Source organism: [Rhizobium] kunmingense (genome assembly GCF_977018605.1).
Window position 1 is genome coordinate 105,926 of sequence record NZ_CDRNXG010000001.1, and the last position, 54,626, is coordinate 160,551.

Below are 54,626 nucleotides of genomic sequence, written 5' to 3' on the forward strand. Positions count from 1 at the left end.
CGATGAAATTCACCTTATCCTCAACAATTGATCAAAACGGATTTCAAAGCGATCCGCAGCTTCTAGGCAAGCGCTTCCCGTTCTGCCAGAAAATCTCCGGGGTTTTACTATCGGGGATATTTTCTCATGTTGCGTTTGCTTTCATTGATCGGCGCGGCGGCGGTCGTCGTCACGCTCGCTTCCTGCAATACGATGTCGAAGGAAGAATGCCAGGTGGCCGACTGGCGCGTCGTCGGCGATGCGGACGGGGCTGCCGGATATAATCCGCAGGAACGGTTCGCGGGCCATGTCGACAGCTGCAAGAAATCCGGATCGATGCCCAACCAGACGCTCTGGCACGAGGGATATCAGGTCGGGATACGGCGCTATTGCACGGCGCTGAGCGGGGCTGCCACCGGCGAGGCCAATCGCGGCTACTACAATGTCTGCCCGCCGGAACTGGAGGGCGACTTCATGCGCGGCTATACGGTCGGCAAGCGGGTGGGCGATTTGCGATCGCGCGTGACGGCGCTGGAGAACAGCCTGCGGACGCGGGAATTCGACATCGACAGCAAGCGCCGACAGGCCAAGGACGAGAAGGACGACCGCAAGCGTCGCGACCTGCGCGATCAGGCCGATGACATGGAGCGGGATCGGCGGCGCATCCGCCGCGAACTGGGCGACCTGCAATACGAGCTGGAGGACGCTCAAGGCGACCTGGATCAGTTCCGTCAGATGGCCAGCCTGCCGCCGCGCGGCTGATTGCTGCAACCGTCGTTATGCGGCCATCGGGCGGCGGCTTCGCGCTGCCCATCTCGCCATGTCCGGTGCCGGCCGGCACCGGACATGCCGCACGCCTTGTGCCGGCGCATCCACTACAGGTAGCGAAGCAGTTTGCGCAGCACGCGCGAATCCACTTGTCAATGATGCGCCGCCACGCCCCGGCCTTCCGCGCAAGCCTCGCGCAAGGTTCCCGCGTTAACCAGTCGTTAACTAATTTACATGCGGGCGATGCCATGAAGATCGATAGCGGCCTTAACGGCTATTACTATCCGAACCGGACCGTCGAGGTGGAGCGCAAACAGGAGGAAGCGCCCCAGACGACGGCACCGGCGACCACGCGCTTTCCCGGCGCACTGACGGGCAGCAGCACGCTGCTTTCCAGCTCGCTTGCCAATGCGCTTTGGGTGATGGAGACGGGCGACGCGTCTGCCGCATCGAGCCAGCCGGCACCCGTCGCCCAGGAATGGGTTCGCGACGTCTTTCAGGAATTCAACTGACCGGACCTAATCGTCACGCCGCAAGCGGCGTGACCTCCACCGTGACATGCGACAGGCCCTCGATGGCCTTGAGCTTCTGCTTGTAGGCCGCAGGCGTCATGGAGAGCGTGGTCGCCACCGAGACGATCGCCGCGTAATGGCCCGGCCCCACCTGCCAGACATGCAGATCGAGCACAGTATCATTCGGCGTTTCCATGACGCGGCGGATCCTTTCCGACAGATTTTCCGCCTTCGGCTCGGCATCGAGCAGCACGCCCGACGTGGCGCGGATCAGCCCCCACGACCAGCGCGCGATCACCAGCCCGCCGACGATGCCCATGACCGGATCGAGCGTATTCCAGCCATAGAGCCGGCCGAGGATAAGGGCCGCGATCGCCAGGACCGAGGTCAGTGCGTCGGCCAGCACATGCAGATAGGCAGCACGCAGATTGTTGTCTTCCGTCTTGCCGCGATCCCCGACATGGCCGCGATCGCCGGCATGGGCGTGATCGCCGTGATGACCGGCATGCGCGCGGCTGCCGTGGTGACCGTGATGGCCGTGGTGGCCGCCATGGTGGTGATCGTGATCATCGCGCAGCAGCCAGGCGCTGGCGAGATTGACGCCGAGGCCGATGACGGCGACGAGGATCGCCTGATCGAAATCGATGGCGACAGGGTTTGCCAGACGAACGAAGCTCTCCCAGGCGATGAACAGCGCGACCAGCGCCAGCACGATGGCGCTGGCAAAGCCCGCCAGATCACCGAGCTTGCCGGTGCCGAACGTGTAGCGCGGGTTGCGGGCGTTGCGCCGCGCATACATGTAGGCCAAGGCCGAGATCAGCATGGCGCCGGCATGGGTAGACATGTGCCAGCCATCCGCCGTCAGCGCCATCGAGCCGAAGATAGACCCGGCGACGATCTCCGCCACCATCATCGTCGCGGTCAGGGCGATGACGAGCCAAACCTTCCGCTCGTTGCGGGCATGATCGCGGCCGAGAAAGACGTGGTCGTGGGTGAGGCTGTCGATACCATTTGCCATGGCGATCTCCGTTCAATGTGTTTTTCCGGCAGGCGGTGCGGCACTCTTCCCGGTCGGGGCATGGCCGCGGCGACGCACCGGCCGGATCAGCGGATATAGGTGCGCAGGACGGCAGCGAGTTCTGCCGCGGCACTGTCGCGTTCGGCATCGCTTGCAGCATGGACGACATGCTCGTGCAGATGCCCTTCGATGACTTCGCCGGTGAGGCCGGCCAAAGCGCCGCGGATGGAGGCAAGCTGCTGCAGGACATCGCCGCAGGGCGCCCCGGCCTCCAACGCCCGCTCGACCGCTTCCATCTGCCCTTTCATGCGGCGCACCCGCGCCAGCAGCTTGGCCTTGTCTCTTGTCGTATGGGACACGTATTCGGCTCCAATATAGTATAGGGGGGTATTCTATATGGAAAGTGCCACGAGCTGCAAGTGGCCCGGTTTACGGCGCGCATCGTCTCGGGGCGCCGGTGGATCGCGGTCATGGGATGGGGCCGTGGCAGGCTCTTGCGTTCGCTGCCGCCTCCCTTACATTAAAGCTCCAGAGACTGGAGATTTGGAGCAGGCCATGCTGTCGATCGGCGACCTTTCGAAGCGCACCGGGGTGAAGGTGCCGACAATCCGATATTACGAGCAGATGGGGCTGATCGCGGCGGCAGAACGCTCCGAGGGCAACCAGCGGCGCTACGAGCGGCAAGACCTCGAGCGGCTTGCCTTCATTCGCCACGCCCGCGATCTCGGGCTCGACATTTCGGCGATCCGCGAGCTGATCGCGCTGAGTTCGCATCCGCACCAGCCCTGCGGCGACGCCGACCGCATAGCCGCCGACCACCTGGCGAGCGTGCGCGAAAAGATCGACAAGCTGAGGAAGCTCGAACAGGAGCTGGAGCGGATCGTCTCCCGCTGCGACGGCGGCCATTCGGTGGAGGACTGCTACGTCATCCGGGCGCTATCCGACCACGGGATGTGCGACGGGGCGCATTGAGGGGGACCAGCCTTGCAAACCAGATGACAAGGCGATCAAACGGCCGCCTCTATCTCCAGCTCCAGATGCATCCGGTCATAAGGGAAGACGAAGCCGCCTTCGACGGCTTCGACCACGCCGTTTTTTGCCAGCAAATCGAGATCTGTCGCCGCGCTTTCGGCATCGACCCCGGTGCGGACCGAAACCTGCTCGACCGTCATTCTGCCCTGGCTGGCCATCGCCTGTACAATTCCGAGTCGCCTTGGGGTCAGCAGGCCGTGGAGAGCCTCCCAGTTGGGAAAGGAATACGTATGATCTTCACCCTGACGGTCCGGCGAGGATGAAGGCACATGCAGGCTCTGTGCGGCGGACGCAAAGAACTGATCGAGGGGTTCGATCCTCACCTTAAGGGTTTGCATTCAACCATCCTTCCACATCGGCGGCGAACATCGCGAACAGGCTATCCATATCTGTAAACGTGAATGAAGTCTCATGGTTGCCGATATGGCGATGATCGCCCTTTCCAGCCTCATTGTCATAGCGCAGAACGCATTTACCGTGAGCGATCAACGCCAGGCTATATTTGTAGGCATGCACACTCCCGCGAACCGGCCTGGGGACTTGCCAGATGCGGAGTTCGACAAAAACCTGATCGCGCAGATTATAGCGCGCATTCCGCAGCAAGCTTGCCTTAGCCATAGACCGCCCCGAAGCCGTTGCAGAGCCTACTCCTCCGAATGAAAGGTGCCAAGGCAGATAAGCGACCGGCCCGCCTGCCCGACCCTGTTGACCAATCCTTCAAAAGCATTGCCAAGACCGCTTGACAAGCCTGCAAGACCGGCGCATGGATGCGGCCATGATCGATACGCGCCTTACCACCGCCGCAACGTATTTTTGGGCCTACCTGTAAAGGGCGGCTCGACAGATCATCATGTCAACAAGCCGCCGTCAGGCGGCTTTGTTTTTTCAGACGGCACCTGACGGCACCACAAGATCCAAGGATGCCGAAATGACCGAAGATTCAGAAATCTCCCTGCCCCGCCCCGCCGTGGTCAACATTCGCCACGCCAAGCGTCACGACCTGCCCGAACTCAACGCGATGATCGCCGCCCTTGCCGCCCATCATCACGACGCGTCGGCCATGACGCCCGACATTCTCGAACGCGACCTGTTCGGCGACATGCCGTGGATCACCGCGATCGTTGCCGATACCGGCGACGGCCTGATCGGATACGCCATTCTCGTGCCGCTCTACCGCGCCCAGGACGGCGCCCGCGGCATGGACCTGCACCATCTCTTCGTGCGTGACGGACAGCGCGGCAACGGCATCGGCCAGCATCTCGTCGCGCGTGCCCGCGATCTCGCCAGGACGGCCGGCTGCGACTATCTTTCGGTCAGCGCCGCCACCGGCAATTCCGCCGCACACCGGTTCTACGAGCAGATGCAGTTCATCCCGCGGCCGGTCACCGGCATGCGCTATACGCAGGCGCTCGCCTGAAGCGCCGATCCTTACGCCTTGAGGGAGACGTGACATGACCGCGATCCTCGTTGCACTGACGCCGGATTTCGCCGACTGGGAGATCGCGCTTCTGACGGCGGTGGCGCGCAGCTATCTCGGCGTGACGGTGAAGACGGCATCCGCGGATGGCCGGCCCGTGACCTCGATGGGCGGGCTGAACGTGACGCCGAACCTCGGCTTCGGCGACATCGCACCCGGCGATTTCGATGCGATCGTCGTGCCGGGCGGGCTTGCCTGGGAGAAGCAGGCCGTTCCGGAAGGGCTCGACGACCTGATCATCGCCTTTCGCGAACACGGCAAGCTTGCGGCCGGCATCTGTGCTGCGGCGAGCGCGCTTGGCGCAACCGGCATCCTCAACGGTACTGCCCATACCGGCAACCGGCTCGGATCGCACGAAGCCTATCCGGCCTATACAGGCGCGCAGCACTATGTCGACGGGCCGAAAGCCGTGCGCGGCGACGGCGTGGTGACGGCGGCCGGGACAGCACCCCATACGTTCACGGTCGAGGTGCTGAAGGCGCTCGGCCTGTGGAACGCGGAGGCGCAGGAGGAGCTTGCGCCGTTTGCGGCGGAGCACCACTGAGGGACGATCAGGGTCATCCGGCGACCCTTGTCCAGCACCTCGCCTGCCCATTCATCGAGGCTCTTGCCCGACAGTTCCGCAGCCCTCGCGGCACGGGCATGCATGTCGGGATCGATACGGAACATCACATTGCCAGAAGAGGGCTTGTCGGGCTCCTTGCCGATCTTCGCGCAGGTTTCCAGATAGTCGTCGACCGCTTCATGAAAGACTGCCCGCCGTTCCTCGAGATATTGTGCAGGCAGCCGCGTTATTGCCCCGGCACCGCCTTCAGATAGGCGGCGATCGCTTCCAGGTCGGTTTTTGGCAAATGCGCCATGTTGCGCTGGACCTCGACCATGGAGCCGCCGGCTGAATCGTAGTCCGGGGTGAAGCCGGTTTCGAGATAGGCGACGATGTCCGTCTCCGACCAGTCGTTTATCGGGCCGCCGGGGGCGATGCCGGGGATCGTTCCCTCGCCTTCCGGGTTGGGGCCGCCGGCGAGCCATTTGCCGGCCTCGAAACCGCCCAGCGCATTGCGCGGCGTGTGACATTCGCCGCAATGGCCGGGGCCTTCGACGAGATACTGGCCGCGTCTGACCTTCTCCTCGGTGGCGGCGAGTTCGACGCGCGGGGCCTCGCTGAAATAGAGGAGCTTCCAGCCGCCGACGGCCATGCGCAGATTGAAGGGGAAGCCGAGTTCGTGCTCGGCCGCGATATTGTCGCTTGCCGGCAAGGTTTTCAGGTAGCCGAACAGGTCGTTGATATCCTTCGGCGACATGCGGGCGTAGGAGCCGTAGGGGAAGGACGGGTAAAGATGTTCGCCACCCGGCCCGACACCGCGGGTCATGGCATCACCGAACTGGGCCAGCGTCCAGTTGCCGATACCGGCCTGCGGATCCGGCGAGATGTTGGGAACGTTGAACGTGCCGAACGGGCTCGGCAGCGCATGGCCGCCGGACATGATCTTCAGACCGTCGCCCTCGGCGCCATCGGCGGCGTGGCAGCTGGCGCAGCCGCCGGCCCAGAAAAGCTGTTCGCCATTGGCGAGGTCGGGCGTGCCGAGGTCGGCCCAGTGGCTTGCCGGATGCGGATCGGGCCGTGTCAGCCCCCAGGCGGTTGCTGCACCAAGCGCCACCACGGCGACGCCGGCCGCCATTATCTTCGACAGGGTCGAGGCCATCATATCTCTCCGGGCATTTGCATGCGATGCGGGCGGCTACGGGTGGGCCGCGGCCTGCGCCGCAGCCCTTGTCCCCATGCCGATCAGCGCTTCAGGCGATAGGTCTGGTGGCAGGTGCCGCAATTGGCGCCGAGCGTCTTCATCGCTTCGGCAACACCGGCCTGGTCGGTCGGCATCGAGGCGAGGATCGTGTCGGCATCGCCGGCGAGCTTCAGCGACTTGGCCCTGAAGTCGTCCATGTTTTCCCAGATCGCGGGCGCTGCGGCAGAATTCGCTTCGGAACCGGCCGGGAACTGGTCCGGGAAGGCCTTCATGTCGGTGCTGATCGTGGTGAGTGCCGTTCTGACCGCCTCGGCATCGAAGGGCTTTTCGCCCTTGGCGATACCGCCGAGCGCGCCCATCGACGCACCGACCTGCTTCATCTGCTGCTCGCGCGCGGCGACCGGGTTGTCCTGGGCGACAGCGACTGCCGCCCAGCCAAGACAGAGTGCGGTAGCAGCGGTGGCGATGATCCTGAATGTCATGCGTCTCTCCTCGTTTTCCGGTTGCACCGGCTTGGGTCATTGCGAGGAGATATTGAGCAGAATGAAGGATTTGCAAGAAATCACGTTCATGTCAGGCGAGTTGAATATACCGCCCTTCAGTTGAACACAGCGTTCAGCTTTTGCGAACGACAGTTTCATGACGACATGTGGCAGCGATAACAGCGGCATATCGGGGATGCGCAGGCCGCCGCCTGCCCGCGCATCCCCGGCCCGCATCGACCCTCAGTCCTTCGCCGGCAGCATGGCCGTCATCGTCTCGTCCCTGTCGATGAAGTGATGCTTGAGCGCGAAGGCGGCGTGGCCGGCGACGACGAAGGCGAGAGCCCAGGACAGATAGAAGTGGGCGGCGACAAGGTAGGGCGTCAGCTCCGTATTCTTGCCGCCCAGCCCCGGAATGGTGAACAGGCCGGCGACCGGGATGGCATAGCCGGCCGAAGAACTGTTCCACCAGCCGGACACCGGCACCGCGACCATCAGGACATACAGTATGAAATGGCCGAGATGGGTGGCCGTCTTCATGATCGCCGGCATGGCGGCCAGTTCCGGCGGGCGGTGGTAGGCGCGCCAGATGATGCGGCCGACGATGAGGAAGAGCGTCGTCGTGGCGATCGACTTGTGCAGCGTGATCGCCCAGATCTTCTGCGCCGTCTCGCCATCGCTGACGCCGTAATGCAGCATCGCGCCACCGTAATAGCCGACACCCCAGGCGGCGATGATGATCGCCGCCATAAGCCAGTGGAGAAGTTTTGTGGTGGAGTTGAAATTCCTGCCGGACTGCCCGGCCGGCTGGGCCAGGCTTCCCGTGTCTGTCGTGCTCGCCATAGTCGCTTTCCCCGTCGATTGAACCAAATCGGATCGGAAGGAAGGAACATTTTCGGCGGATGGAGGCCAAGAACGCAGAAGGTCGCGGCCAAACCTCAAAAGTTGCATATCGTCAGATGGGCGAGCCAGTCCCGGCGAATGGAGGCCCCTTCATTCCACTGATATAAAACGATTTTTTATGAATACTCGGAAAATCTTCCGGCATCAGCCCGATCGACTACAGCGTCGCTTTGCCTCATTCCGGTTGCAATGACGGTATCAGAGCGGCAGCGTGCGGCTTTCCTCGCGGCCATGGCCGAGGATTTCGATGCGGTCTGCGTGGATTTCGACGACGGCGAAGGTGTTTTCGCTTTCCGTATCGACCATGCCCTTGAAATTGACGTACCAGGTGGCGCCGCTGCGGCCGAGATTGCCGACATGATTATGGCCGTTCAGATAGGCGATGACGTTGCTGGAACGTTCGAAGAGTTCGGTGACGCGGTCGCAGCCCCAGAGATTGTGCTCGTTTTCCGGATAGAGCGGATAGTGACCCATGACCACGACCTTCTCTCCCCTTAGCCTCGATGCGGCGAGCGTCTCTTCCAGCCAGGCGAACTGGCCCTCGCCCATGCCGCCGTTCCAGGGCATGGCGTTGATGGCGCCGGCCTCCGCAAGCTGCGCGAGACGCCGTCCCGCTTCCGTGTGACGGGGATCGCCTTCCGGTGTGGAGAACAGGCTCACCTCATTGCCGTCGGTGACGACGAAGCGGATGCCGCCGCGGACAAAATCATGCCAGGCGGCGGGCATGCCGAGGCGGGCATGGACGCTCCCCAGATGCTCCGTCGCGACGGAAAAATCGTGGTTGCCGGGGAAGAGGATGTTTTCGTGGCGCAACGCCTCGTAGAGCGGCAGGATCGTGTCGAAGCTTGCCCAGTCGCGGTCGATGATATCGCCAAGCGTCACGACGAAGGCGAGGTCCTCACCGTTCAGCACCTCGATCGCATCGGCGAGCTTCCATAGGCTGGAGCGATAGTAGCGCCCCGTTTCCGGCCGGGGATCGACATCGGCATATTGGGGATCGGCGATCACGCCGAAGCGGAGGAGAGGTGCGCTGGAAGACATGGCGCGCCAGTTATTCCCGGCGCGTGACAGTGGTGTGACGGGACGATGGCGTCAGAAAATATCTCTGCCCTTGGCCCGATTACGAGCGAAAACTTCATCGTCGAGATCAACATCCGCAGGAAAGGTCTTGAGGTATTCGATGAGGCTCACACGCCTCTTGCATAACTTCTCATCCGACATTGGATCGACGAAGCTGCGGTCATCCGGTTTCTGATCTTTCGACTTTCTGCCCATCCCAGTCACCGCCCCAACAAGCACTCTTTAGCCGTGCACGCGCAATACAATATGCCAGTCGGAGGCGCCATTAGTAAACTCGACGTGAACGGATCGATCGGATTGTGATCGATCCGGATGCGCAGTGGCACTAAAAGGCAAGAATCAGTGTGCATCACTAAAACAGCACATCCTTTTCTTCTCACCCCGGATTTCGCCTTGCCAGCCATCACGCGCCGCAGTTTTCTCATCGCCACGCCCCTCGTCGTCACCGGATGCGCCACGTCCACGGTTCAGCCGGTGGCTTTGAAGCCGGCGATCGATCCGCATTATACGGCCATGTATGCGGCGATCGAGGGCGAGCAGTTTCCGATCAAGGCGGCCGATCTTTCGCGCGTCGAGCCGCAGTTCCTGCGTCGCGAGGTGGCGTACCAGACCTATGAGCGGCCCGGCACGATCGTGGTCGATACGCAGAGCCGCTATCTCTATCTGGTCATGGAAGGCGGGCGGGCGCTGCGTTACGGCATCGGCGTCGGCAAGGCGGGGCTGGAATTTGCGGGCGTCGGCGTGGTGCAGTACAAGCGCCAGTGGCCGCGCTGGACGCCGACGCAGGACATGATCGCCCGCGAACCGGACCGCTACGGGCCGCTGGCCGCCGGCATGGAGCCGGGCGTGCTCAACCCGCTGGGGCCGCGGGCGCTCTATCTGTTCAAGGACGGCGAGGACACGCTCTACCGCATTCACGGCACGACCGAGGACTGGACGATCGGCCGCGCCGTTTCGAGCGGCTGCATCCGGCTTCTCAACCAGGATATCGTCGATATCTACGGCCGCGTGCCGAATGGCAGCCGCGTCGTGGTGCTGCAGGACAATACGATGCCGGTCGGCGGCATGCAGGACAATGGGCTGCCGGGTAGCGGCCTGCCGGGCAATCCGGGCGGCGTCTATATGGGCGATGCCGTGTAAGGCATTTCCGCTAAAGCACGTAGCGATCTTTCAGATTCGCTTGCCATGCGTTAGCTCCTTGTTTTTAGGCATGTCTTTTTCCCGAAACCGGTGACCACTTTCGGGAGACATGCTGTAGCGCATAAAAAACACCCGGCGTCGCGAGACGCCGGGTGTTTTTGTTTGTCGGAAAACCTGTCACTTACTTGGAAGCGGCTTCGTACATTTCCAGGACGTAATCCCAGTTGATCAGGCTGTCGACGAAGGCTTCGAGATACTTCGGACGGGCATTGCGGTAGTCGATGTAATAGGAGTGCTCCCATACGTCGACGCCGAGGATCGGGGATGCGCCGTGAACCAGCGGGTTTTCGCCGTTCGGGGTCTTGGAGATGACGAGCTTGCCGTCCTTGACGGAGAGCCATGCCCAGCCGGAGCCGAACTGGGTCGTGCCGGCGGCGATGAAATCGGCCTTGAACTTGTCGTAGCCGCCCAGATCGCTGTCGATGGCTGCCTGCAGCTTGCCCGGAAGCTTGTTGCCGCCGCCGTCCTTCTTCATCCACTTCCAGAAATGGATGTGGTTGTAGTGCTGGGCAGCGTTGTTGAAGAGACCGGCATTGGTGCCGAAGGACTTCTTGACGACTTCCTCGAGCGAAAGATCAGCCAGACCTGCTTCAGCGGCCAGCTTGTTGCCGTTGTCGACATAGGCCTTGTGGTGCTTGTCGTGGTGATACTCGAGCGTCTCCTTCGACATGAAGGGAACGAGAGCTTCGTAATCATAAGGGAGTTCGGGAAGTTCGAAAGCCATGGGTTCTACTCCTTTTCGGCAATACCTTGAGGTCTGCGTCGTGCGGGAACATAGGAGTGGACCGGACGCGAGGCAACGGCCCCAAGGCCAAAAATATGGCAAAAATCAAAGATGCGGCGCAGCATCCTTCTCCACCAACGCGGCTTTGCAGAAGATCGTTCCGGACGGCCGTTCATGGCCCGCCCGGATGGCATGTAAGCTTGCCGCCGCCATGGGGCTGACGCAGTGTTGCAGCAGAGAGAAGGACCCCAAGGAGGATATGATTCGATGACGAAACTGCACGCGTTTGCACTCACTCTCTCGCTCACCCTTCCCGCCCTGCTTTTCGCCGGCGCCAGTGCGCAGGCCTCATCCGACGATGCCTGGGGCGAGTTCCAGGCGGATGTTTCGAAAGCCTGTATCGAGGCGGCGAAAGGGTTGATCGAAGACGGCAGGACGATGGTCGATCCGTTCGGCAGCGAGCATTACGGCATGGCCGTCGTGACCGGAAAGGCGGTCGGGGCGGAGCCGGTGATCAGCACGATCTGCGTCTACAACAAGGAAACCAAGGCGGCCGAGATCGGCGGCGAAATCGGCGCCGAGCAGCTTTCGGTGGCGCCATGAGGCGCACAGCACCATAGCTGACTACAAATCAGCTTCGCGCAGGTTTACCGTTCTAGGCTTGGTCATCGTTTCAGTTATCCGTTTGCGATTTCGATTTTTTGACCGGCGAGACAATTGTGAACCCCAGCGATACGTTTTCCGTGCCCGCCTTTTTGATGCGGGATGACAGTGATGCCTCCTTCCCATTCGAAGGGGACATAGGTGAGCAGCAGATACCGGATCGGGGTGACGTGCATCCCGATCCGGATCTTTTCGATCATCCGGCGATGGCCGATGACCCGCCGTTTACGGCTTCCGTGTCGCATGCATCCGCAGCACAGTCTTCGCTGCCGCCGCCGCTTCCCCTACCCCTGCCCGCCTCGGGACGCGGCCAGTCGGCGAGCGATCTTGCGCTGTTTCGCCAGCTGACCGGCTACCATCTCGACGCCGAGGGCGCGATGTGGAAGGCGATGGACGACAGCGGCAACCGGGTCTCGGTGCTCGACCGGCTGTTCACCACACTCGCCGGCGAGGCCTTCCGCTATGCCGACCGCGACCGCAAGACGTGCGCCTCTCCGGATCGCGACCTGTCGCCCGAGGATCTGGTCGTGACATTGCAGCCGATCCGCCGCGCGGCGGTGGTGATCGGCTCACGCGGGCTTGCCGCCTTCGAGCGGCTGGAGGCGGCGATCCTGCGGCTGGCAGACGAGCGGCTTTCGCCGCAAAGCGATCTCGCTTGCGCGTGATCGAGCCGACGCCGGCCAGGCATGGCGGGAACCTTTTGCGGCGGGCCGGGGTTGAAAACCGGCCGACAACGCCAATGCTTATGGCGTAAAACGCAGCCGAAACAGCCTCGCCGATCACAGAAGGAGACCCGTATGTCGTTCGACTTCCTGACCTCCGACTTCATGGTTTTCGTATTGATCGGCTTCTTCGCCCAGATCGTCGACGGTGCGCTCGGCATGGCCTTCGGCGTGCTGACAACCACCAGCCTGCTGGCCTTCGGCGTGCCGCCGGCCGTCGCCAGCGCCATGACGCATGTGACCGAGTGCTTCACCACGGCGGCGTCGGGCGCATCGCATCTCTACCACCGCAATGTCGACTGGCGGCTGGTGGCGCGGCTGGCGCCCGCCGGCATGGTGGGCGGGGCGATCGGCGCCTATCTTCTCGTCAATATCGACGGCGATGCGATCGAGCCTTTCGTCTCGGCCTATCTGGTACTGATCGGCCTCTACATTCTCTACAAGGCGTTCCGGCCGAAATTTCCGCGCGATGTGCGCGACTGGATCATCCCTTACGTCGGTGGCGTCGGCGGCGTGCTGGATGCGATGGGCGGCGGCGGATGGGGGCCGATCGTCACCAGCTCGCTGCTTGGCCGCGGGCATGAGGCGAAGAAGGTGATCGGCTCCACCAACCTGACCGAGTTCGCCGTGACCTCGGTGATTTCGCTGACCTTCATCCTGGCGCTCGGCTGGTCGGAGCTTTCGTCCGCGCTCGGCCTCATCCTCGGCGGCGTGCTGGCCGCCCCGTTCGGGGCGCTGATCGTCAAGAAACTGCCGGTCAAGCCTTTGATGGTCGCCGTGTCGCTGATCATCATCGGAACGGCCGCCGTTCGCTTCGTCTGATTGATAAATTCGAATTATCTAATATTTAAGTCGCAGGGCCTTACAAATTCCCCCCACACAGGGAGCATGGCATGGCGACGGCAGACGGACGCGAAAGCGCAATCGGCAAATCCGGCCGAAACTCGACCCATATGGCAAAGCTCGAAGCGGTGACGAAGGCGATGGACAACCTGCCCGTCGCGGTGGCGCTGATCGACCTGCAGGGGCGGCTGATCTACCGCAACGGCGCCTTCGTCGCGCTGCATGCGTTTGAGACGAGCTGGATCACGGGCGACGAGACGTTTCGCGAGCTGGCGGAAAGCGACCGGTTTTCCAACTGGAAGGAAGATCCGATCGCCTATTTCGAGCGGCTGAAGCGGACGCTCCTCGAACATGGCAAATCCGAAACGCAGGTGGAGATCGGCGACAAGATCATCGCCGTCGAGGACATCCTGCTCGACGGGCAGTACATATTGAGCACCCAGCAGGACGTGACGGCACGGGTGAAGGCGGAACAGCGGGTTTCCTACCTTGCCCATCACGACCCTTTGACCGACCTGCCGAACCGCACCCATTTTGCCGCAGGGCTGGAAAGCACGATCGAGGAAAGCCGGGTGCTGCGCCGCAGTTTCGGGGTACTGAGCTTCGATGTCGACCGGTTCAAGGATATCAACGACGTGTTCGGCCATGCCGCCGGCGACGTGGTGCTGACCGAGATTTCGCAGCGGCTGAAGGATGCGCTCGGACCACAGGACATGGCGGCCAGGCTCGGCGGCGACGAGTTTACCGTGATCAGCGCCGGCGAGGACCAGCCGGAAACGGTGACGCGGCTTGCCGAACGGCTGACGCGTGCCATGGAGGAGGAAATCGAGGTCGACGGGCGGTCTTTGAAGGTCAGCCTGTCGATCGGCGTCGCGATGTTCCCACAGGACGGCGCCGACGCGATGACGCTGCTCGGCAATTCTGATGCCGCGCTCTACCGCGCCAAGGCCGAAGGACGCGGCCGTTACTGCGCCTTCAATGCCGGAATGGACCGGCGCATGCATGACCGGCGGGTGCTGCAGCAGGACCTGCGCCACGCGATCAAGCGCGGCGAGCTGGCGCTGCATTACCAGCCGCAGGCCTCGGTCACGGGCGAGGTGTTCGGCTTCGAGGCGCTGCTGCGCTGGCACCACCCTGTCCGCGGGCTGATCACGCCCGACGAGTTCATCCCGCTGGCGGAGGAAACAGGACAGATCGTCGAGATCGGCCGCTGGGTGCTGCATCAGGCGGGCCATGAGGCGGCGAGCTGGCCGAACCGGCTCAACATCGCCATCAACATTTCCCCCATCCAGTTTCGCCAGGACAGCCTTGTCGGCGACGTGCATGCGATGCTGCTGGAAACCGGGCTTTCGGCGGCACGGCTGGAGCTGGAGGTGACCGAGGGCGTGCTGGTGCACGATTTTGCCCGCGCGCTGCAGATTCTGCGGGGCCTGAAAAGCCTCGGCATCCGCATCGCCATGGACGATTTCGGCACCGGCTATTCGTCGCTCTCCTATCTCCAGGCCTTTCCCTTCGACACGATCAAGATCGACAAGTCGTTCACCTCCAAGCTGGTGACCGACAGCAGCGCCGACGAGATCGTGCGTGCCGTGATCGGGCTCGGACGCGGGCTCAACATTCCGATCGTCGCCGAAGGGGTGGAGACGGAGGAGCAGCGCGCCTTTCTGGAAGAGGCGCAATGCCAGCATCTGCAGGGCCACCTGATCGGCCGGGCCGAGCCGATCGGGCAATATTCGGAGTTCACGGGGGCCGACGACGCCCCCTCTTCCACCGCGGGTGAGGTGGCGCCGGCGATGCAGCGGACGACGCGCAAAGGCTGAATTGCGCGTCTGCGTCAGGCGCGAAAGCGCTTATGATGCGGATCGGTGAACGGAGCGGTCACCGGCAACGGGCTATGCCGCGCCGCGTTGCCGTTCTAGATGGGAATGTCGGGTCATCCCGCTTTCGTCTCGTCACACCGCCATCCCGGACGCAAAACCGCTTCGCATGTCTGCCGGATTTGCGCTCCATGCCCCAAGAAGGATCACCATGCCGGCTTCCGCGACCTCCCTCCTCGTCATCCTGCTCCACGGCGTCGGCTCCAACGGCGCGGATCTTGCGCCGCTCGGCGAAAGCTGGAAGGCGCGGCTGCCGGATGCCGTGTTCGTATCGCCGAATGCGCCGGAACCGTCGAATTTCGGTTCGGGCTATCAATGGTTCAGCGTCGCCGGCGTGACCGAGGCAAACCGCCCTGCCCGCATCACCGCCGCCCGACCCGCCTTCGACGCGGTGATTTCGGACATCGTCGAGAAGAACGGCTTTGCCGGCAAACTCGACCGGGTGGTGCTGGTCGGCTTTTCACAGGGCACGATCATGTCGCTCGACGCGATCGCCAGCGGCCGCTGGCCGGTCGCCGCCGTGATCGGTTTTTCGGGCAGGCTGGCGAGCGAGCCGCCATTGACGCCATCGACAACGACCAAGGTGCTGCTGGTGCACGGCACATCCGATCCCGTGATCCCGTCCTGGGAGACGGAAAAGGCCGAGACGGAGCTGAAGGCGGCCGGTGTGTCGGTCGAGACCATCATCGAACCCGGCCTCGGCCACACGATCTCCATCGGCGGCGCAGACCGGGCTGCGGATTTTCTGGTGGGCGTAGCTCAGCGGCCTCTATGATCTTTGCTGCAAACACACTTTCGCAACATCAGCAACTGAAGTCATAAATATTTCGAATTAAAGCGATTTAAGCACGCATATCATTTCGCATAAACCATTATACGAAGCCGTAGAAAACATGGAAATATTATATTAAATTATAGAAAATCTCCTGTCTCGATGTCCTTAAATACAATTGAAGGATCGTATAATTTGAGCAAAGCTTACGTAGGTTTCTCATCGCCTATTGGCTACGACTATATGTATCAAGCGCAAAAGGCCCCGAGCGATAATTCGAGTTCACCTAACCCAATTATGGTGGGCGTAACCGGCCTTCTGGTATTGTTCGATGAAATATGGTTCCCATGCCGTAGCTTGTGCCCGCAATCGATGCGGAATCTCGAATATGTTCGTTTCATCGCCGAAGAATATTCAAACGTCAAAATCGACGAAGGCCGCCTGCGGGAAAAGTCCAAAGATATCGTGTCAAATGTGTCATTGAATGACATCCATCCAGATGGCTTTGGCGAATTCATGCGGAGATACTACGGCGGCGGCCACCCAGATAATCACACGCATGCGATTACTTTTTTCGATAAAAATTTGGGCGGAAATCCGACGTTCTTCAACCTCGTCTTGGACCTGCTTATTCTGGAGGAGTTAGATTCCGATTTCACTCACACACTCAACGGATTGACGCGTAAAATGACGTTTCCGGAGGGTTTGGAATGGATACGAGACAATGATGAGGACAGAGCAATACGCTGTGCCGACCGCGCGCTGACCATAACGAGTCTCTATGATCTGACCGGTCCTACGGGTCCCTACCATCCGGTTCTGGAGGAGCTGAGGAAACACGAGTTCATAAAGTCGTTTCGCCTATGGGTACGCGACGAAACATCATCCCTGCACAACCGTTCGATTGAAAGCATTACAGCTGAGTTGAACGCACTTACACGGGATTTCGAAAAAGACGCCTTGCGCTCTGCAATTGGAAAAGGCGGGTTGAAGGATGTGAGCATTAGCCTGCTCGAAGGCATGGCCTTGGATTTGGTACCCGGCTCCTCAACGGTTAAAACGGCGCTGGACCTTTATAAAAGCAGTGCAGAAAGCGACACCAGAAAACTTAAAACATTTGTCGCTGAAAGCCGCGGAGCAATTTGGGATGCACATCAGGCGTCGAGGGTTTATTTAGGCTCATAACGGAATTACCACACGACAAGTCCTAATATAGATGACGCTCACTTAAGCCCTCACGATCAACGTATCCCTATGCGGCATGGCCCATAATATTAGGGCACATGCCGCATTCCGTATTCGTGCGCCTGGATTGCTGCTACCCCCTGATCACCGGCTCCCCATGAAAACGGCGGCGGGACGGTTTCGACACGCCGAAGCCGACTTCCATCATCAGGCGCGGGCGGGTTGTCGGTACCGTACCCATGTGGAAGCCGAACGGGTCCTCGACGAAGCCGGAGCCGGCCGGCCCCGTCAGCGTCACCGCCTTGTCGGTGCCGTAGTAATCGAGCACTTCTTCGGCCGGGTGACCGACGAGAAGCGTATACTGATGCCTGGCCTTGCGGCGGGCGTGGCTGCCCTTGATGAAGACGTGCGGGCCTGTGCCTTCGTCGACATCGACGAGATTGAAGAAGAATTTCAGCATCCGCCAGTCGTCGAGATCGAAGTGGAACTTGTCGAGCGAGGCGAGATGACGGTCGGCTTCCGACGCCGCGCTTGTGGGAAAGCTCCACCAGATGCGGGTGGTGATGAGCTGCGCACCGGCACCGAGATAGTGTTTGGCGACATCGAGTAGCAGCGGATCGTTCTGGACTGTCCGCACGCCTTCGCTTTCCAGCGAGCGCTCGAAGAAATGGCCGCTCAGAAGCGAACGGCCAAGCCTCTGTTCGGCCTCGGCATGCTCGGGCGCCAGAAATTCCAGCTGCCGGTTGAAATTGCCGAAACACGGCGTGCGGCCGGCGAAATCACGGATTTCCCCGTGGATTTCGGCCGGAAGCTGCAGGTCGGCGAAAATGCCGTCGCGGCGCAGGTCGGCGGCGATCCCGGCGGCATCGAGGGCGCCGAAGATCGAGGGCTTGGCCGGTTCGGACGGCCTGTACTTGGCCGACATGGCCCAGTGGGCGCGGCGGCCCGGCATGGTGCGGGCGAGCATGAACATCGGCAGCCAGGCCGGGTTTTCCTTCACGTCGGCCAGATAGGTGGGGATGCGCACCGCCATGCGTTTCAGCCGGCTGCCGCTGCGGGCGACCGCTTCAAGATCGTTTTTCGGGGCGTTCGAGGAACCGCTGGAGGATGCGGGTGACACGTTCACTGTCATGCTTGCTCCTTTTCCGTACAGCTGCGCCGGCGCTTGAAAGCGACCGGACGAGGTGGGGAGAGACTTCAGGCAATACTTGACCGTCAGTGGCATAATTTTGCTGCAATGCGGCAAAAATGAGATGGCGCGAGCCTTTAGACTTTCGACAGCCTTAGTAAAACATGAATAGCGCGCCAAAACGGCACATAAATATTTACGACATGCTGTCGTCTTTTATGTATAGGCAGTGACAAACCGGCACAAAATGGTGCGGCGGATATCCGCGGGACACGGGCCTGCGGATATCCGGATCAAGTGGGATCAGGCAGCGATCAGGCGTCGTTGCGACCGCCGGAGCGGGCCCATTCCATATAGAGTTCCAGCGCCTTTCGGGCGACCGGGCCTTCCTGCAATTCGCGCTCTTCGAACTTCGTCACCGGGGCGATCTTGGAATAGTTGCCGGAGGTGAAGATCTCGTCGGCATCGGCGAAATCCTTGACGGTCAACGTCTGTTCGCGAACGTCGAAGCCGGCTTCGCGAAGCAGGCCGATGACGCGCGAACGGGTGATGCCGGCCAGGAAGGTGCCGTTCGGGATCGGGGTCAAAACGACGCCGTCCTTGACCATGAAGATGTTCGAGGAGGCGGTTTCGGCGACATTGCCGTTCATGTCGAGCGCCAGCGCGTTGTCGAAGCCGCGCTCATGCGCCTCGATGATCATGCGGCCGCTGTTGGGATACAGGCTGCCGGCCTTGGCGCTGGTCATGGCCACTTCCGGGCTGGGGCGGCGATAGGGCGAGACGGTGAGCGAGGACGGCTTGGCGGTGCCCATCGGCGCTTCGAAGAGGCACAGCGCGAAACGGGTCGATTCGGCATCGGGGGCGACGACGCTGTAGGCCGTGCCGTGTTCGGCCCAGTACATCGGCTTGATGTAGATGGCGGTCTTGCCGTCGAACTTCCTGACGCCTTCGAGCGCCAGGGCCTCGATCTCTTCCGGCGTCATGGTCGGCTTCATGCCCATGTTGACGGCCGAGCGGTTGATGCGCTGGCAATGCTGGTCGAGATCCGGCGACATGCCGTCGAACCAGCGGGCGCCGTCGAACACGGTCGAGGCCAGCCACATCGCATGCGAGGTCGGGCCGATCAGCTTCGGGTTACCGTCCACCCATTCTCCATCCACATAGGTCCAGGTGGTGGAGCGGGGCGATGTATCGACGGACATGATTATTCTCCTTCAATCGGGGGCATAAAAGTGGCGCGAATGAAGGCGCAGCGCGGCCGAAGGTCAAGCGATAATATGAAATGAAACATCACAAAGATTGATGCGTTGCCGCAATGCAGCAATCACGGTGCGCCGGCGGGGCGGCTGGGTGTTGGCGGCTGACCGGTCAGCGGGTTCTGCTGGCCGGAACCGCCGCCAAGCGCGCCATCGCCGAGCTGACCGCCCTGCAACTGCCCGCCCGCGGGGAAGCGATTGGCATCGTTCATCCAGATGATGCTGAGAATGCAGGCGATCAGCAGGCCCAGGACGAGAATAAACAGCCAACGCATCACAGACGGGCTCCTTCCTTAAAGTCGGTTCACGGTTTGATGTCAAATCGAAACGATCCGTGATGCTTGACCAGAAAAATCGGGCGACGATGCGGCAAGCCCTTAGAAAGATTGACAGTCGAGTTCGACGGGCGCAGTCTTTCGATACCCCGAACAGCCAAGATCACCGCCGGAGCCATTGTCGGAGCCATGCCGAAATCCTCTTCCATGCCGCTGCCCAGACCGCGCCTCATGTCGCTGACCCAGGAAATGGTCGATCTCTGCTTTCGCGACGAGATCGATCCGGGACCACCCGCCGCATGGCAGCCGCTGACGGACGAGGATTTTGCGACGCTTGCCGACCGGCTGGCGCAGGAAGTGGGCGACGAGCCGCTGTGGATCTTTGCCTATGGCTCGCTGATCTGGAAACCCGGCTTTCAATCCATCGCCTGCCAGCGGGCCACCGCCTACGGCTGGCACCGGTCGTTTTCGCTGCATATCGAGCGCGGCCGCGGATCGCCCGAGCTGCCGGGGCTGATGATGATGCTGTCGCGCGGCGGGCGCTGCGACGGGGTGATCTACCGCGTCGCAGACCATGACAAGCGCGAGCAGATCGAGATGGCGCTGCGCCGCGAGGTGAGCCACAAGGACAGCCTGACGACGTTTCGCTTCCTGCCGGTGCGCACCGAGGACGGCGACACGATCAAGGCGCTGACCTTCTGGGCCGGCGGCGACAGTCCGCGCATCATGCGGCCGGTTCTGCCACTCGAACAGGTCGCACCCATTCTCGCCCGCGCCTGCGGCCACCGCGGCTCCTGCGCCGAATATCTCTACAATACCGTCGTGCATCTGGCCGAATTCGGCATCCGCGACCGCAATCTGTGGCGGCTGCAGGAACTGGTGGCGATGGAGGTGGAAAAACTGCACGGAAGGCAGGCCGAAGCGGCAATGTAGCCCGCTCTCCCTCAAATGGGTGAAGACTTGTGGACTGCCGAATGGTTTGTGGGATGCGAGGCATCTGTCGGCCTCATGATTCTTCTGCGCGACCGAAACCCCTCGTTGCATCCTTAACCGGTTTCTGCAAGGGGTTAGGATACCGGACTACGAGACGATCAGACCATGACCACAACCGCCCTCGTCATATACCTCATCATCGCGAAGGTGTTCTTCGTGCTGACCCTGATCGAGGGTATTTTGCGCAACCTGCCATGGAGTGCGGCGCGCTTTTCCGGGCTTGCGCTGACGGCGATCTGGCCGGTCATCCTGTTTGCCATCGCCTGGCATGGCAGCCGCAAGAATGGCGCCGGCAAGCGCAACGGGCAGAAACCCGAATAAAAACCGCCAGCCAAATTTGTGCACCGCCATAGAAGCGCGGGCGCCCTGCCCTATATGCCCGGCCAAGGGTCAATGGGCCAAGGGTCAATGGATTGCGGGCACGCTCACTTATGAACAGCATATTGAAGGAAGGCGAAACCTGCTGGCGGATCGCCGAGGCAGACCGGCTGTCGATCATCATCGACGCCGCGGATTTCTTCCGGCACGCCAAGAGCGCCATGGCGCAGGCGAAACGCTCGATCTATCTCGTCGGCTGGGACTTCGATACGCGCATCGATCTGGTTCCCGGCAATGGCAGCGACCGGGCGCGCAACAGCCGCAAGACCGACGACCTGCCCGACCAGCTGGGCAAGTTCCTCAACGCGCTGGCCGAGCGCAATGACGATCTCGATATCCGCATTCTCAAATGGGATATCGGCCTGTTCAACTCGATCACCCGCGGCGAGACGCCCTTCTACATTCTCAAATGGATGTTCGACAAACGCATTCACCTGAAACTCGACGGCGCGCATCCGACGATTTCGTCGCATCACATGAAGCTGCTCGTCATCGACGACGAGGTGGCCTTTTGCGGCGGGATCGACATGACCGTCGGGCGCTGGGATACGCGCGACCACGCGGAGAAGGAACCGCTGCGAAAATCGCCGCTCGGCTTTGCGCAAGGGCCGTGGCACGACGCGACGACCTGTCTTTCCGGCGATGCGGCGCGGGCGCTGGGCGAAGTGGCACGACGCCGCTGGAAGCTTGCGTCGGGCGAAGACCTGCCGGAACCGGCGATGAAGGGCGCCGGCGAGACGCCGTGGCCGGAGGATCTGGAAGTCGGGTTCCGCGACATCGCCATCGGCATTGCCCGCACCGCGCCCGAATATGAGGAGCGCAAGCAGATCGTCGAGATCGAGACGGTGAAGCTTGCGATCATCGCTTCGGTGAAGAAGGTGCTTTACATCGAAAGCCAGTATTTCGCCTCGCGCCGGATCGCGCTTGCCATCGCCGAGCGGCTGAAAGAGCCGGACGGGCCGGAGGTAGTGCTGATCAACCCGGAAGGCTGCGAGGGCTTTCTGGAGGCGAAAGCGATGGACGGGGCGCGGGCGCGGCTGATGAAGATGGTGAAGGCGGCGGATATCCATGACCGGTTCCGGCTCTATTACCCGGTCAATGCGGCGCGCACGCCGATCTATGTGCATGCCAAGATGATGTTCGCCGACGACCGCATTCTCAAGATCGGGTCGGCCAACCTCAACAACCGCTCGATGGGCTACGACACCGAATGCGACCTCATTCTGGAGGCGGCGGACGGGCAGACGGCATTGACGGAAAAAATCATCGCCACCCGCGACGACCTGATCGCCGAGCATCTGGGGCGCGAGCCGGAAGAGGTGACGCAGGCGATCGCGGCGCATGGCGGATCGATCATTGCGGCGATCGAGGCACTCAACGGCAAAACCGGCCGAGGGCTGGTGCCGGTGCCGATGCGGGAACTGACGGCGGACGAGGAGCTGATCGCGGAGACGGATATCGCCGATCCCGAGCGCCCGGCGGGCGTGAAATACCGCAGCTCGCAATTCCTCAAGCGGCATTTCAGCCACAAGGTGAAACGGGCGCTCCACCACAGTTGATCATATCCGTTCGGCGAGGAAATCGATGAAGGCGCGGATGCGCACCGCAAGGTGCTCGTGGCCGGCGTAGACGGCGTGGATTTCCTCCAGGTCGCCTGGATTGTAATCCTCGAGGATCGGCACGAGACGGCCGGCCTGAATATCCGGCTCGACATGAAACCGGCCGACGCGGCCGATGCCCAGGCCATCGAGGCAGAACCGGCGGATGATCGAGCCGCTGGAGGCCCTGAGGCTGCCGGAGACCGGGCGGGTTTCCACCCTGCCCGTCTGCGGGTCGCGAAATGTCCAGCCTTCGACGGAACGGCGAAAGTTGAAGTTGATGCAGTTGTGGTGGTCGAGATCCTGCGGGGTTTGCGGCATGCCGCGCGTGGCAAGGTAATGCGGCGAGGCGATCACCACCTGCCGGGTCTCGCCGAGCTTGCGCGCCATCAGCGAGGAATCGCGCAACGGCCCGTGGCGGATGGCGATGTCGACGCGCTCGCGGATCAGGTCGACCGTATCGTCGGTGAGCGTGATGTCGAGCTGGACATCGGGGAAAAGCGAGAGGAACTCGCTGGTCATCGGAAGGATGTAGCGCTCGCCGAAGCCGACCGCCGCATTGACCGACAGAGGACCGCGCGGCAGGGCGCGGCCGCCGCCTGAAACGATCTCCTCCGTATCGGCGATTTCGGCGAGGATGCGGGCGGCGCGGGCGAGATAGGTTTCGCCTTCCGGCGTCAGCTGCAGGGTGCGGGTGGAGCGCACGACAAGCCGCGTGCCGAGCCTGTCCTCCAGCCGGGTGACGAGCTTGCTGACGGCAGACGGCGACAGCTTCAGCTTTCTGCCCGCCGCCGAGAAGCTTTTCAGCTCGGCGGCAAGAACGAAGACTTCCATTTCTCCGGCGCGGTTGTCCAAGGTCGGTTTCCTTTGTCGGGTTGTTTTTGGGTGGTCGCGGCGGGGCTTGGGGCGGATCCCATACTCATCACCCGAGGCGGCCCCTCACACTTACCGCCTCAGGCTGCCCCTCACCCTAGCCCTCTCCCCGCAGGCGGGGAGAGGGACGTGCCCCATGCGACGTCAGGAGAACGGATTTTTCCAAGACGTTCCTAGGGGCACGAAAAGCCAACGGCCGGGTCCCTTCGCCCCGCTTGCGGGGAGAAGGTGCCGGCAGGCGGATGAGGAGGCGACGCTTGCTTCGTCGGGTAAACGCCAGCCAACAGCGACCATTTTACCTCGCCTGTGAACCAATTTCACAAATCATTATCCGCCTTTGACGCTACTCAAGCAAGTGCGGCTCGCCGATATTGCCGGCATCGGACACGTTTCTTCCCGGAACACGACTTTACAAGGATACCCCAATGCCTCTCGCTCTCTATGCGTTGACGGCCGGTGCGTTCGGCATCGGCGTCACGGAATTCGTCATCATGGGTCTGCTGATCGACGTATCGAAGGATCTCGGCGTTTCCATTTCGGCGGCCGGACTGCTGATTTCCGGCTATGCGCTCGGCGTCGTCATCGGCGCGCCGATCCTCGGGGCGATCTCCGGCCGGTGGTCGAAGAAGACGCTGCTGATGGCGCTGATGGTGGTGTTCACCATCGGCAACCTCGCCTGTGCGCTGGCGCCGGACTACTGGTCGCTGATGGCCGCGCGGGTGCTGACCGCCTTTGCGCATGCCTCGTTCTTCGGCGTCGGCTCGGTGGTCGCCACCGGCCTCGTCGCACCGAACAAGAAGGCGTCCGCCATCGCCATCATGTTCACCGGCCTGACCGTCGCCAACATTCTCGGCGTGCCGTTCGGCACATGGCTCGGCCAGGCCTATGGCTGGCGCTCGACCTTCTTCGCCGTGACTCTGATCGGGGTTGCCGCACTTGCCGTCATCGCGCTTGTCGTGCCGAAAGATGAGGCTGCCGATGGCACGGAGGACGCATCGGAGGGCGTGATGGCCGTGCTCGGCCGGCGTGGCGTCATCCTCGGCCTTCTGACCACCGTGCTCTCCTGGGTCGGCGTGTTTGCCGGCTTCACCTATATCGCGCCGATCCTGACCGAAATCACCGGGTTTTCGCAGAGCGCCGTCTCGCCGATCCTGCTCGTCTTCGGTGGCGGCCTGGTGATCGGCAATCTGGCCGGTGGGTGGCTCGCCGACCGGCATCTGGTGCCGACGATCCTCGGCAGCCTTGTCGCGCTTTCGATCGTGCTGCTGGCCATGACGGCGGTGATCCACCAGCCTGTCCTGACCGTGATCGCCATCGGCCTGTTCGGCGCGACCGCGTTCGCCACCGTCTCGCCGTTGCAGATCTGGGTGCTGCGGCAGGCGGAAGGGGCGGGCCAGGGGCTGGCGTCGTCCTTCAACATCGCTGCCTTCAATCTCGGCAACGCCATCGGCGCGTGGCTCGGCGGTGCCGTCATCGATCACGGGCCGGGGCTTGGCGCCGTCACCTTCGTCGCCGGTCTGGTGCCGATCACAGCGCTTGCCGTCGCCCTGATTGCCGTACGTCTCGACAGGCGGCAGGCACAGGATCGTGCCATCGCTCAACCGGCCGAATAGGATCCGACGAAAAACCACGGTTGAACGCATTCCCGAACGGCCCATGTAACTGAGGGTCGCATTCCTGCCCGGCGCCCTGCCGGGCTTCCTTTCCCACGGAGAATTCCATGCACACTGTCAGCGCAAACGGCGCAAACATCCCTGCCCTCGGCTTCGGCACATTCCGCATGCCCGACGCCGACGTTCACCGCATCCTGCCGGAAGCCCTCAAACTCGGCTTCCGCCATGTCGACACGGCGCAGATCTACAAGAACGAGGCGGCCGTCGGCGACGTGCTGTCGAAGTCCGGCATTCCGCGTCAGGACATCTTTCTGACCACCAAGGTCTGGGTCGACCGTGTCGGCCATGACGATTTTCTCGCTTCGGTGGACGAGAGCCTCGCCAAGCTGAAGACCGACCATGTCGACCTGCTGCTGCTTCACTGGCCGCAGAGCGAGATGCCGCTTGCCGACCGGATCGGCGCGCTGAACGCGCTTGTTAGATCCGGCAAGGTGAAGGCTATCGGCGTTTCCAACTTCTCGACCGCACTGATGGCCGAGGCGGTAAAACTGTCGGATGCGCCGATCGTCAACAACCAGGTCGAGTATCATCCCTATCTCGACCAGACCAGGGTGCTGGCGGAGGCGCAAAAGACCGGCATGTCGGTGACCGCCTATTACCTGATGGCCGATGGCGCGGTGCCGAAGGATGAGGTGCTGAAGGATATCGGCGCCCGCCATGGCAAGACGGCGGCACAGGTGGTGCTGCGCTGGGCCGTGCAGCAGAAGGACGTGATCGCCCTGTCGAAGACGGCAACCGAAAGCCGCCTGCCGGAGAATTTCGACATTTTCGATTTCGCATTGTCGGAAGAGGAAATGGCGGCAGTGCACAAGCTCGCCCGCCCCGACGGCCGCATCGTCAGCCCGGCGCATCTGGCGCCGGAATGGGACCGATAGCGCTTCGCTTTCTGAAAAGATCCCTCCCAACCCTCCCCACAATGGGGAGGGCTTAATCCAGTCGGCTCCGCCGAGACCCCAATGCGGCAAGAGGTTGCTGCTTGTCCTCTCCCCTCTTGTGGGGGAGATGGCCGGCAGGCCAGAGGGGGACCTGCCTTCTATGCCTACCCTACGATTAGGGCGAGGAGAGCTACCGCGAATAGATGGGTGGCATTCCACCCGACCGGGTAGTGTTTTGGGCAATATGCGACCCATGCCGCCCCGGCGAAGTGCGCTCCACGGCGATCGAATGCGCCTTTGCCATTGCCTCCTTCCCTGTCCGCCATAGGTTTCGCATGGGCTGGAAGAGGAGGAGTTTTCCATGCTTTTCAGGATGTTGTTGATCTCGGCCTGCGCCGTTAGCGCCACAAGTTTGCCGGCGAGCGCGCAAAGGCGCGGGGCGGAGCCTGCGCCGCAGGAGTGCCCGAAATCGATGCCGGCGGGGACCGAGTGCTTTGCCGGGCGCGACATGCGCGGCGCCTATTACTGGATCGCCAAGCCGAAGGACTGGAACGGCACGCTGGTCGTGCATGCCCATGGCGGGCCGCGCACGGCCAAGCCGAAGGCCAACGATCCGGTGGAGGATCTGGAGCGTTTCGCCGTCACCGTGCAGGAAGGCTACGCCTGGGCAGGCTCGAATTATCGCCGCGAGGGCTATGGCGTGCGGATGGCTGCGGCCGACACGGACAATGTGCGGCGCATCGCCATCAACCTTCTGGGCGAACCGAAGCATGTGCTGCTGCACGGCCAGTCCTGGGGCGGAAACGTGGCGGCCAAGACCGCCGAGCTTTACGCGCTCGACTGGCGCGGCGCCCGGAATTACGACGGCATCGTGCTGACAAGCGGACTGCTTGCCGGCGGCAGTCACGGCTATGATTTTCGCGCCGACTTAAGGGCCGTCTACCAATATTACTGCAAAAACCATCCGCGGGCCGGCGAGGTGCAGTATCCCGTCTGGCAGGGCCTGCCGAAGGACGCCAAGATGTCGCGCGACGACCTGAAGGCACGGGTGGACGAATGCACCGGTCTTTCGTCGGCTGCGGACAAGCGCACGCCGGAACAGGCAAGAAAACTTGCCAATATTCTGGCCGTGACGAAGGTACCGGAAAGCAATCTCGTGGCGCATCTGGCCTGGGCGACGAACCTGTTTCAGGACATCGTCTGGCGCAGGCTGGACGGCAAGAACCCGTTCGACAATTCGAAGGTGGAGTACAAGGGATCCGATGACGATGCGGCACTGAACCAGGGCGTCGAGCGGTTTTCCGCCGACCCGCAAGCCCATCGGGCGATGGCCTATGACAGCGACCTGACCGGTCAGATCGTTGCGCCGACGATCACGCTGCATGCCAAGGACGACCCGACCGTGTTCGTCGACCATGAGGCGATCTATCGCCAGACGGTGGAACGCGCCGGCAATGGCGATCTCTTGCAGCAGAACTTTTCCGACGAGGCGGAGCATTCGAAACTCTCGACGCCGCAATATGCGGCGCTGTTTTCCGCCATGCTGGGATGGATCGAAAAAGGCGAGAAGCCGACGAAACACTCGATTGCCGCGCTCTGCGAGGACAAGCGCAAGACCTATGACGAGCCATGCAAGCTGTTGCCGGATTTCGAGCCGCAACTGAGTGAAGCCTCCCGCTGACGCCGCTCGGCCGGGGGCCATGCCACGTCCGGCAAAATGCTGCTCTCCCTGATCAGGGGAGCAGTGGGCGATCGGGCGGCGAAAATCCTCGATTGCATCGCCACCATCTCGGCAACCTAGCCCTGTCAAAAATAATCAGCAATTCAACTTTTATGCATCCGCACCATCACAATTAAGAGGTGTTTAAGAAAAACTGACCTAGCGTCAGGTTGAGCCCATGACAGGCCCGCAGGTCCGCCGCCAACCGCCGTACCCCTTATTCCCATTGCCCGCCTAACGCCCGACTGCGCCTTGAGCCGCGGTCGCTCTCCCATGGTATTGCCAATGAGCTTCCTTTCGAATGCAAAGATTCGAACCAAGATACTGTCACTGATCGTCCCCGTCTGTCTGATCGGGGTCGGCGGCCTGGCCGCTGCCGCTTACAGCTTCAAGCAGGCGGATGCGGAATATACCGCCTTCATCGCCGAGGATAACGTCGCCGCCACCCAGGTTTCGCGCGCATCGACCTCGGTGAACTCGGTGGCCTACAGCGCCTACCAGTTGATCGTCTATCCGGAAAGCTCGGAATTCCGCGCCGTCGCGGTGAAGAACTACGATAGCGGCAAAGCCGCGATCGCAAGGCTCCTGTCGACGTCGAAGCAGCTGATCCCCGAGCAGACGGAAACCTTGTCGGCATTCGAACAGCGCATCCAGCAGATCACCCAGAGAACCGACGCCGCCGTGGCGCTGGCCAACCAGGGCCGGGTGCAGGACGCACAGGCAGCGCTTGCCGCCGTAGACCCGCAGATCGCCCAGATCCGCGACGACCTGCGCGACTGGAACATTGCCAACGGCAAGGCCGTGCTCGACGAGAGCGCTGCGATTTCCGCAAATATCAATTCGACGCTGCTCACGCTGACCGTCACCATCGGCGCCTTGTTTGCCGCTGCCATCGCCGCTTCGCTGTTCGTCGCCGCGCGCGGCATTTCCGGCCCGATCGAGGCGCTGCGCGCCCGCATGGCATCGCTTGCCAGCGGCCAGACATCCGAGGAAATTCCCGGCCTGACGCGCAAGGACGAGGTCGGCCAGATGGCCGGCGCCGTCTCCGTCTTCCGCGACAACGCCATCGAGCGCATTGCGCTGGAAAAGGAAGCCCAGGCCAACCGCAGCCTGTCCGAGACGGAACGCGCCGAGCGCGAGGCCGCCAAGGCGCGTGAAGCCGCAGACATCCAGTTCGCCATCGACGGTCTGGCCGCAGGCCTCAAGAACATTTCCGAAGGCAACGTCACCTACCGGATCGAGCAGGCCTTCACCGCCTCGCTGGACAGCGTCCGCCGCGACTTCAACACCTCGGCAGCGCAGTTGCAGGACACGATGACCCGTGTTGCCCAGAACGCCCGCGGCATCGACGCCGGCGCCAACGAGATCCGCACGGCCGCCGACGATCTGGCCAAGCGCACCGAACAGCAGGCCGCTTCGCTGGAAGAGACCGCAGCGGCGCTCGAACAGATCACCACGACGGTGAAGGACGCCGCCAAGCGCGCTTCGGAAGCCGGAACGCTGGTTACCCGCACCCGTCAGGGCGCGGAAAAGTCGGGCGAGATCGTCCAGACCGCCGTCAACGCCATGGAACAGATCGAGAAGTCTTCGGGCGAGATCTCCAACATCATCGGCGTGATCGACGACATCGCGTTCCAGACCAACCTGCTTGCGCTGAATGCCGGCGTCGAAGCGGCACGCGCCGGCGAAGCCGGCAAGGGCTTTGCCGTCGTCGCCCAGGAGGTTCGCGAACTGGCGCAGCGTTCCGCCAACGCGGCAAAGGAAATCAAGGCGCTGATCACCACCTCCAACGAGCAGGTGCGCACCGGCGTCGAGCTGGTCGGAGAGACCGGCCGGGCGCTGAAGACGATCGTTGCCGAGGTGCAGGAGATCAACCGCAACGTCGCGGCGATCGTCGAATCCTCGCAGGAACAGTCGTCGGGTCTCCAGCAGATCAACACGGCCGTCAACCAGATGGACCAGGACACGCAGAAGAACGCCGCGATGGTGGAGGAATCCACTGCCGCCAGCCACGGCCTCGCCCGCGAGGCGGCATCGCTCAACGCGCTTCTGGCCCAGTTCAAGCTTTCGGAAGGCCAGGTCAGGCAGCATCAGGCCATGCAACACCAGGTAAGGGCAGCAGCAAGAACCGATGCGCCGTCCGCCTCGCCTGCCCGGTCGCTGGCCCGCAAGGTCGCCGGCGCGTTTTCCGGCAATGCCGCGGTGGCGCAGAGCTGGGAAGAGTTCTGAGACCCGCTTTCGAACCGAAAACAAAAAGGGCGGAGCAGCGATGCTCCGCCCTTTCCTGATTTGCGCCCTGCCGAATTCGTTTGCGCCCAGTCGAGCTTGGTCAGAGCCAACCGCGACGCTTGAAATAGAGATAGGGCACGGCCATGGAAAAGATCATCAGGCCGATCGCCGAATGGTAGCCGTACTGCCACTGCAGTTCCGGCATGGCGGCGAAGTTCATGCCGTAGACGGAGGCGACCAGCGTCGGCGGCAGGAACATGACCGAGGCGACGGAGAAGATCTTGATGATCTGGTTCTGCTCCAGATTGATCAGGCCGAGCGTCGCATCGAGCAGGAAATTGATCTTGTTCGACATGAAGGCCGAGTGATCGCCAAGCGAGGTGGCATCCCGCTGCAACAGTTTCAGCCGCTGGCGGACTTCCTTCGAAAGCTTGCGATCGACGCCGTCAAGAGCCGCGTAATAGGCGACGACACGGCTGACGCTGACCAGGCTTTCGCGCGTTACGGTGATGAATTCGCCCTTCTGGCCGATGGCGCGGATCAGCTCCTGAAGGTCACGCTGCTTCTTGTTGGCCTTTGACGCCTTGGCCTGGAAGACGTCGCGGGAGATCTGGTCGATATCGGCGCCGAGGCGTTCCAGCGTGTCGGCCATGCGGTCGATGATCGCCTCGATCAGGCCGGTCATGATCAGTTCGCCGGTGGCCGAATGCAGGCCCATGCCGTTCGCCTTGCGGGCGCGCGCCATGAAGGCATCGAAGGGACGCGGCTCGGAATGGCGCACGGTGACGAGGATCTGGCCCTTGACGATGAAGGTGACCGGCACCTTGATCGGCGTGCCGGCATCCGGCCTCGTCAGCACGGTCATGGTCATGAACTCGGCGCCGTCCTCCTGATAGAGCCGGGCGGACAGCTCGATATCCTCCATCTCGTCCATGGTGGGAACGGCAATGCCCAGACATGCGCCGACCTCCCGCTCCTCATCGGCCGTCGGGCTGATCAGGTCGTACCAGACGACAGGAGGGCTTTTGGCATCGGGCGTGGCATCGGCAGGCTGCGCAGCGGAAACATCGCCCTCGAACGTCCGGTCGAGGGCTTCGGCTCCCAGATTGGCGGGCACAAGGCGGTCAAGGTCATAAGCGTGGATGCGCAGCATGACGGCTCCTTTTCGGACCATCCGGTCCCCGGAACGCGTCACCCGAGAGAGAGATCAGCGCGCTGAGGCGGCAGGTCTATGTAATGACGTCGAACTTCGACTGTCGGGGTTCATCTCGGTTGTCCTTTGAAAGAGCGACGCCCGGACGGGCCGCCGCTTTGACGCATCAGATGTGCCGGTTGCGCAGTAAAGTCAATGGGGCAGCCGGCATCAGGCGGGCTATCGCGCGCGCCGAATCGGTAGTATCTTACCGTTTACGCCACCCAGACTTGCAATTCCGTATTGCTAATTAGCATTATCTAATATATATTGAGTCCATCGCCTTGAGGAAAACGCGGGCGAGGCCGGGGCATCCAAGCTCTCCGGTCGGGGGTCCCCACCCCCTCATCGACGTGGCGATCCCCCGATAGCCACCCGACAAAAAGCCGCCGGTCACAGGAGCCGGCGGCCTTTTTGTTGATTCTGCCGGATCGGCGATCAGACGAACTGCGACAGGCCCGGAACCGAGGCAATCACCGTGTCGACCACTTCGTCGCCGGCGTGTTCGCGGGCAACCGCCATCGTCTCCTTGGCGAGCGCGGTGATCTCGCCCATGCCGAGGCCTTCGGCCATCAGCTGCTGGCCGAGCGCCATGACGCCGCCGCCGAAGCTGGCCATCAGGCCACCGAGCAGACCGCCGCCGCCGGCGCCCTCGCCGTTGAACTGGGCGACCAGTTCGGTAGCACCCGGAATGGCCTCGATCATGCGCGCCACCGCGCCGTCATCGGCTTCGCGCTGCAGGAAGCCGAGCATCATGCCGATCGCCTTTGCGGCCACATCGGGAGCGAGGCCGACGCTGTCGGCAACGCGGGAAACCAGTTCGTTCATCAATCTCTCCTGAGGCTTTGACGTTGACGTCAAGGTAATGGCCAGGCAGTTTTGGCCGATGGGCGCAGCGAAGGCAAGTGGTTTGGGTGCCCCCCGGTGCCTTCGTCGGCAAGATAAGGCATGATCCTCTCTCAAGCCACGACCGTCATATGCCCTCACCAACAAAATCCAATCCCTTCACCAACAAAACCTGAGACTTAGCCTTCGGCTAAGATCTTGATTTCGTATCCTCTCTCACAAAGGGAGAGGTAGGGCGCCGAGGGTGCGGCACGCTCCAGTATCGCTCCCCTCGTGAGAGAGAAAGCGATTTCAACATCTTAGCTTTAGCCAAGTGTTGGAAATCGCAAGTGAGGGGATCGCGGCAACCTTGCATGTCAGAATAGGCCCTATGTACGCGAAGCCTCGACATCATGGACACACGATAGCACAGGCACCAATTCCGCGAAATCACCCGCGCCACAAACCGTTGCCGCCCGCCTCGGCGCATCTTATAAGCATCTGAGAACAAACGCCGACAGGGAGTGCGTGACAGCATGACGGACGAGACGGGTAAGCTCTTCATCGGCGGCAGCCGCAAGCCTGACGACACGCTCAACAAGGCCGAGTTCCTCGAGCTGAAATTCGGCAACCGCCACGGCCTCGTCACCGGGGCGACCGGTACCGGCAAGACGGTGACGCTGCAGATTCTGGCCGAAGGATTTTCGCGCGCCGGCGTGCCGGTGTTTGCCGCCGACATCAAAGGCGACCTGTCCGGCGTGGCGGCCAAGGGCGAGGCGAAGGATTTTCTTGCGAAACGCGCCGAACAGATCGGCATGGCCGATTACGAATTCGACCAGTTCCCGGTGATCTTCTGGGATATCTACGGCGAGAAGGGCCACCGCGTCCGCACCACGATCGCCGAGATGGGGCCTCTGCTGCTGGCGCGGCTGATGGATGCGTCCGAGCCGCAGGAAGGGGTGCTCAACATCGCCTTCAAGCTGGCCGACAAGGCCGGCCTGCCGCTGCTCGACCTGAAAGATCTCACCTCGCTGCTCAACTACATGGCGGAAAACGCGAGCGAGCTTTCCAAGGAGTTCGGGCTGATCTCGAAGGCCTCCGTCGGATCCATCCAGCGGGCGCTGCTGGTGCTCGAACAGCAGGGCGCCGAGCATTTCTTCGGCGAGCCGGCGCTGAAGATCACCGACATCATGCGCACCAACCCGAACAATGGTTATGGCCAGATCTCGGTTCTCGCAGCCGACAAGCTGATGATGAACCCGAGGCTCTACGCGACTTTCCTGCTCTGGCTTCTGTCGGAGCTGTTCGAGGAACTGCCGGAAGTGGGCGACCCGGACAAGCCGAAACTGGTGTTCTTCTTCGACGAGGCGCATCTTTTGTTCGACGAGGCGCCGAAAGTGCTGCTCGACCGGGTGGAACAGGTGGTCCGCCTGATCCGCTCCAAGGGCGTGGGCGTCTATTTCGTCACGCAGAACCCGCTCGACGTGCCGGAAACGGTGCTTGCCCAGCTCGGCAACCGGGTGCAGCACGCCCTGCGCGCCTATACGCCGCGTGAGCAGAAGGCGGTGAAGACGGCCGCCGACACATTCCGCCCCAACCCGGATTTCGACTGCGCCACGGCGATCACCCAACTCGGCACCGGCGAGGCGCTGGTTTCCACACTCGAGGCCAAGGGTGCGCCGTCCATGGTGGAGCGCACGCTGATCCGCCCGCCATCCGGCCGGATCGGGCCGCTTACCGATGCCGAGCGCCAGGCGGTGATGGATCGCAGCCCCGTGCTCGGTCTCTATGACGAGGATCTGGACCGCGAAAGCGCCTTCGAGATGCTGGCCGCGCGTGCAAAACAGGCGGCCGATGCGGCGGCGGCGAAAAACGCCCAGGACGAACTCGACCCCGCCCCGCCCGCCGGTTCCGGCGAGACGACCGGCTGGACGCTGCCGGGCTTCGGCGGCGGCGATGACGACGAACAGCAGCGCGGCCGCAAGACCGTCGGCCGCTCCGGCTACCAGCGCGAGACGATCGTGGAGGCAGCGATGAAGAGCGTGACGCGGACTGTGGCGACCCAGCTCGGCCGGGCGATCGTGCGCGGCATTCTCGGCAGTCTCAAACGCTGATTGCCGAACCCCAAATCGAATACCTACCCGGGATTGTCGGCCTTGGCCGGCAATCCCGCTTTCGGCATTGTAGCGCTAAAAAATCCCGTGATTGCAGGCATTTTTTAGAGATTACTTTAACTCCTCGCCCCTAATGTGCGGCTGAATTCCAACAGCGTAAGATCACGGGCGATACGCAATTGAAGCGATCACGGGTTATCATAGAGGCCTTCGTCCTCGCCTTTTGCGGCGTGCTTCTACCCTTATCCGTGGCGATCTACGCCGCCTGGGCCATTTCGGTCGATACCGAGGAAAAGCGGCTCGGGCTGGTGGCGAGGCAGGCTGCCGCGCGCACCCATGTTTCCATCCTCAACACTGCCGCGATCCTGCGCGAACTCGACGCCGACAAACGGTTCGCCCCCTGCTCCGACGCCCATATTCTGGAAATGCGCCGGCTTTCGGTCAATGGCCGGATGATCGAGGAGATCGGCTATTTCGACGCGGGACTGCTGAAATGCACGTCCTGGGGGCCGACGACGAAGCGGATTGCCAAGGCGCCGGCAGAGTTCATCACCGGTGACGACATCCAGACCTGGGTTTCGGTCGCGCCGCTGGTGACGGGAGCCGACCCGCTGACGGTGGTGCAGGTGGGCAGCCACAATGCACTTATCGATCCGGCGCGGCCGATCGACCTCTTGTCGGACAATCGCATCCGCATCACCATCATCGCGCCGAACGGACGCGTGGCGGCCATGCTCAACGATCTCGACACGCAGCTGGCGCTGACGCTTGCCAGGGAAGGCACGAACGGCGTCAACGGCAACAATATCTTCGGCGTTGCGACAGATGCCGGATGGACGGCGATCGCGGTGGGGCACCGGGAAGAGCTTCTCGCCCATTTCCGTAGCCAGCTTTGGGTGTTCATACCCTTTGGCGCATTTGCCTCGATCTTCATCGTGATGATGATCGTCCGGCAGTCGCGCCGGCGGCTTTCGCCGCTCAGCGAGTTGCAGATCGCCGTGCGCAAGCGCGAATTCCTCGTCCACTACCAGCCGATCGTCGAGCTTGAGACCGGTCACTGCGTCGGCGCCGAAGCGCTGGTGCGCTGGAAACGGCCGGACGGCAGCCTGGTGCGGCCCGACCTGTTCATTCCGCTTGCCGAACAGAGCGGCCTGATCCAGCCGATCACCGACCAGGTGATCGAAGCCATAGCGAAGGATCTCAACGAGCTTCTGGTGCAGCACCGGTCGCTGCATGTGGCGATCAATGTCTGCGCCGACGACATCAAGACCGGCCGCATTCTCGAGACCGTCGCCGAACGTTTCGGCCGCACAGGTATCGAAACCCGGCAGATCTGGCTGGAAGCGACCGAACGCGGGCTGCTCGATATCGAAGAGGCGAGCCGCACGATCGAGGAAGCGCGCGCCCGCGGCCACAGGGTGGCGATCGACGATTTCGGCACCGGCTATTCCAGCCTGCAATATCTGCAGAACCTGCCGCTCGATGCGCTCAAGATCGACAAGTCGTTCATCGACACGATCAACCGCCAGACCGCCACAAGCTCGGTCGTGCCTCATATCATCGACATGGCGAAATCCCTGAAGCTCGATATCATCGCCGAAGGCGTCGAGACGGAGGAGCAGGCCGACTACCTGATCGCGCGCGGCGTCGGACTGGCGCAGGGCTGGCATTACGGCAAGGCGATGCCGGCCGACCTGTTCATCGCCTACATCCATGCCAACCTGCAGCGGCGCGACAGCGACGTGGTACTCCCGATCCCGCGGGCAGCCGTCGGCCGCCGCTAAGGCTGCCCCCTATCGCTTCGGCGCGACGAGGCAGAAGAAGGCACCCTGCGGGTCGATCGCCTGAACGATGAAACTGTCGCCGGGCACTTCCATCGGGCCGTTGACGATTTTTCCGCCGCCCGCCTTGACCCTGTCGATCGCGGCATCGATCGCCTCGACATTGAAGTAATAGAACCAGCAGGGCATGGGCACGGTCTGCGGACGGGTCATCATGCCACCGACCGCCTTATCCCCATGGGCGAAGATGCGATACGGCCCCATGGCGCCCATGTCGAAATCGTGGTCCTTCGTCCAGCCGAAAATCCTGGCGTAGAAATCGAAGGCCTCGCCGACTTCGCCGGCATGAAGCTCGTGCCAGCCGACATTGCCGGGGTCATCCTGCCCCAGTTCGCGCGGCGGGTTTTCCGGGGGAATGGGCGTCATGATGCACAGAACCGCGCCATGCGGATCAGCAACCACGGCAAAACGGCCGATGCCGGGGATATCGTCCGGCGGACGCTGCACCGAGCCGCCGAGCGACACATAGTGCGCCGCCGTGTCATCGACATCGTCGACGGCGACATAGCCGGTCCAGTTGGGCGGCAGCTTGCCCTCGAGCTCCGGCGGGAAACCCATCATGCCGCCGATGCCGGGGCAATTGTCGCCCTCGCCCATTTCGAACAGGTGATAGGGCGGCATTTCGGGCATGTCCGGCATCTCGATCTGCTTCACCTTCCAGCCGATGACCGACGAATAGAAGGCGCCGGCGGCGGCTGTGTCGGAGGTCATCAATTCGCACCAGATGAATCTGCCATGCGTATCCGATCGGGTCGTTGCGGTTGTCTGCAGCATGGGAATCTCCTCTGTGTTGAGTTGGTGTTGTCGATTGGCTCTCGATGTTTTGGTCGATATTGGCGCCGCCCCTCATCCGCCTTCCGGCACCTTCTCGCCGTTCCAAGGGGGAGAAGGTGGCATGTCGCACCGGCCCGCCTCAATCGCCATCGTCGAGCGCGGCATGTCCCTCTCCCCGCAAGCGGGGAGAGGGTTAGGGTGAGGCCACAATCGCCACGGCATGCGTAATCCTCCGCGCGGAACACTTCTAGCGCGCGCTCGACCGAGTGTAGCGAATATCCTGAAACGTCTTCCAGCTGCCGTCCGGCTCTTTCGTCGCCGAGGTGAACAGGCGGTGGTCAGGATCCTGAAAGACGATCTGTTCGCGGTATTCAATTGTCCGCCCCTCGCCCATGAAATCGGGGCCGGTCGCATAGAGACTGAGCGTGTTGCCATCGGCGGACATTTCACCGTCATAGGTCCAGAGCATGCCCATCATCGTGCCGATCCAGCTGCCGACATAGCGTTGCCTGTCGGGATCGTAGCCCAGGGTCATGATCGTCTTCGCCTTGCCGCCCGGCACGTCCCCTTCTCCCTCGGCTATATACCAGATGCCGTCCAGGGAGCGGCATGTCTCCGTCCAGCCGGCATCCGGCCCGGTCATCGAGGATTTCACATCCCAGGTGCCGACCAGGCGTTCGAGCGCCCGGTGTTGGGGCAGCGGTTTCAGGAAATCGTCTTCGCTCATCGTTCTCTCCTTCGGGTTTTCGCCTTGCGGTTCGATAAGGTGGGCGGTTCGATCAAGTGGGCGGTCCGATCAGGTAAGCGGTTGCGCAGGTGAGCGGCGGGGTTGCCGTTACGTCCTGCGCCTATAATGGGCTTCCATGAACTGCTTCCAGCTGCCGTCCGGCTGTTCGGCCGCGGAGGTGAAGGTGCGGTGGTCGTCGGTCAGGAAGGTGACCTGTTCGCGGTACTGCGCCATCCCCTCGCCTTCCATCTTGGGACCGGTCGTGTAGAGGCTGAGCGTCTTGCCGTCCGGTTCCAGCTCGCCCTCGTAGACCCAGAGATAATCCATCATCGAACCGAACCAGGTGCCGACATATTTGCCCTTGGCGGCATCGTAGCCGAGGGTGAGCATGGTGGTAGCCGGGCCTTCTTCGCCACCGTCTCCACCCGGCATGTTGCCGCTGCCTTCGGCGACGAACCAGAGACCCTGCAGCGAGCGGACCTCTTCCACCCAGGGGTGGTCGGCGCTCATTTCGGATGTCACATCCCAGGTGCCGACGAGCTTTTGCAAAAAACCGTGTTCGGCACGCGGTTTCGCCATGACCATGGTCATCGTCTCTTCTCCCTTATGGCTTCAGCTTGGCGGCGATCAACGGCAGCAGGATGAACCGGCGTCTTGCGGCTTCTGCGCGTATTCGTCGTGGCGCTTGACCCAGTTCATCACGCCCTCCTCGTTACGGCCGAAGGGCGCACGGTCGAGGATCATCAGCGTGCCGATAAGCTCCTCAGGGCCACGGGCATAGCTCGAATAGGTGTGGAAGACATCGCCGGCCTCATCGCGGAAGAAGGCGGAAAGACCCGGCAGTTCCTCATAGGCCTCGGCCGGCGGGATCTCGCGGTAATTGTAGGTGACCTGGTCCTTCCTGAGATCATCCTCGGTGAACGAGACCTGATAGTCGAAGTTGAAATCGCTCTCGGAGGACGAGACCCAGGGGAAGTGCCACCCCATGCGGCGCTTGTAGCTTTCGATCTGCGGCAGCGTGCCGCGCGAGACGGCGACGAGCGTGACATCGTGATTGTTGAGATGCGGCAGGGCGCCGTCGAAATGGTCGGCGAGGAAGGAGCAGCCGTCGCAGCCTTCCTTCCAGCCGGGGCCGAGCATGAAGTGATAGACGATCAACTGGCTGCGGCCGTCGAACAGGTCGGAGAGCCTTTTCTTCCCCTCCGGCGTGTCGAATTGATAATCCTTGTCGACCTTGACCCAGGGCAGCGCCCGGCGGGCGGCGCGCACCTTGTCGCGCAAATGCGTCTCTTCCTTTTCGAGCGCCAGCAGCTCGCGGCGGCGGGCGAGCCATTCCTCACGCGAGACGGCGGGGTTCTTGTCGGTCGAGTTATTGGCGGAAACGGTCGTGTCCATCAGCAGGCCTCCTCTTCCTTGACAGATTACGTTGATATCAACATGATTATCCGATGATGTCAAATGTCGATTCGCTTCCGTTTTCCGCCACGCTGATGGTGCGCGACACCTGCCTGTGCCTGCATGTGCAGCGTGCGGCCCGTGCGCTCGCCCGCCGGTTCGACGTGGCGATGAAGCCGATCGGGCTGAACAACGGCCAGTTTTCGCTGATGATGTCGCTCAACCGGCCGCAGCCGGCGACGATGAAATCCGTCTGCGACCTGCTTGCCATGGACCGCACGACGCTGACGGCGGCGCTCAAGGTTCTGGAACGGCGCGGGCTGGTGAAGACGGATACCGACCCCAAGGACCGGCGCGGACGGCTTCTGACACTGACGGAAGCGGGCAAGGCGGTGCTGTCTGCCGCGCTGCCGATCTGGACGCGGGTGCATGCCGAGATCGATGCCGAACTCGGCGAGGACAATCCGGATAGTTTACGAAAAATCCTGAAAACCATCCGCTGACATCCGAAACGCGGCAAGCCGCCATTCAATCGATTTGCTTGCTGTGCAATGCAGCATTGTTGGTAACGCTTTGTTTTTCCAACACCCAATCATGTTGCATCGCAGCAAAAATATGCGGACCGGGCCTCGAAATTGCTGCAATGCGGATTACTTTTGAACTTGCTTAATTGAACGAGTGAACGAGGAAGCTTTCATGGTCTTGCCCCAGTCCGCCCGTCTACATCGCATGCTCGGCTATATCGGATGGCCGCTCGCTCTTCTCCTGATCTGGGATTTCGCCGTCACCCTGGCCTATGTCTATCTGCCGCATCCGTGGCTGAACCTGCCGGTGCTGCCGATGAGCCTGCTCGGCTCGGCGCTGGCGCTGTTTCTCGGCTTCCGCAACAGCAATGCCTATAACCGCTGGTGGGAGGCGCGCACGCTGTGGGGCGCCATGGTGAATGCCTCGCGCTCCTATGGGCGGGAAGTGTTTCACCTGATCGACAACAAGCCCGAGGCGCAAGCGCTGCGCCACGCGCTGGTGCAGCGGCAGATCGCCTATGTGCATGCGCTGCGCTGCCACCTGCGCAGCCAGCCATCCTGCGACGAAATCGAGGATTTTCTGCCCGATGCGGAAGTGGCCAAGCTGCGCGCCGGCTTCAACAACGTGCCGAACGCCATCCTCAACCGGACGGCGGAGCTGCTGTCCGAAGCCGAGGCCAAGGGCTGGATCTGCTCGTTCCGCCGTATCCAGATCGAGACGCTATTGGTCGACATGAGCAATGCGCAGGGCGGCATGGAGCGGATCAAGAACACGCCGCTGCCGCGCGAATATGCCTATTACCCGACATTGTTCGTGCATGCCTTCTGCATTCTTCTGCCGATCGGGCTTGTCGATACGCTGACGATCTTCACGCCGCTCGCCTCCACCGTCGTCGGCTTCATGCTTCTGGCGATGGACCGCATCGGCGCCGATCTGCAGGACCCGTTCGCCAACCGCGCCCATGACGTGCCGCTGTCGTCCATCTGCCGGACGATCCAGATCGACCTGGAACAGCTGCTGGGCAAGGCGACGCCCGCCAAGCCGCTGCAGCCTGTCGGCAATGTCCTGTGGTGAACAGCGAAGCAAATCCCCAAAGCAAAACGCCCGGCATGTGCCGGGCGTTTTGTTGCAGGGATGGCCTTGATCAGGCCGCGGCCGGCTTGTCGAAATCGGTCGAGACGGAGATCGCCCGGAAGCGCTCGATAAGGGCCGTGTCCGACGCGATCTTCGCCTCGATGCCGGCGACCGTATCGCTGCCGATCGGCAGGCGCACCGGCGGGTTTTCGATGCCGACGAAATCGACGACAACTTCCGCCAGTTTGACCGGGTTGCCGGGCTGGTTGAGGCTGATCAGCTTGGCCTTTTCGCGCACCGCGCCGGCGGTTTCGGCGTAATCGGCGATTTCCTGGCCGCTGATCGTCAACGACTGGCCTTCAAGGAAATCGGTGCGGAAATAGCCGGGTTCGATGGCGGTGGCGAAGATGCCGAGCGGCGCAAGTTCCTCCGCCAGCGCTTCGGTCAGGCCCTCGACGGCGAATTTCGTCGAGCAATAGACGCCGAAGCCGGCACCGCTCTGGTATCCGCCGATCGACGAGAAGTTGAGGATATGACCCGACCGCTGGCGGCGCATATGCGGCAGGACGGCGCGGGTGACGGAAAGAAGGCCGAAGACGTTGGTGCGGTAAAGCGTTTCGATCTCGTCTGCGGTGGCTTCCTCGACTGCGCCGAGCAGGCCGAAACCGGCATTGTTGACCAGAACGTCGATGCGGCCGAAGCGGGCAACGGCGGCCTTGGCGGCCTCATGCGCCTGTGCCTCGCTGGTGACGTCGAGGGGGACCGCCAGCAGGTTTTCGTGGTCGCCGAAACGCTCGGTGATCGTCTTCGAATTGCGGGCGGTGGCGACGACATTGTCGCCCTTTGCCAGTGCCTTTTCGGTGATGAGCGCACCAAAACCGCGGGATGCTCCGGTGATGAACCATGTACGCATTGTGCATTCTCCTCTTGATCGGTTGTGCCTGCCGGTGATCGGCGGCTGAGGAGAGTTTTACGCCCGGATTGCTCCTGAGATAATCGACTCGATTCTTGTTGAGTTGATGAATATAATTCAGCAATGCGAACCATTGCCCCCACAGACCTGTCGCCCTTTCTGGCGCTTGCCAGACACCGGAGCTTTCGTCGCGCCGCCGACGAGCTGGGCTGCACGCCGTCTGCGCTCAGCCATGCGATCAAGGCGCTGGAGGAACGGCTGGATGTGCGCCTGTTCAACCGCACGACCCGCAGCGTGGCGCTGACGGAGGCGGGCGAAACGCTGCTTGCCCGCATAGCGCCTGCCTTTCGCGATATCGAGGATGCGCTCGACGATCTCAATACGTTTCGCGGCACGCCGACCGGGCGGCTGAAGATCAACTCGTCGCGGGCCGGCGCGCGCATGGTGCTTCTGCCGATTGCGGCGCGGTTTCTCGAGCGCAATCCGGGCATCTCGATCGAGATCGTCGTCGAGAACGATCTGGTCGACATGGTTTCGCGAGGTTTCGATGCCGGCATCCGCTTCGGCGAGGTGATCGCGCAGGACATGATCGCCGTACCGATCGGTCCGCGGCAGCGGACGGCGATCGTGGCGGTGCCTGCGTTCTTCGAGCGCCACGCAAGGCCGACCATGCCTGAACAGCTGAAATCACTGCCCTGTATCGGCTTCCGCTTCGGCTCCGGCCGGCTTTACGACTGGGAGTTCGAGCGTGGCGGGGTGGAGGTGGCGGTCGAGGTATCCGGCCCGCTGGTGCTGGACGATCAGGACATGATGGTCGACGCCGCCCTTTCCGGCGCCGGCATCGCCTTCGCCTTCGAGGATCAGGTGAAGGAGCTTGTCGCCGAGGGGCGGCTCATGCGGGTGCTGGAAGACTGGTGCCCCTATTATCCGGGTCTCTATCTCTACTACCCGAGCCGCCGGCAGATGCCGGCGGCGCTCAGGGCCTTCGTCGACTTCGTCAGGGCCGGATGATCTTTCGATGCGCCCGAAGCGGGAAAATTGCCGCAGGTTCGACCGAAACTTGTTTTCAACACAATTCAAGGTTACACATCCCTCATCGGCATTGCTGACGGGCGTTGAAAAGAAGCCGCCCTCGCTAGATGCCGCAGCCCTTTTTGAACCTTTGACCACGGATGTACTGGCACTGGTGGAAAAGCGGCGACAGGAGAGGTCGGAGCCGAATGGCCCCGGCCTTTTTTTGTGTCTTCTGCACCGCCCGCCCCGTTGTGCGAGGCGACAGCGAGGTCTGCCCGCCTGCTCGTCATGCCCCGGCTTTCATCCGGGCCTTATTCCACGATAGCGTGCACCGGTGAAAACGGTTAGCTTGGCCGGCAGTCAGTTCATCGCCCGCCGTTCAAGGATCAGACATGCCCGCCACCGAAGTTCTGATTGCGTTTTTTCTCACGACGGCGGTGTTTGCCTATATCCCCGGCCCTGCCATGCTCTATGCGGCGGCGCAGACCCTCGCGCGCGGGCGGCGCGGCGGATTGATGGCGACGCTCGGCATTCATCTCGGCTGCTATGTGCATGTGGTTGCCGCGGCCGCCGGGCTTTCCGTTCTCTTCCATGCCGTTCCGACGCTTTACCTGGCCGTCAAGCTGATCGGCGCGGGCTATCTGATCTTTCTCGGGATCTCGCTGTTTCGCGCCCGCAGCAGCGGCGACGGCACCCTGCCCGCCTTCTCGCAAAAATCGGCACGGCGGGCGTTTTTCGAAAGCATCACCGTCGAGGTGCTCAATCCCAAGACGGCGATTTTCTTCATGGCCTTCCTGCCGCAATTCGTCGATCTGTCGGCGTCCTTTCCGGTCTGGCTGCAATTCGTCATTCTGGGAACGATCGTCAATCTCACCTTCACCTCCGCCGATATCGTCTGCGTGCTGATGGCGGGCGCCGTGGTCGAGCGGCTGAAACGCTCCGGCCGGGCGCAGAGGCTGGTGCAGCGGGCCGGCGGCGCCATGCTGATCGGGCTGGGCACCCATCTGGCGCTCCAGAGAAGCTGAGCTTCTTACCTGAGGTTCACATGCAAAAGGGCGCAAACCCATCGGTTTGCGCCCTTTTTGTCAGTCCCGCCGCTATCAGGCGACGGTGACCGGAACCTCGGTCGCCGTGCGCATGGCGTGGCTGTAGGGGCAGACGATATGGGCCTTGGCGACCAGATCTTCCGCCTGGGCCTTGTCCATGCCGGGGATCGAGACCGACAGCGAGACTTCGATGCCGAAGCCGGTGCCATCCTCACGCGGGCCGATGCCGACGGTGGCGGTCACCTTGGCGTCTTCCGGGATCTTGACCTTTTCCTTGCCGGCGACGGCCTTCAGCGCGCCGAGGAAGCAGGCGGAATAACCGACGGCGAACAGCTGTTCGGGGTTGGTGCCGGTGGCGCCATCGCCGCCGAGTTCCTTCGGGACCGTCAGCGTCACATCGAGAACGCCGTTTTCGGAAGCGCCATGACCGGCGCGGCCGCCGGTGGCGGAACCCTTGGTGGTGTAAAGGATAGGCATGTTCATACTCCCTTTGCTTAATCGCTCGCAATTCAATTGCGTGCAATAGACTTATGCACATTGCATTTCGCCGTCAAGACTGCGACAATGATTTTATCGAAGACATAGGGCGGTATCGGGCAATGACAGGGGCAAGGACCGGGAAAAAGCAGGGAACCGTGGCGCATAACGGCGCGAGTGACGGCGTCGGAGCCGGCAGTCTCAGGGCGGCAGGCGGCCCGGCGAACGCACCCGCGGAGAATGCCGCCGGCACACCGGCGACCGCGCCGGCCGGGCTGGATGCGATGCTGTGTTTCGCCATCTACGGGGCCGCGCATGCCTTTACCCGCGCCTACAAGCCGCTGCTCGAACCGCTCGGCCTTACCTATCCGCAATATCTCGTGATGATGGCGCTGTGGGCTGAAGACGGGCAGAAGGTGAAGACGCTCGGCGAGCGGCTGGGCCTCGATTCCGGCACGCTTTCGCCGCTGCTCAAGCGGCTGGAACTCGCCGGGCTCGTGACCCGCACGCGCGACCTCGAGGACGAGCGGCAGGTGAAGATCAGCGTAACCGGCCAGGGGCTGGCGCTGAGAGAAAAATCCGCCGGCGTCATGGCCGAAATCGGCAAGGCCACCGGCTGCAGCCTCGACGAGGTCATGGCGCTGCGCGAGGCGCTGGTGGGTCTGAAGGAACGGCTGGAGACGGCGGGGGAGGACTAAGGCGGGCGCTCGCGCGGCCTGTCTATTCAGAGAGCGGGTTTAGGCTGAGGGCGAAATGATACTCTACGGATGCTGCTATCGGCCCAAACCGGTCATTGGAGTGTCGCTGAAAACGGTTGTCAAGCAGCGACCTTGCACGACGGGTACACGTCATTCCGTCGAGAATGAGCGCCAACGGCGTTCCAGTTTCTGGACCATTGTGGCTTCCGTCGTGTCTATCCTATCGACGGACCGCAGCCATTTATCATTCGCTGCTTTGATGAAAGCTTGTCCCGTCGGAGTTAACTGGGACCACATGATGATGAGGTTAGGTTGGCGGTCAATGGAGGTGACACCTTCCACCAAATTCTTTCCGACAAGAAACTCGGCAAGAACGTATTGCGTATCGGCGGCATGACGATGCCACTTTCCATCATCGGAAATCTCGTTGCCGGTCCTGTCGAGGGACATGACCTCTACGCCTAGCATTGCCGGAACATCGATGATTTTGAAGTCAGTCATGTTCTCTCTTCACCTTATTGCCATGTGTGACGTAGCAATACTATGCGGACACGGATTGGATCAGCAATGTCCGGTGTTGGCGCAAAGCCGCCAGACACTTTTTGTCCTGAATGAACGAGAGACAAAGCCGGCTCAGTACCGCTTGTCCGAAGGATCGGCGATATGGGGCGCTGACGATGTCATTCCGCCCCATATCGCAACCTCTACCCTTAAGGTTTTACGGGGCGGGCGCCGTGATGCATTCCCGTTTGCGGGGTACGTTGAAGGCGCTGTTGCCGCCGGTGACCTGCTTGATCTGCCCTGGCGGGCAGGTGCCGTCATCAACGAGAACTTTCGCGCCCGATGCGAGCTTGCCCGGTCCGGGTTCGCTCTTCATCGTCGACTGGCAACCGGCCAGACCGGCAATCACTGCAATCGTCAATAGTCTGATTTTCATGTTGCATCCCCCTGCCCGACATTGGGCAGCACAAAGATGACATTCAATCACAAAAAAGCTTCCCCCATACAGGGGAGGCTTGAAATTATCGCGGATATGCGATCGGCGCGATCCTGACGAAGGCCGCCAAATGTCGGAATAACGCGGGCCTTACAGCCGGTTTCAGGGGCCTGAAAATTTCACCGTTACGCCGCGCTGGCGGAAATAGGCCTGCATCGTCTTGCGGCCGGCACGATTGTTCTGGGAGATCCGTGCGGGATCGAAAACCGCCTCCTTCCTGGCGGCCTTGGCAAGCGCTGCCTTGAGAGCGGCAATATGGGCGTCGATATCTACATTGTCCGCGTGGAGCGATTGATAGATGTTGTTGGTTGCTTCTTCTACGCTCAGTTCGGCCATCGTTACGCTCCTGTTATTGCTGGCCGGCAATTACCACATGTTACGGCTACATTCATAGACGCAGCCGATCACACCGGCCAAGCAGGCGACTGGCCTCGCATCCGGATCGGCTCGACGCCTGGCATGTGAAAATCGTCCGGCTCACAGACGCAAAGCGGAGAAGCGCGGCAAAGCCTCCAGCCGCCGCGCCCTCGCTTCAGCGTTTTACTGCCACACCACGACGCGCGCCTTGTTCGGCACACGTTCGTAAAGGTCGATGATGTCCTGGTTCATCAGTCGAACGCAGCCCGAAGAGACGGCCTTGCCGATCGAATTCCATTCCGGCGAGCCGTGCAGGCGGTAGAGCGTGTCCTGGCCGTTCTGGAAGATGTAGAGGGCGCGGGCGCCGAGCGGGTTGTTGAGGCCTGGCGGCATGCCGCCATTGTCGGCGGAGTATTTGGTCAGCTCCGGCTGGCGGGCGATCATCTCGTTCGGGGGGGTCCATTTCGGCCATTTCTGCCGCCACTGGATGACGCCCTCGCCCGACCACGAGAAACCCTCGCGACCGATGCCGACGCCATAGCGCATCGCCGAACCGTCCTGCTCGACCAGATAGAGGAAGCGCGACGGGGTATCGACGACGATCGTGCCGGGGCGCTCGCCGGTCGGATCGACGACGCGCTGGCGATAATAGCGCGGGTTGATCTGCTGGTAGGGAATGGCCGGGATGACGAAGCCGCCATCGACGACCGAGCCGTACATGGCGGCGGCTTCCGCCGAACCGGTGGGGATTGCGGCCGGCAGGCCACCCATGCCGGAGCGATAGGAAACCACGGTGCCGCCGGAACCGGGCGTGGTCGAAGCGCAGCCGGCAAGCGTCGAGGCCGCGCCCGCGCCGAGAAGCGTCATGAAGCCCCGGCGGGAGAAGGAAGTGTCGAATGTCATGTCAGGAAGAACCACCCAGAGGAACGTGATGTCGGCGAAAAGCTTAATCGAACGATTTCGGCGATGAAAGGTTCCGTCGGGTCGCGGCGGCCCCGGATCAGGCCGCGCTGCGACAAATGCGCAACGGTTGCCTGCGGCAGCGCCGCCGATAGAGGACGAGGATCGCCGTCAGATGACGACGATCGGCGTGCCGCTCGGCACGCGGTCGAACAGGTCGATGACATCCTGGTTGAACATGCGCACGCAGCCCGACGACGTGGCGCGGCCAACGGACTGCCAGTCCGGCGTGCCGTGGACACGGTAGAGCGTATCCTTGCCATCCTGGAAGATATAGAGGGCGCGGGCGCCCAGCGGGTTGTTGAGGCCCGGATTGGCGCCACCTTCAGCGGCGGCGAACTGGCGCAGCTCCGGCTGGCGATCGACCATGTCCTGCGGCGGGGTCCAGCGCGGCCATTTCGCCTTGCGCTGGATGACGCCCCTGCCCGACCAGGCAAAACCCGCCTTGCCGAGACCGACGCCATAACGCACCGCCTTGCCTTCCGGCTGGACGAGATACAGGAAATTGGCACGGGTATCGACGATGATCGTGCCCGGCGCCTCAGCCGTCTGGTAGGCCACTTCCGAGCGCAGGAAACGATTGTCGACGCGCGAATAGGGAATGGCCGGCAGCGTGTGGCCTTCGTCGCGGATCACGCCATACATGGCGCGATGCACCGGATTGGAGACCGGCAGGCCATAGGTGCCGTGATCATATCTCTGATGGAAATCAGACGGGTAGAGCTGACGTCTGTGCGGGATCGCGCCCGGCATCGGCGGCGGCTGGTTGGTCGGCGGATCACGATATTCCGGCACGGCAAAGACCGGCGCCGTCTGCTGCACGAAGACATCCGGGTTCATGCGGCTCGTATCGGTCAAAAGGATCGGCTGGCAGCCGGAAAGCGCCACCGCGCCGGCAAGGACAAGCACCGGGAAAGCGGCGCGACGGAGCGATGTGGTTGTTTCGGACATGGAGACTCGCTTCGGCGGGTGATATCGGCCGCACTCTGCCAGTCGGCGCTGGCGCGAGGCTTGAGCGCCGCACCCAACCCTTTTCCGTTACCTGCACGCAAACAACGACATCCGCCACCCTGAATAGAATCCGACAATACTTAATCGCCGCAGACTTACCGGCGCTATATGCATTCACATTCATACAACCATTTGTATATACTCAAGAAACAATCGTAAAAATACTTACGAAAATGGAGAGGATTCTAATTTACTTTATCTAAAATTAGTAACTTGGACACCATAAGGCGCTCGGGAGGCATTGACGTTCAGGACAGGGCATATGAGCGACACGACTATCAAGAGACCACTCTGGATCACCATCACCGGCAGCGGTTTCGCGGCCGTTCTGTTTGCAAGCGTCGCCGTCGGCGGTCTTGCCTGGTATTCCCAGTCCAAAATGGGCAATGACGCCCTGTTCACCAAGGCGGAAGGCGATCTCAGCCTGATCCAGAACGACATGGCCGCCATCCAGCGCTCGGCCTCGGCGATTGCAGCCCAGGCGGCTGCGGATGCCGAGACGGCAGAGATCCTTGCCACCGGAGATCGCCAGCGCGCCCTCGACAAGTTTTCCAAGGGCGCCGAATTCGTCAGGAGCGAGGGCGATCTGTCGCTGTTCACCTTCATCGGCGCCGACGGCAACACGCTGGCGCGCATGCATAATCCCGGCAATTTCGGCGACAACATTCTGGCCCGGCGCAAGACGATCGAGCAGGCGATGCGCACCGGCACCATCACCGCCGGCCTCGAACAGGGCAGCACCGGCGAGATCGGCATCTATGCCACCGCACCGGTCGTCGTTAACGGCCGGGTCATCGGCGCAGTCGACGTCGGCACCCGCCTGACCGGCGCCTATTTCGATCCGCTTTCCGAAAAGCTCGGCAGCGAGATCGCCGTCGACGTGATGGTCAATGGTCGCCTGACGACGCAGAATTCGACCCAGAACGACCGGTCGATGGTGAGCGAGGAGAGCCTGCGCGCCGGCTTCGACGGCGAGCCGGTGTTCGAGCAGATCGACATCAATGGCCGCGACGTGGTGGTCAAGGTCGTGCCGCTGAGCAACTTTGCCGGCGAGAAGATCGGCGTGTTCGAGATCGGCGCGGATGCGACGCGCATCATGGCCGCCAACAGCGCCGCGCTGACCAACACGATCATCGGCACGCTGATCGTCGCGGCGCTCTGCCTTGCCGGCTTCCTCGCCTTTGCCCGGTCGCTCGGCAACGCAATCGGCCGACTGACGGGCACGATGGGCCGGCTTGCCGGCGGCGACCTCAGCCCCGAAATCGAAGGCGACAACCGCCCGGACGAGATCGGCTCGATGGCCAAGGCCGTGCAGGTCTTCAAGGACAATGCCCTGAAGACGCAGGCGCTGGAGCGCGAGGCGGAACAGCAGCGCACCATGACCGAGGAGCAGCGCCGCGCAAATGCCGAGCGCGACCGCCAGCGCGCCGAAGCGATGGCGCAGGCAACCGGCGGGCTTGCCACCGGCCTCAAGCACATGTCCTCCGGCGACCTGACCTTCAAGCTCGATCAGCCTTTCGCCGACGAATTCGAAAGCCTGAGGGCGGATTTCAACGCTGCCGTCGATCAGCTGCGCGGCACGCTCGGCTCGGTCGCCCAGGCAACGTCGTCGATCGATTCAGGCTCACGCGAGATCAGCCAGAGCGCCGACGACCTTTCCAAGCGCACGGAGCAGCAGGCCGCCTCGCTGGAAGAGACGGCAGCCGCCCTCGACGAGATCACCACCAATGTCGCCAATTCCTCCAAGCGCGCCGACGAGGCCCGCACGGTGGCGATCCAGGCCAATGACAGCGCCCGCCAGTCCGGCGCGGTCGTCGCCAAGGCGGTCGATGCGATGGAACGGATCGAGGAATCCTCAGGCCAGATCTCCAACATCATCGGCGTCATCGACGACATCGCCTTCCAGACCAATCTTCTGGCGCTGAATGCCGGCGTCGAAGCGGCGCGTGCCGGCGAGGCCGGCAAGGGCTTTGCCGTCGTCGCACAGGAAGTGCGCGAGCTTGCCCAGCGCTCGGCCCAGGCGGCCCGCGAGATCAAGGACCTGATCGGCAAGTCCTCCATCGAGGTGGAGACGGGCGTCAAGATGGTCAGCGATACGGGTGCGGCGCTGAAGACGATCGAAGGCTATATCGTCACCATCAACCAGCACATGGATTCGATCGCCACCTCTGCGCGCGAACAGTCGGTGGGCCTGGCGGAAGTCAACACCGCCGTCAACCAGATGGACCAGGTGACGCAGCAGAACGCCGCGATGGTGGAAGAGGCCAACGCCGCCGGCGCCACGCTTGCGACCGAGGCGGCCCGCCTGCGCGACCTGATCTCACAGTTCCAGCTTGGCGGCGGTGCGGCGATGCAGAGTGCTGCGCTTCGCCAGACGGCTTCCGTCATGTCGACTTCGGTGGGATCTGCCTCGCATCGTTCCGCGCCGGTCGCTTCGCCGGCGCGCGGCATGGTCGGCAAGATCGCCCAGGCGTTTGGCGGCGGGCGGAAAAGCGCTGCGGCCGAGCAGCAGTGGGAAGAGTTCTGATCGGTCGATCAGGACGCTTCCGGTAGAAGGCCAACGGAAGGTGGCAGTGCTCAGGCGCTGCCGCCTTTTTGCTTTTCGGCCGCGCGGGCAGCATCTTTCGCCTTGCGCCAGGCGAGTACGGAAAGCATCAGCGGGCCAACCGTCGCGCCGAGAATGGCGCCGCAGACTGTCCAGCCGATCGCGCCGCCGCCGATCACCTCCTCGAACACATAGGCTGCTGCAACACAGCCGGCGGACGCCAGAAGCACTTTCCAGATCCATGCCGATGTCGTCATCATTTACCCCTTCGCTGCCTCCTTGACCGGAGGCATTGCTGCCGATCGTTCACGCCCCGCCATCAGCCGCACCGACCGCATCTTCCCGCGCCTCGATCATCGCCACCAAGGTTTCCAGCCGGTCGGCATCGCGCGGCAGCTTGTCAGTTCTGAGCCGCGCAATGCGGGGAAAGCGCATGGCGACGCCGGACTTGTGGCGGGTGGAGCGGTTGATGCCCTCGAATGCAACCTCCAGCACGAAGCCGAAATCGGGCGTCGCCTTCACCGCCCTGACCGGCCCGAAGCGGTCGATCGTGTTGTCGCGGACGAACTTGTCGAGCACTTCGAGTTCGGCATCGGTGAAACCGAAATAGGCCTTGCCGACCGGCACGAGCTGATCCTTGCCATCCTCACCCCTGGTCCAGACGCCGAAGGTGAAGTCGGAATAGTAGCTCGACCGCTTGCCGTGACCGCGCTGGGCATAGAGCATCACCGCATCGATGTTGAACGGATCACGCTTCCACTTGAACCACGGGCCTTTCAGGCGGCCGGCCTGATAGGGGCTGTCCTTCCTCTTGATCATCACCCCTTCGATGACCGGGTCGGGCGGATCGATGCGCAGGCGGTCGAGTTCGGCCCAGTCGGTGAAGGGCACGAGATCGGAGAGGTCGAAGCGGTCGTGCGGGGCGTTCTCGATGACGCTTGCCAGACGGTCGCGGCGGGCGAGATAGGTTTTCGCGCGGATATCGGCCTCGCCCTCGAACAGAATGTCATAGGCGCGGACGAAGGCGGGATAATCGTCCATCATCCTGGCCGTCACCGTCTTGCGGTTCAGCCGCTGCTGCAGGTCGGAGAAGGTGCGGGTCGGGGCGTTTGTCCGTTTCGTGCCGCCGACGAGAAGCTCGCCATCGATGACGCCGTCGAAATTGATCGCCTCGACGACATCCGGAAAGGCGCCGGTGATATCGTCGCCGGAACGGGAATAGAGCTTTCTGGTGCCGCCATGGCTCGACATCTGGACGCGGATGCCGTCCCATTTCCACTCGGCGGCGTAATCCTGAGGATCGAGCTTCTGGAGGTCGCCGTCTTCCACCGGATTGGCGAGCATGACGGAGTGGAAGATCGCCGGCGTGGCAAGCACGGGTTTGTCCGCCCTGCCCTCCAGCCAGGCGAACAACGCCTCATAGGGTGGCGTCAGACCATGCCAGAGAGTTTCGATCTCGATGATGTCCTTCTGGCTCATATCCGCCAGCGCCTGTTTGGCGAGGCGGGCGGAGACTCCGATGCGGAGCGAGCCGGTGGCGAGCTTGAGGAAGGCGAAACGGCCGGACGGATCGAGATGGTCGAGCAGATCGCGCACCGCGCCGCGCACTTCGGTGCGGCCGAGCGCATTCATGCGCCTGACGACATCCGAGAGGCGCGGCTCCTCGGTGACGTGTTCCTTTGCGCCACCTTCCCAGACGAGCGCGATGGTCTCGGCAAGGTCGCCGACATAGTCGTAGGAATAGCGGAACAGCACCTCGTCCATCCGCTCCATGACCAGTTCGCGCAGCATGGCCGGCTTGACGCTTTTCAGATCCAGCGTGCCGGCGAGTGCCGCAAGGCCATAGCCGCGATCGGGGTCGGGGGTGTTGCGGAAGTAATCGACAAGCAGGGTGAGCTTGCCGTTGCGCGACGGAGTGAGGACAAGCCGGTCGAGGAGCGTGGCGAAGGGCTTCATCGCTTTTGCTCCGCCATGAATTCCCCCTCCGACCTGCCGGCCGACCGGGGTGGAGCCACCGGTCTCCACCCGCTCTTCGAGCCCCCCACAAGGGCGGAGAGGACCAGCGGCGACCGCTTGCCCTCCTTGAGCCTCAGCGGTACGGCTGGGTTAAGCCCTCCCCCTTGTGGGAAGGGTTGGGAGGGGGCTTTTCTTGCCAATGCGACCATCATCAATCCCCCTCGTCCTCGTAGCCGACCAGATGCAACGGGCGGGCGGGGATGCCCTGCAGCTCGCACCACCGGACCAGCGCCTCCTCGCGCCCATGGGTGACCCAGACTTCCTGCGGGGCGATCTCGGTGATCGTCGCCAGCAGTTCAGGCCAGTCGCAGTGGTCGGAGACGACGAGCGGCAGTTCGACACCGCCCTGCCTGGCGCGCTGGCGGACCATCATCCAGCCGGAGGCAAAGGCGATCAGCGGCTCGTTGAAGCGGCGGGCCCAGCGATCCTGGAAGGCCGAGGGCGGGCCGACGACGACGGCGCCGGCGAATTCGGCAGGCCTGCTCTTTTCGATTGTGGCGGGTCTCAGGTCGCCAAGCTCGATCCCCTGCCCGCGGTAATAGTCGCAGAGCCTTGCGAGCGCGCCGTGGATATAGATCGGCGCGTCATAGCCGCCGTCGCGGATCAGGCGGATGACGCGCTGCGCCTTGCCGAGCGCGTAGGCGCCGACGAGATGGCTGCGTTCGGGAAATTGTTCCAGCGAGCGGAAGAGTTTGCGCATTTCGGCCTTCGGGTCCGGGTGGTGGAAGACCGGCAGGCCGAAGGTCGCCTCGGTGATGAAGACGTCGCAGGCGATCGGTTCGAAAGGGGCGCAGGTCGGGTCCACGCCACGCTTGTAATCGCCGGAGACGACGATGCGCGTGCCGTCCTTCTCGATCAGGATCTGGGCCGAGCCGAGCACATGGCCGGCCGGCCTGAACATGACCCTGACACCGTCGATGAGGATGTCCTCGCCCCATCCCGCCGCCTGTTGCGATCCGGTGAAATCCTCGCCGTAGCGGATCGCCATGATGTCGAGCGTCTGGCGGGTGGCGAGCACGCTGCCGTGGCCGGAGCGGGCATGGTCGGAATGGCCGTGGGTGATCAGCGCCCGGCCGACGGGGCGGACCGGATCGACGTAAAAATTGCCGATGGGGCAGAACAGCCCGGCGGGGGTCGGATGAAGCAAGGCCTCGGGTTTCATCCCCACCAAGATAGGCGGGCGTGTCCGGTTTTCGAGAGGGACGCGTGCGTTATGCCGCTGCGGGCTTCTCATCCTTCACGGCCGGCTTGTCGCCGCCAGACAGGGGCTGTGCGACCGGAAGACGGATCGGCTTGAGGCACAGGCCGGCAACAAGGCCGATGACGGTGATGGCGGCTGCCGTCATGAACAGCGGCGAGAAGGCATCGTGATAGATGGCGGCCACCGCCTGGCGCGAGGCTTCCGGCAGGCCGGCGAGGATTTTCGGCGTCAGCGTCTCGATGTCGGCGAGACCGGGGATCGCGACGTTCGCCGCCCTCACCTGCGTGCCGACGATGGCGCCGAAAAGCGAGATGGCGATCGAGGCGCCCCCCATGCGCATCAGGGTGACGGCACCGGTGGCGGCACCGATATCGCCGCGCGGGGCGGAATTCTGCACGCCGATGATCGGCGCCTGCTGGCCGATGCCGACCGACAGGCCCTGCAGGAACATGATCAACGCCACGGTCGCCAGCGACACGTCATGGCCGATCTGCGAGAAGCAGAACAGCATAACCGTCGAAAGCGACAGGCCGATGATGGTGAAGGGCTTGTAACGGCCGGTGATCGAAATCAGCCGGCCGGCCGAGATGGAGCCGGCGACGATGCCGCCGGTCAGCGCGATGAAGAACAGCCCGGCCATGGAAGGCGAGAGACCGGTCGTGGTCTGCAGGTAGAGCGAATAATAGTTGACCAGTCCGATGCCGACCGCGCCGGAGGCGAGCGAGACGATGAGGTAGAGCGAGAAGGTGGAATTGCGGAAAAGCTTCAGCGGAACGATCGGTTCCTCCACCCGGCTTTCGACGAAGACCCACAGGGCGGCGCAGACAATGCCGGCTCCGGCCAGCGCAAGCGATGCGGGCGCCAGAAGCGAGCCGAAGATCTGGCGGCTGTCGGCGAAGGCGACGAGGCAGGTGATGGTGGCGGCCAGCAGGACGGCACCGAG

Annotated in this window: 60 protein-coding genes and 1 pseudogene (1 of these 61 cut by a window edge); 27 read left to right on the forward strand and 34 right to left on the reverse strand. The window is 62.6% G+C overall.

Going from position 1 to position 54,626, the window contains the following annotated elements; translation table 11 throughout:
• Positions 1-126 precede the first annotated feature (126 nt).
• Both AC0JZ4_RS00590 and AC0JZ4_RS00595 read left to right on the forward strand, forming a co-directional pair.
• The gene (locus tag AC0JZ4_RS00590; RefSeq protein WP_471884534.1) at positions 127-741 is read left to right on the forward strand and encodes a DUF2799 domain-containing protein; all 615 of its coding nucleotides are present in this window, start codon (positions 127-129) and stop codon (positions 739-741) included.
• A 254-nt stretch (positions 742-995) separates the two neighbouring features.
• Complete coding sequence (locus AC0JZ4_RS00595) at positions 996-1,259, forward strand: hypothetical protein (RefSeq protein WP_471884535.1); 264 nt, start codon at positions 996-998, stop codon at positions 1,257-1,259.
• 13 nt (positions 1,260-1,272) lie between these two features.
• Here AC0JZ4_RS00595 and dmeF read toward each other — a convergent pair whose 3' ends face one another.
• Both dmeF and dmeR read right to left on the reverse strand, forming a co-directional pair.
• On the reverse strand, positions 1,273-2,277 hold the full coding sequence (gene dmeF, locus AC0JZ4_RS00600; RefSeq protein ID WP_471884536.1) for a CDF family Co(II)/Ni(II) efflux transporter DmeF: 1,005 nt from the start codon (positions 2,275-2,277) through the stop codon (positions 1,273-1,275).
• Positions 2,278-2,363: 86 nt separating this feature from the next.
• A complete protein-coding gene (gene dmeR, locus AC0JZ4_RS00605) occupies positions 2,364-2,636 on the reverse strand; it encodes a Ni(II)/Co(II)-sensing transcriptional repressor DmeR (protein ID WP_471884537.1) in 273 nt (90 codons plus the stop codon).
• A gap of 196 nt (positions 2,637-2,832) precedes the next feature.
• Here dmeR and AC0JZ4_RS00610 point away from each other — a divergent pair, with 196 nt between their 5' ends.
• Positions 2,833-3,249 (forward strand): MerR family transcriptional regulator, encoded by a 417-nt coding sequence (locus AC0JZ4_RS00610; protein WP_471884538.1) that lies wholly within the window; start codon positions 2,833-2,835, stop codon positions 3,247-3,249.
• Between the two features lie 35 nt (positions 3,250-3,284).
• On the opposite strand, the gene AC0JZ4_RS00615 is transcribed toward AC0JZ4_RS00610, so the two are convergent.
• Together AC0JZ4_RS00615 and AC0JZ4_RS00620 are read right to left on the reverse strand one after the other, a co-directional pair.
• Entirely contained in the window at positions 3,285-3,647 is a 363-nt protein-coding gene (locus AC0JZ4_RS00615) for an HVO_A0114 family putative DNA-binding protein (protein WP_471884539.1), read from the reverse strand.
• Complete coding sequence (locus AC0JZ4_RS00620) at positions 3,634-3,927, reverse strand: toxin-antitoxin system TumE family protein (RefSeq protein WP_471884540.1); 294 nt, start codon at positions 3,925-3,927, stop codon at positions 3,634-3,636. The genes AC0JZ4_RS00615 and AC0JZ4_RS00620 overlap by 14 nt, the downstream gene beginning before the upstream one ends.
• 232 nt (positions 3,928-4,159) lie before the next feature.
• Between AC0JZ4_RS00620 and AC0JZ4_RS00625 the strand changes: the two genes are divergently transcribed.
• Both AC0JZ4_RS00625 and AC0JZ4_RS00630 read left to right on the forward strand, forming a co-directional pair.
• Positions 4,160-4,726, forward strand: coding sequence for a GNAT family N-acetyltransferase (locus AC0JZ4_RS00625; RefSeq protein ID WP_471884541.1), 567 nt, complete (start codon positions 4,160-4,162; stop codon positions 4,724-4,726).
• 34 nt (positions 4,727-4,760) lie between these two features.
• Positions 4,761-5,330, forward strand: a complete 570-nt coding sequence (locus AC0JZ4_RS00630; protein WP_471884542.1) for a DJ-1/PfpI family protein — start codon at positions 4,761-4,763, stop codon at positions 5,328-5,330.
• A gap of 26 nt (positions 5,331-5,356) precedes the next feature.
• Here the strand turns inward: AC0JZ4_RS00630 and AC0JZ4_RS00635 are convergent.
• From AC0JZ4_RS00635 to AC0JZ4_RS00665, 7 genes and pseudogenes are all read right to left on the reverse strand, one after another.
• A pseudogene (locus AC0JZ4_RS00635) lies at positions 5,357-5,551 on the reverse strand (toxin-antitoxin system HicB family antitoxin); the annotation flags it as partial.
• Positions 5,552-5,577: 26 nt separating this feature from the next.
• Positions 5,578-6,489 carry a c-type cytochrome gene (locus AC0JZ4_RS00640; protein WP_471887738.1) on the reverse strand — a complete coding sequence of 304 codons (912 nt, stop codon included), beginning with the start codon at positions 6,487-6,489 and terminating at the stop codon, positions 5,578-5,580.
• An 83-nt stretch (positions 6,490-6,572) separates the two neighbouring features.
• Positions 6,573-7,013 carry a c-type cytochrome gene (locus AC0JZ4_RS00645; RefSeq protein ID WP_471884543.1) on the reverse strand — a complete coding sequence of 147 codons (441 nt, stop codon included), beginning with the start codon at positions 7,011-7,013 and terminating at the stop codon, positions 6,573-6,575.
• 36 nt (positions 7,014-7,049) lie between these two features.
• Positions 7,050-7,250: a hypothetical protein gene (locus AC0JZ4_RS00650; protein WP_471884544.1), complete on the reverse strand. Its 201-nt coding sequence runs from the start codon at positions 7,248-7,250 to the stop codon at positions 7,050-7,052.
• A gap of 6 nt (positions 7,251-7,256) precedes the next feature.
• Positions 7,257-7,856, reverse strand: a complete 600-nt coding sequence (locus AC0JZ4_RS00655) for a cytochrome b (protein ID WP_471884545.1) — start codon at positions 7,854-7,856, stop codon at positions 7,257-7,259.
• A gap of 258 nt (positions 7,857-8,114) precedes the next feature.
• Positions 8,115-8,957: a metallophosphoesterase gene (locus tag AC0JZ4_RS00660; RefSeq protein WP_471884546.1), complete on the reverse strand. Its 843-nt coding sequence runs from the start codon at positions 8,955-8,957 to the stop codon at positions 8,115-8,117.
• A gap of 51 nt (positions 8,958-9,008) precedes the next feature.
• Positions 9,009-9,191: a hypothetical protein gene (locus AC0JZ4_RS00665; RefSeq protein ID WP_471884547.1), complete on the reverse strand. Its 183-nt coding sequence runs from the start codon at positions 9,189-9,191 to the stop codon at positions 9,009-9,011.
• 198 nt (positions 9,192-9,389) lie between these two features.
• On the opposite strand from AC0JZ4_RS00665, the gene AC0JZ4_RS00670 reads away from it, so the two are divergent.
• A complete protein-coding gene (locus AC0JZ4_RS00670; RefSeq protein WP_471884548.1) occupies positions 9,390-10,136 on the forward strand; it encodes a L,D-transpeptidase in 747 nt (248 codons plus the stop codon).
• A 181-nt stretch (positions 10,137-10,317) separates the two neighbouring features.
• Here AC0JZ4_RS00670 and AC0JZ4_RS00675 read toward each other — a convergent pair whose 3' ends face one another.
• The gene (locus tag AC0JZ4_RS00675; protein ID WP_471884549.1) at positions 10,318-10,920 is read right to left on the reverse strand and encodes a superoxide dismutase; all 603 of its coding nucleotides are present in this window, start codon (positions 10,918-10,920) and stop codon (positions 10,318-10,320) included.
• A 267-nt stretch (positions 10,921-11,187) separates the two neighbouring features.
• Here AC0JZ4_RS00675 and AC0JZ4_RS00680 point away from each other — a divergent pair, with 267 nt between their 5' ends.
• From AC0JZ4_RS00680 to AC0JZ4_RS00705, 6 genes are all read left to right on the forward strand, one after another.
• Positions 11,188-11,523, forward strand: a complete 336-nt coding sequence (locus AC0JZ4_RS00680) for a hypothetical protein (protein WP_471884550.1) — start codon at positions 11,188-11,190, stop codon at positions 11,521-11,523.
• A 140-nt stretch (positions 11,524-11,663) separates the two neighbouring features.
• Complete coding sequence (locus tag AC0JZ4_RS00685; protein WP_471884551.1) at positions 11,664-12,248, forward strand: hypothetical protein; 585 nt, start codon at positions 11,664-11,666, stop codon at positions 12,246-12,248.
• Positions 12,249-12,395: 147 nt separating this feature from the next.
• Positions 12,396-13,127: a sulfite exporter TauE/SafE family protein gene (locus AC0JZ4_RS00690; protein WP_471887739.1), complete on the forward strand. Its 732-nt coding sequence runs from the start codon at positions 12,396-12,398 to the stop codon at positions 13,125-13,127.
• A gap of 71 nt (positions 13,128-13,198) precedes the next feature.
• Positions 13,199-14,968: a putative bifunctional diguanylate cyclase/phosphodiesterase gene (locus AC0JZ4_RS00695; protein WP_471884552.1), complete on the forward strand. Its 1,770-nt coding sequence runs from the start codon at positions 13,199-13,201 to the stop codon at positions 14,966-14,968.
• A 208-nt stretch (positions 14,969-15,176) separates the two neighbouring features.
• Entirely contained in the window at positions 15,177-15,800 is a 624-nt protein-coding gene (locus AC0JZ4_RS00700) for an alpha/beta hydrolase (RefSeq protein ID WP_471884553.1), read from the forward strand.
• Positions 15,801-15,992: 192 nt separating this feature from the next.
• Positions 15,993-16,982, forward strand: coding sequence for a hypothetical protein (locus AC0JZ4_RS00705; protein WP_471884554.1), 990 nt, complete (start codon positions 15,993-15,995; stop codon positions 16,980-16,982).
• Positions 16,983-17,115: 133 nt separating this feature from the next.
• On the opposite strand, the gene AC0JZ4_RS00710 is transcribed toward AC0JZ4_RS00705, so the two are convergent.
• The 4 genes from AC0JZ4_RS00710 to AC0JZ4_RS00725 form a co-directional block, all read right to left on the reverse strand.
• The gene (locus tag AC0JZ4_RS00710) at positions 17,116-18,114 is read right to left on the reverse strand and encodes a phytanoyl-CoA dioxygenase family protein (protein WP_471884555.1); all 999 of its coding nucleotides are present in this window, start codon (positions 18,112-18,114) and stop codon (positions 17,116-17,118) included.
• A 311-nt stretch (positions 18,115-18,425) separates the two neighbouring features.
• Positions 18,426-19,313 carry a branched-chain amino acid aminotransferase gene (locus AC0JZ4_RS00715; RefSeq protein ID WP_471884556.1) on the reverse strand — a complete coding sequence of 296 codons (888 nt, stop codon included), beginning with the start codon at positions 19,311-19,313 and terminating at the stop codon, positions 18,426-18,428.
• A 122-nt stretch (positions 19,314-19,435) separates the two neighbouring features.
• Positions 19,436-19,642 carry a hypothetical protein gene (locus AC0JZ4_RS00720; protein ID WP_471884557.1) on the reverse strand — a complete coding sequence of 69 codons (207 nt, stop codon included), beginning with the start codon at positions 19,640-19,642 and terminating at the stop codon, positions 19,436-19,438.
• A 29-nt stretch (positions 19,643-19,671) separates the two neighbouring features.
• The gene (locus AC0JZ4_RS00725) at positions 19,672-19,851 is read right to left on the reverse strand and encodes a hypothetical protein (RefSeq protein ID WP_471884558.1); all 180 of its coding nucleotides are present in this window, start codon (positions 19,849-19,851) and stop codon (positions 19,672-19,674) included.
• On the opposite strand from AC0JZ4_RS00725, the gene AC0JZ4_RS00730 reads away from it, so the two are divergent.
• The 3 genes from AC0JZ4_RS00730 to AC0JZ4_RS00740 all read left to right on the forward strand — a co-directional run bounded on the left by AC0JZ4_RS00730 (position 19,850) and on the right by AC0JZ4_RS00740 (position 22,572).
• On the forward strand, positions 19,850-20,575 hold the full coding sequence (locus AC0JZ4_RS00730) for a gamma-glutamylcyclotransferase (protein ID WP_471884559.1): 726 nt from the start codon (positions 19,850-19,852) through the stop codon (positions 20,573-20,575). The two genes, AC0JZ4_RS00725 and AC0JZ4_RS00730, sit on opposite strands and share 2 nt — an antisense overlap.
• A 165-nt stretch (positions 20,576-20,740) precedes the next feature.
• Positions 20,741-20,956, forward strand: coding sequence for a hypothetical protein (locus AC0JZ4_RS00735; RefSeq protein ID WP_471884560.1), 216 nt, complete (start codon positions 20,741-20,743; stop codon positions 20,954-20,956).
• A gap of 110 nt (positions 20,957-21,066) precedes the next feature.
• The gene (locus AC0JZ4_RS00740; RefSeq protein ID WP_471884561.1) at positions 21,067-22,572 is read left to right on the forward strand and encodes a phospholipase D-like domain-containing protein; all 1,506 of its coding nucleotides are present in this window, start codon (positions 21,067-21,069) and stop codon (positions 22,570-22,572) included.
• Here AC0JZ4_RS00740 and AC0JZ4_RS00745 read toward each other — a convergent pair whose 3' ends face one another.
• Positions 22,573-23,466 carry a LysR family transcriptional regulator gene (locus AC0JZ4_RS00745; RefSeq protein ID WP_471884562.1) on the reverse strand — a complete coding sequence of 298 codons (894 nt, stop codon included), beginning with the start codon at positions 23,464-23,466 and terminating at the stop codon, positions 22,573-22,575.
• 443 nt (positions 23,467-23,909) lie between these two features.
• Between AC0JZ4_RS00745 and AC0JZ4_RS00750 the strand changes: the two genes are divergently transcribed.
• From AC0JZ4_RS00750 to AC0JZ4_RS00765, 4 genes are all read left to right on the forward strand, one after another.
• Positions 23,910-25,097, forward strand: coding sequence for an MFS transporter (locus tag AC0JZ4_RS00750; protein WP_471884563.1), 1,188 nt, complete (start codon positions 23,910-23,912; stop codon positions 25,095-25,097).
• Between the two features lie 107 nt (positions 25,098-25,204).
• Positions 25,205-26,032 carry an aldo/keto reductase gene (locus AC0JZ4_RS00755; RefSeq protein ID WP_471884564.1) on the forward strand — a complete coding sequence of 276 codons (828 nt, stop codon included), beginning with the start codon at positions 25,205-25,207 and terminating at the stop codon, positions 26,030-26,032.
• A gap of 472 nt (positions 26,033-26,504) precedes the next feature.
• The gene (locus AC0JZ4_RS00760; protein WP_471884565.1) at positions 26,505-27,713 is read left to right on the forward strand and encodes an alpha/beta hydrolase family protein; all 1,209 of its coding nucleotides are present in this window, start codon (positions 26,505-26,507) and stop codon (positions 27,711-27,713) included.
• 324 nt (positions 27,714-28,037) lie between these two features.
• Positions 28,038-29,981: a HAMP domain-containing methyl-accepting chemotaxis protein gene (locus tag AC0JZ4_RS00765; protein WP_471884566.1), complete on the forward strand. Its 1,944-nt coding sequence runs from the start codon at positions 28,038-28,040 to the stop codon at positions 29,979-29,981.
• Between the two features lie 100 nt (positions 29,982-30,081).
• Here AC0JZ4_RS00765 and corA read toward each other — a convergent pair whose 3' ends face one another.
• Both corA and AC0JZ4_RS00775 read right to left on the reverse strand, forming a co-directional pair.
• Positions 30,082-31,134, reverse strand: coding sequence for a magnesium/cobalt transporter CorA (gene corA / locus AC0JZ4_RS00770; RefSeq protein WP_471884567.1), 1,053 nt, complete (start codon positions 31,132-31,134; stop codon positions 30,082-30,084).
• A gap of 477 nt (positions 31,135-31,611) precedes the next feature.
• Positions 31,612-32,001, reverse strand: a complete 390-nt coding sequence (locus AC0JZ4_RS00775) for a hypothetical protein (protein ID WP_471884568.1) — start codon at positions 31,999-32,001, stop codon at positions 31,612-31,614.
• Positions 32,002-32,534: 533 nt separating this feature from the next.
• On the opposite strand from AC0JZ4_RS00775, the gene AC0JZ4_RS00780 reads away from it, so the two are divergent.
• Together AC0JZ4_RS00780 and AC0JZ4_RS00785 are read left to right on the forward strand one after the other, a co-directional pair.
• Positions 32,535-34,112 (forward strand): helicase HerA-like C-terminal domain-containing protein, encoded by a 1,578-nt coding sequence (locus AC0JZ4_RS00780; RefSeq protein ID WP_471884569.1) that lies wholly within the window; start codon positions 32,535-32,537, stop codon positions 34,110-34,112.
• A gap of 179 nt (positions 34,113-34,291) precedes the next feature.
• Positions 34,292-35,896 (forward strand): EAL domain-containing protein, encoded by a 1,605-nt coding sequence (locus tag AC0JZ4_RS00785; RefSeq protein WP_471884570.1) that lies wholly within the window; start codon positions 34,292-34,294, stop codon positions 35,894-35,896.
• Between the two features lie 9 nt (positions 35,897-35,905).
• Here the strand turns inward: AC0JZ4_RS00785 and AC0JZ4_RS00790 are convergent, their stop codons facing one another.
• From AC0JZ4_RS00790 to AC0JZ4_RS00805, 4 genes are all read right to left on the reverse strand, one after another.
• On the reverse strand, positions 35,906-36,727 hold the full coding sequence (locus tag AC0JZ4_RS00790) for a VOC family protein (protein ID WP_471884571.1): 822 nt from the start codon (positions 36,725-36,727) through the stop codon (positions 35,906-35,908).
• 247 nt (positions 36,728-36,974) lie between these two features.
• The gene (locus AC0JZ4_RS00795) at positions 36,975-37,454 is read right to left on the reverse strand and encodes a DUF1579 domain-containing protein (RefSeq protein WP_471884572.1); all 480 of its coding nucleotides are present in this window, start codon (positions 37,452-37,454) and stop codon (positions 36,975-36,977) included.
• Between the two features lie 108 nt (positions 37,455-37,562).
• Positions 37,563-38,039, reverse strand: coding sequence for a DUF1579 domain-containing protein (locus tag AC0JZ4_RS00800; RefSeq protein ID WP_471887740.1), 477 nt, complete (start codon positions 38,037-38,039; stop codon positions 37,563-37,565).
• Positions 38,040-38,081: 42 nt separating this feature from the next.
• Positions 38,082-38,849, reverse strand: a complete 768-nt coding sequence (locus tag AC0JZ4_RS00805) for a DUF899 domain-containing protein (RefSeq protein WP_471884573.1) — start codon at positions 38,847-38,849, stop codon at positions 38,082-38,084.
• A 56-nt stretch (positions 38,850-38,905) separates the two neighbouring features.
• On the opposite strand from AC0JZ4_RS00805, the gene AC0JZ4_RS00810 reads away from it, so the two are divergent.
• A complete protein-coding gene (locus AC0JZ4_RS00810) occupies positions 38,906-39,352 on the forward strand; it encodes a MarR family winged helix-turn-helix transcriptional regulator (protein ID WP_471884574.1) in 447 nt (148 codons plus the stop codon).
• 193 nt (positions 39,353-39,545) lie between these two features.
• Positions 39,546-40,448 carry a bestrophin family protein gene (locus AC0JZ4_RS00815; protein ID WP_471884575.1) on the forward strand — a complete coding sequence of 301 codons (903 nt, stop codon included), beginning with the start codon at positions 39,546-39,548 and terminating at the stop codon, positions 40,446-40,448.
• 70 nt (positions 40,449-40,518) lie between these two features.
• On the opposite strand, the gene AC0JZ4_RS00820 is transcribed toward AC0JZ4_RS00815, so the two are convergent.
• Positions 40,519-41,361, reverse strand: coding sequence for an oxidoreductase (locus AC0JZ4_RS00820; protein WP_471884576.1), 843 nt, complete (start codon positions 41,359-41,361; stop codon positions 40,519-40,521).
• 123 nt (positions 41,362-41,484) lie between these two features.
• Between AC0JZ4_RS00820 and AC0JZ4_RS00825 the strand changes: the two genes are divergently transcribed.
• Positions 41,485-42,372, forward strand: coding sequence for a LysR family transcriptional regulator (locus AC0JZ4_RS00825; protein WP_471884577.1), 888 nt, complete (start codon positions 41,485-41,487; stop codon positions 42,370-42,372).
• A 395-nt stretch (positions 42,373-42,767) separates the two neighbouring features.
• Entirely contained in the window at positions 42,768-43,400 is a 633-nt protein-coding gene (locus tag AC0JZ4_RS00830) for a LysE family translocator (RefSeq protein ID WP_471884578.1), read from the forward strand.
• 75 nt (positions 43,401-43,475) lie between these two features.
• On the opposite strand, the gene AC0JZ4_RS00835 is transcribed toward AC0JZ4_RS00830, so the two are convergent.
• Positions 43,476-43,898 carry an organic hydroperoxide resistance protein gene (locus tag AC0JZ4_RS00835; RefSeq protein ID WP_148143992.1) on the reverse strand — a complete coding sequence of 141 codons (423 nt, stop codon included), beginning with the start codon at positions 43,896-43,898 and terminating at the stop codon, positions 43,476-43,478.
• A gap of 284 nt (positions 43,899-44,182) precedes the next feature.
• On the opposite strand from AC0JZ4_RS00835, the gene AC0JZ4_RS00840 reads away from it, so the two are divergent.
• A complete protein-coding gene (locus tag AC0JZ4_RS00840; protein ID WP_471887741.1) occupies positions 44,183-44,596 on the forward strand; it encodes a MarR family winged helix-turn-helix transcriptional regulator in 414 nt (137 codons plus the stop codon).
• Positions 44,597-44,746: 150 nt separating this feature from the next.
• On the opposite strand, the gene AC0JZ4_RS00845 is transcribed toward AC0JZ4_RS00840, so the two are convergent.
• From AC0JZ4_RS00845 to AC0JZ4_RS00865, 5 genes are all read right to left on the reverse strand, one after another.
• On the reverse strand, positions 44,747-45,097 hold the full coding sequence (locus AC0JZ4_RS00845) for a hypothetical protein (protein ID WP_471884579.1): 351 nt from the start codon (positions 45,095-45,097) through the stop codon (positions 44,747-44,749).
• 217 nt (positions 45,098-45,314) lie between these two features.
• Entirely contained in the window at positions 45,315-45,533 is a 219-nt protein-coding gene (locus AC0JZ4_RS00850; protein WP_471884580.1) for a DUF6719 family protein, read from the reverse strand.
• A gap of 162 nt (positions 45,534-45,695) precedes the next feature.
• A complete protein-coding gene (locus tag AC0JZ4_RS00855) occupies positions 45,696-45,929 on the reverse strand; it encodes a hypothetical protein (protein WP_471884581.1) in 234 nt (77 codons plus the stop codon).
• A gap of 204 nt (positions 45,930-46,133) precedes the next feature.
• Positions 46,134-46,853, reverse strand: a complete 720-nt coding sequence (locus tag AC0JZ4_RS00860; RefSeq protein WP_471884582.1) for a L,D-transpeptidase — start codon at positions 46,851-46,853, stop codon at positions 46,134-46,136.
• Positions 46,854-47,021: 168 nt separating this feature from the next.
• On the reverse strand, positions 47,022-47,861 hold the full coding sequence (locus tag AC0JZ4_RS00865) for a L,D-transpeptidase (RefSeq protein WP_471884583.1): 840 nt from the start codon (positions 47,859-47,861) through the stop codon (positions 47,022-47,024).
• A gap of 322 nt (positions 47,862-48,183) precedes the next feature.
• On the opposite strand from AC0JZ4_RS00865, the gene AC0JZ4_RS00870 reads away from it, so the two are divergent.
• Positions 48,184-50,448, forward strand: a complete 2,265-nt coding sequence (locus tag AC0JZ4_RS00870) for a methyl-accepting chemotaxis protein (protein WP_471884584.1) — start codon at positions 48,184-48,186, stop codon at positions 50,446-50,448.
• 50 nt (positions 50,449-50,498) lie between these two features.
• On the opposite strand, the gene AC0JZ4_RS00875 is transcribed toward AC0JZ4_RS00870, so the two are convergent.
• The 4 genes from AC0JZ4_RS00875 to AC0JZ4_RS00890 form a co-directional block, all read right to left on the reverse strand.
• Positions 50,499-50,723 carry a hypothetical protein gene (locus tag AC0JZ4_RS00875; RefSeq protein ID WP_471884585.1) on the reverse strand — a complete coding sequence of 75 codons (225 nt, stop codon included), beginning with the start codon at positions 50,721-50,723 and terminating at the stop codon, positions 50,499-50,501.
• A 49-nt stretch (positions 50,724-50,772) separates the two neighbouring features.
• Entirely contained in the window at positions 50,773-52,422 is a 1,650-nt protein-coding gene (locus AC0JZ4_RS00880) for a cisplatin damage response ATP-dependent DNA ligase (RefSeq protein WP_471884586.1), read from the reverse strand.
• A gap of 211 nt (positions 52,423-52,633) precedes the next feature.
• Complete coding sequence (locus AC0JZ4_RS00885) at positions 52,634-53,644, reverse strand: ligase-associated DNA damage response exonuclease (RefSeq protein ID WP_471884587.1); 1,011 nt, start codon at positions 53,642-53,644, stop codon at positions 52,634-52,636.
• 49 nt (positions 53,645-53,693) lie between these two features.
• Positions 53,694-54,626, reverse strand: the 3' portion of a protein-coding gene (locus tag AC0JZ4_RS00890) for an MDR family MFS transporter (protein ID WP_471884588.1). 618 nt of this gene lie beyond the right edge of the window; only the last 933 of its 1,551 coding nucleotides appear in the window; its start codon lies off the right edge, out of view; it ends in the stop codon at positions 53,694-53,696.

Coding starts and splice junctions, on each gene's coding strand:
- AC0JZ4_RS00680 (WP_471884550.1), top strand. CDS start 11,188: ATGACGAAACTGCACGCGTTTGCACTCACTCTCTCGCTCACCCTTCCC.
- AC0JZ4_RS00620 (WP_471884540.1), bottom strand. CDS start 3,927: ATGGCTAAGGCAAGCTTGCTGCGGAATGCGCGCTATAATCTGCGCGAT.
- AC0JZ4_RS00615 (WP_471884539.1), bottom strand. CDS start 3,647: ATGCAAACCCTTAAGGTGAGGATCGAACCCCTCGATCAGTTCTTTGCG.
- AC0JZ4_RS00760 (WP_471884565.1), top strand. CDS start 26,505: ATGCCGGCGGGGACCGAGTGCTTTGCCGGGCGCGACATGCGCGGCGCC.
- corA (WP_471884567.1), bottom strand. CDS start 31,134: ATGCTGCGCATCCACGCTTATGACCTTGACCGCCTTGTGCCCGCCAAT.
- AC0JZ4_RS00865 (WP_471884583.1), bottom strand. CDS start 47,861: ATGTCCGAAACAACCACATCGCTCCGTCGCGCCGCTTTCCCGGTGCTT.
- AC0JZ4_RS00795 (WP_471884572.1), bottom strand. CDS start 37,454: ATGAGCGAAGACGATTTCCTGAAACCGCTGCCCCAACACCGGGCGCTC.
- AC0JZ4_RS00660 (WP_471884546.1), bottom strand. CDS start 8,957: ATGTCTTCCAGCGCACCTCTCCTCCGCTTCGGCGTGATCGCCGATCCC.
- AC0JZ4_RS00595 (WP_471884535.1), top strand. CDS start 996: ATGAAGATCGATAGCGGCCTTAACGGCTATTACTATCCGAACCGGACC.
- AC0JZ4_RS00665 (WP_471884547.1), bottom strand. CDS start 9,191: ATGGGCAGAAAGTCGAAAGATCAGAAACCGGATGACCGCAGCTTCGTC.
- AC0JZ4_RS00780 (WP_471884569.1), top strand. CDS start 32,535: ATGACGGACGAGACGGGTAAGCTCTTCATCGGCGGCAGCCGCAAGCCT.
- AC0JZ4_RS00645 (WP_471884543.1), bottom strand. CDS start 7,013: ATGACATTCAGGATCATCGCCACCGCTGCTACCGCACTCTGTCTTGGC.
- AC0JZ4_RS00725 (WP_471884558.1), bottom strand. CDS start 19,851: ATGGAAGAGGATTTCGGCATGGCTCCGACAATGGCTCCGGCGGTGATC.
- AC0JZ4_RS00810 (WP_471884574.1), top strand. CDS start 38,906: ATGTCAAATGTCGATTCGCTTCCGTTTTCCGCCACGCTGATGGTGCGC.
- AC0JZ4_RS00880 (WP_471884586.1), bottom strand. CDS start 52,422: ATGAAGCCCTTCGCCACGCTCCTCGACCGGCTTGTCCTCACTCCGTCG.
- AC0JZ4_RS00625 (WP_471884541.1), top strand. CDS start 4,160: ATGTCAACAAGCCGCCGTCAGGCGGCTTTGTTTTTTCAGACGGCACCT.
- AC0JZ4_RS00740 (WP_471884561.1), top strand. CDS start 21,067: ATGAACAGCATATTGAAGGAAGGCGAAACCTGCTGGCGGATCGCCGAG.
- AC0JZ4_RS00775 (WP_471884568.1), bottom strand. CDS start 32,001: ATGAACGAACTGGTTTCCCGCGTTGCCGACAGCGTCGGCCTCGCTCCC.
- AC0JZ4_RS00730 (WP_471884559.1), top strand. CDS start 19,850: ATGCCGCTGCCCAGACCGCGCCTCATGTCGCTGACCCAGGAAATGGTC.
- AC0JZ4_RS00700 (WP_471884553.1), top strand. CDS start 15,177: ATGCCGGCTTCCGCGACCTCCCTCCTCGTCATCCTGCTCCACGGCGTC.
- AC0JZ4_RS00655 (WP_471884545.1), bottom strand. CDS start 7,856: ATGGCGAGCACGACAGACACGGGAAGCCTGGCCCAGCCGGCCGGGCAG.
- AC0JZ4_RS00750 (WP_471884563.1), top strand. CDS start 23,910: ATGCCTCTCGCTCTCTATGCGTTGACGGCCGGTGCGTTCGGCATCGGC.
- dmeF (WP_471884536.1), bottom strand. CDS start 2,277: ATGGCAAATGGTATCGACAGCCTCACCCACGACCACGTCTTTCTCGGC.
- AC0JZ4_RS00875 (WP_471884585.1), bottom strand. CDS start 50,723: ATGACGACATCGGCATGGATCTGGAAAGTGCTTCTGGCGTCCGCCGGC.
- AC0JZ4_RS00800 (WP_471887740.1), bottom strand. CDS start 38,039: ATGGTCATGGCGAAACCGCGTGCCGAACACGGTTTTTTGCAAAAGCTC.
- AC0JZ4_RS00675 (WP_471884549.1), bottom strand. CDS start 10,920: ATGGCTTTCGAACTTCCCGAACTCCCTTATGATTACGAAGCTCTCGTT.
- AC0JZ4_RS00830 (WP_471884578.1), top strand. CDS start 42,768: ATGCCCGCCACCGAAGTTCTGATTGCGTTTTTTCTCACGACGGCGGTG.
- AC0JZ4_RS00630 (WP_471884542.1), top strand. CDS start 4,761: ATGACCGCGATCCTCGTTGCACTGACGCCGGATTTCGCCGACTGGGAG.
- AC0JZ4_RS00650 (WP_471884544.1), bottom strand. CDS start 7,250: ATGCGGGCCGGGGATGCGCGGGCAGGCGGCGGCCTGCGCATCCCCGAT.
- AC0JZ4_RS00610 (WP_471884538.1), top strand. CDS start 2,833: ATGCTGTCGATCGGCGACCTTTCGAAGCGCACCGGGGTGAAGGTGCCG.
- AC0JZ4_RS00735 (WP_471884560.1), top strand. CDS start 20,741: ATGACCACAACCGCCCTCGTCATATACCTCATCATCGCGAAGGTGTTC.
- AC0JZ4_RS00870 (WP_471884584.1), top strand. CDS start 48,184: ATGAGCGACACGACTATCAAGAGACCACTCTGGATCACCATCACCGGC.
- AC0JZ4_RS00885 (WP_471884587.1), bottom strand. CDS start 53,644: ATGAAACCCGAGGCCTTGCTTCATCCGACCCCCGCCGGGCTGTTCTGC.
- AC0JZ4_RS00715 (WP_471884556.1), bottom strand. CDS start 19,313: ATGTCCGTCGATACATCGCCCCGCTCCACCACCTGGACCTATGTGGAT.
- AC0JZ4_RS00815 (WP_471884575.1), top strand. CDS start 39,546: ATGGTCTTGCCCCAGTCCGCCCGTCTACATCGCATGCTCGGCTATATC.
- AC0JZ4_RS00825 (WP_471884577.1), top strand. CDS start 41,485: ATGCGAACCATTGCCCCCACAGACCTGTCGCCCTTTCTGGCGCTTGCC.
- AC0JZ4_RS00695 (WP_471884552.1), top strand. CDS start 13,199: ATGGCGACGGCAGACGGACGCGAAAGCGCAATCGGCAAATCCGGCCGA.
- AC0JZ4_RS00590 (WP_471884534.1), top strand. CDS start 127: ATGTTGCGTTTGCTTTCATTGATCGGCGCGGCGGCGGTCGTCGTCACG.
- AC0JZ4_RS00640 (WP_471887738.1), bottom strand. CDS start 6,489: ATGGCCTCGACCCTGTCGAAGATAATGGCGGCCGGCGTCGCCGTGGTG.
- AC0JZ4_RS00710 (WP_471884555.1), bottom strand. CDS start 18,114: ATGACAGTGAACGTGTCACCCGCATCCTCCAGCGGTTCCTCGAACGCC.
- AC0JZ4_RS00845 (WP_471884579.1), bottom strand. CDS start 45,097: ATGACTGACTTCAAAATCATCGATGTTCCGGCAATGCTAGGCGTAGAG.
- AC0JZ4_RS00855 (WP_471884581.1), bottom strand. CDS start 45,929: ATGGCCGAACTGAGCGTAGAAGAAGCAACCAACAACATCTATCAATCG.
- AC0JZ4_RS00720 (WP_471884557.1), bottom strand. CDS start 19,642: ATGCGTTGGCTGTTTATTCTCGTCCTGGGCCTGCTGATCGCCTGCATT.
- AC0JZ4_RS00755 (WP_471884564.1), top strand. CDS start 25,205: ATGCACACTGTCAGCGCAAACGGCGCAAACATCCCTGCCCTCGGCTTC.
- AC0JZ4_RS00765 (WP_471884566.1), top strand. CDS start 28,038: ATGAGCTTCCTTTCGAATGCAAAGATTCGAACCAAGATACTGTCACTG.
- AC0JZ4_RS00850 (WP_471884580.1), bottom strand. CDS start 45,533: ATGAAAATCAGACTATTGACGATTGCAGTGATTGCCGGTCTGGCCGGT.
- AC0JZ4_RS00805 (WP_471884573.1), bottom strand. CDS start 38,849: ATGGACACGACCGTTTCCGCCAATAACTCGACCGACAAGAACCCCGCC.
- AC0JZ4_RS00860 (WP_471884582.1), bottom strand. CDS start 46,853: ATGACATTCGACACTTCCTTCTCCCGCCGGGGCTTCATGACGCTTCTC.
- AC0JZ4_RS00820 (WP_471884576.1), bottom strand. CDS start 41,361: ATGCGTACATGGTTCATCACCGGAGCATCCCGCGGTTTTGGTGCGCTC.
- AC0JZ4_RS00790 (WP_471884571.1), bottom strand. CDS start 36,727: ATGCTGCAGACAACCGCAACGACCCGATCGGATACGCATGGCAGATTC.
- AC0JZ4_RS00835 (WP_148143992.1), bottom strand. CDS start 43,898: ATGCCTATCCTTTACACCACCAAGGGTTCCGCCACCGGCGGCCGCGCC.
- AC0JZ4_RS00840 (WP_471887741.1), top strand. CDS start 44,183: ATGCTGTGTTTCGCCATCTACGGGGCCGCGCATGCCTTTACCCGCGCC.